Genomic DNA, 55,726 nt, shown 5'->3' with positions numbered 1-55,726 from the left:
GCTGCGCGCCGGCGGCGAGGTGGAGTTCATCGGCACGGGCGGTCTGCCCATCGGGCTGGTCGACGCGGTGGACCATGAGCAGCACGTGGTCACCATGCGCAAGGGCGACCGGCTGTTGCTCTATTCCGACGGTTTCACCGAGGCGGTGCTCAGGAACGGTGAGATGCTGGGCGAAGAAGGGCTGGTGCAGCTCTTCCGTGATAGCGTGAAGGTGGGCGAGGGGCCGGACCTGCTGGCCGATCTCTACTGGCGCCTCACCGCCGAGATGCGGGCGGCGGATCAGCTGGACGATGATGTCTCGGCCGCCCTGCTTGAGTTCGACGTGCTGTGATCTGGACGGTCAGAGCGCGTGACGTCGGACAAAGGCGCGGTCCCCGGGATTGCCCAGCTCTTCGGCCGCCTGCCGCGCGGACATCCACAGCGCGTGATGGCCCGGCTCACTCGGGACGCCAAGGGGCCGGACCGGCAGGGCGCTGTAGATGATGCAGAGCTTCTCGGCCCAGAGGTCGTATTCCGGCATGTAGGTGAAGCGCCGGAACGCACCCAGCCGACGGGGCCGGCCAATGCGCCAGCCGGTTTCCTCGTAGACCTCGCGGTGCAGCGCGGCCAGCGGCTGTTCGCCGGGATCGATTCCGCCGCCGGGCAGCTGGACCTCTGGCCATGGGATCGCCTGGTGTGTCAGAAGCAGCGCGTCATGACGGGGCAGGATCGCGTAGACGCCGGGGCGCAGAACGTAGCGCCGATCGGGATCGGGTGGCTGACCCAGTCGCGGCGTCATGTCGTCCCCCTTTGCGTCTCCGGCCGTCCGTCATATATGAGCGCGATATGCCAGCCTCCGGCAGATAAGGAAACCCCATGAGCCTCGGTACCAAACTCGCCTGGGACGACACCGTCCTGCCCTTTCAGCTGGACCGCTCCGACATGCGCGGGCGCGTGGCCCGCCTCGACGGGGTCTTGAGCGGTGTGCTGAAACAACATGATTACCCGCCCGCGGTCGAGGCGCTGATCGCGGAAATGACCCTGCTGACCGCGCTGATCGGCCAGACGATCAAGCTGCGCTGGAAACTGTCGCTGCAGGTGCAGACCAACGGCCCCGTTCGGATGATCGCCACCGATTACTTCGGCCCCGAGGCCGAGGGCCAGCCGGCCCGCATCCGCGCCTATGCCAGCTTTGACCGCGACCGCGTCGAGGATGACAAACCCGGGTTCGAACAGCTGGGCGAGGGCTATTTCGCCGTACTGATCGACCAGGGCAAAGGCATGACACCCTATCAGGGCATCACGCCCGTGGCGGGCTCCAGCCTGTCGGATTGCGCCGCCTCCTATTTCGCGCAGTCCGAGCAGCTGCCCACCGTCTTCGCGCTCAGCTATGGCCGCTCGTCCGAGCCGGGCACGGAGGAGCATTGGCGCGCCGGCGGCATCATGCTGCAGCACATGCCCAAGGCCTCGCCCTTCGCCAAGGATGGCGGATCGGGCGAGGGCGGCCTGCTCGAGGCGAAGGACCTGGTGGGCGACGATGCGGACGAGAACTGGTCTCGGGTCAACGCGCATCTGCAGACCGTCGAGGAGCTGGAGCTGATCGGGCCCAATGTCACATCGACCGACCTGCTGGTGCGCCTGTTTCACGAGGAACAGCCGCGGGTCTTCGATGCGCAGCCGGTGCGTTTCGGCTGCACCTGCTCGGAAGACCGCGTGCGCCAGAGCCTGTCGATCTACTCGGCGCGCGACATCGAGAAGATGACCACGGAGGACGGGCAGGTGACCGCGGATTGCCAGTTCTGCGGGGCCCACTACCGGCTGGACCCCGCGAGCGTGGGTTTCGAGGCCGGCGATGGCGACCAGTGAGCAGGTCGCGGCCCTGCGCCGTGCCATCGCGGCGGATCGGGACGCGTCGTCGGATTTCGACCTGAACCCCGACACGGTCCTGCCGCCGACGCGCAAGCTGCGCCCGGCCGGCGTGCTGGCCGCGTTCGTCGAGAGTGGGGACGGTCTGGACCTCGTGCTGACCAAGCGCTCGTCCCGGCTCAAGCACCATCCCGGCCAGATCGCCTTTCCGGGAGGCAAGGTCGACCCCGTGGATGCCGACGAGGTGGCGGCCGCTCTGCGCGAGGCGCATGAGGAGGTCGCGCTTGATCCGCAGGCGGTGCAGGTGCTGGGCACCTTGCCGCCGCACGAGACGGTGACCGGTTTCCTCGTGACGCCGGTGATCGGGCTGGTGACCGGGCCCTTCACGCCCCGGCCCGAGCCGGGCGAGGTCGAAGAAGTGTTCACCGTGCCCTTTGCCCATGTCATGAACCCCGCGCGCTATTCCGTGCAGGGCCGGCGTTGGCGCGGGCAAAGGCGGCTCTATTACACCGCACCCTTCGGGCCCTACTATATCTGGGGTGCCACCGCGCGGATGCTGCGGGGGCTGGCCGAACAGGTGCAAGCGTGACGCGCGTCACGGGCGACTGGCTGAGCGGGACGGGCACGCAGACCGTGCTGGGCATGCTTGAGGCCGCAGGGCATGAGGGCTTTGCCGTGGGCGGCTGCGTGCGCAACGCGCTTCTGGGCGTGGCCGTTTCGGACGTCGACATCTCGACCGACGCGCGGCCGGAACGGGTGATGGAACTGGCCAAAGCCGCGGGCCTGAAAGCGGTGCCGACGGGGATCGACCATGGCACGGTGACGATCGTCGTCGCGGGCGAGGGGTTCGAGGTCACCACCTACCGGGCCGATGTCGAAACCGATGGCCGCCGCGCCGTGGTGCGCTTTGCCGATGACATCGCGCAGGATGCCGTGCGCCGCGATTTCACCATGAATGCGCTATATGCCGCGCGCGACGGGCAGCTGGTCGACCCGCTGGGGGGGCTGCCGGACCTGCACGCCCGGCGCGTGCGCTTCATCGAGGATGCCGATCGTCGCATCCGCGAGGATTACCTGCGCATCCTGCGCTTCTTCCGCTTCTCCGCCTGGTATGGCGACCCCGAAACCGGCATGGACCCCGAGGCGCTGGCCGCGATCGCGGGCAATCTCGACGGGCTGGACACGCTCTCGCGTGAGCGGGTGGGCGGCGAGATGCTCAAGATTCTTGCCGCGCCGGATCCTGTCATGGCCGTCTCGGTGATGGAGCGGGTCGGCGTGCTGCCCCACGTGCTGCCCGGTGGCTCGGCCCGGGCGCTGGGCCCGCTGCGGCTGCTGGAAACGCAAGTGGGGCTGGAGCCGGATCCGCTGCGCCGGCTGGCGGCGACCGGGTTCGCCGATGGCGCGGCGCTGCGCCTGTCCAAGGCACGGCAGAAGGTGCTGGACCTGTTCCACGCGCTGGTGCCGCAGACGGCCAGCGGGGCCGAGATCGCCTATCGCCACGGCGCCGCCACCGCGCGGGACGTGCTGGTGCTGCGCGCCGCGACGCTGGAACAGCCGCTGGCGCCCGATGCCTTGTCGGGGCTGGAGGCCGCCGCGCAAGCCCGCTGTCCGGTCACGGCCCGCGACCTTATGCCGGCCTACAAGGGCGCCGCGCTGGGCGAGGCGCTGCGCGCACTGGAAGCGCGCTGGATCGCCTCGGGCTTCACGCTCGACAAGCCCGCACTTCTGGCCACCCTCCCGGAAGGGTGACAGGACGGGCAGGCTGGGCTAAAAGGAAAATCGACTCATATCGAGGGAGACATGATGGTGCGTGACAGGATCCTGACCAGCTTCGCCTGAGACAGCCTGCACGTGCGGGTGCGTCCTGGCGCCCGTATTCCATCCATGTCCTGATTAGCTCATTCGGAGCCCCCGATATGTTTCGTTTTTTCGAGAACCTCGTTGATCCCTATTGCGCCTATCGCGAAACCGACACGCCGCCAACGCGGCTGTTGCCCTTCATGCTGGCCTATGCCCAGCCCTTCCGCCGCATCTTTGCCTGGGCCACGGTGATGTCGATCATCGTGGCCGCGGTCGAGATCGGGCTGATCTGGGCCATGGGCTGGGTCGTGGACATCCTGTCTGCCGGGCCCGAGCAGGTCTGGGAGACGCATGGCACGTGGCTGATCGCGCTGGCGCTGTTCATCCTGTTCCTGCGGCCGTTGATCCAGACGGTGGACGTGCTGCTGCTGAACCAGACGATCCTGCCGAATTTCGGCACGCTGATCCGCTGGCGGGCCCATGCGCATGTGCTGCGCCAGTCCGTCGGCTGGTTCGAGAACGACTTTGCCGGCCGGATCGCCAACCGCATCATGCAGACCCCGCCCGCCGCGGGCGAGGCGGTGTTCCAGGTCTTCGACGCGATCACCTTTTCACTGGCCTACGTGGTGGGTGCGCTGGTGCTGCTGGGCGATGCCGACCCGTGGCTGATCGGGCCCTTGGTGCTCTGGCTGGTGCTTTATGCGCTACTGATGCGCTGGACGATCCGGCGCGTGGGCCCGGCCTCCAAGGCGGCCTCGGATGCGCGCAGCCAGGTCACCGGGCGCGTCGTGGACAGCTATACCAACATCCATTCGGTCAAGATGTTCGCCCATCACGACCGCGAACTGGCCTATGCGAAAGAGGCGATCGACGTCACCCGCGACACCTTCATGCGGGAAATGCGGCTCTATACCATCATGGACGTCGCCCTGATGATCCTGAACGGGCTGCTGATCGTGGGCGTGGTCGGGCTGGCCATCGCGCTGTGGATGCAGGGCGCGGCCTCGACCGGGGCGGTGGCGGCGGCGACCGCGCTGACGCTGCGGCTGAACTCGATGACCGGGTGGATCATGTGGGCGCTGACCACCTTCTTCCGCGAGCTGGGCGTCGTCGCCGAGGGGATGGAGACCATCGCGCAGCCGATCTCGCTGACCGACAAGCCCGATGCAAAACGGCTGGAGCTGACCGAAGGGCGGATCGAGATCCAGTCCCTGTCGCACCATTACGGGCGCGGCAGCGGCGGGCTCGACCAGGTCTCTCTGACCATTCGACCGGGCGAGAAGATCGGGCTGGTGGGCCGCTCGGGCGCCGGAAAGTCGACGCTGGTGAAGCTTCTGTTGCGCTTCTACGATGTCGAGGACGGTCGTATCCTGATCGACGGGCAGGATATCTCGGAGGTCACGCAGGAAAGCCTGCGGTCGCGGATCGGCATGGTCCAGCAGGACAGCGCGCTTCTGCACCGCTCGGTGCGCGACAACATCCTCTATGGCCGGCCCGACGCGACCGAGGACCAGATGATCGCCGCGGCGAAACAGGCGCAGGCGCATGAGTTCATCCTCGATCTCGAGGATCCGCAGGGGCGGCGCGGCTATGACGCCTTTGTCGGCGAGCGCGGCGTCAAGCTGTCGGGCGGGCAGCGCCAGCGGGTCACGCTGGCCCGCGTGATCCTCAAGGACGCGCCGATCCTGCTGCTGGACGAGGCGACCAGCGCGCTGGACAGCGAGGTCGAGGCCGCGATCCAGACGACGCTTTACGGGATGATGCAGGGAAAAACGGTCATTGCCATTGCCCACCGTTTGAGCACAATTGCGCAAATGGACCGGATCCTCGTGATGGATCAGGGACGCATCGTGGAACAAGGCAGCCACGACGCGCTTTTGTCCATGGATGGCCTCTATGCCAGTTTCTGGGCGCGCCAATCCGGCGGGTTCCTGGACCCCGACACCAAGGCGGCGGAATGATGAAAGCCCTGTTTCAAAGGCTCGTGCATCGCGCGGGCAACCTGATCGACCCCGAGCGCCCGGCCGAAGGCCCGCCGCCCGACACGCTGCGCCCCTTCATGGCCTGGGCCCTGCAGGGCGGCTGGACCGTGATCTGGGTGGGGGTCGCGATCTCGGTCGCGGCCGGGATCACCGAGGTCGCCTCGATGTACCTGCTGGGCCTCGTGGTGGACGCCGTGGCGGCCCCGGCTACCGATGCCGGTTTCCTTGGCAGCTATGGTTGGCTGATCGCCGGGGCGATGGCGCTGCTGCTGATCGCGCGGCCGCTGCTGTTCGGGGGCTTGGCCCTGACGCAGGCCGTGATGATCGGGCCCAACATCTTCAAGCTGGTGCTGGCGCGGCTCTATCGCTGGACCATCGACCAGTCGGTCAGTTTCTTCGACAACGATTTCGCGGGCCGCGTGGCGCAGAAGAAGATGCAGGCCGCGCGCTCGCTGACCGAGATCGTGGTCGAAAGCGTCAACGCCGTGACCTTCGGCCTGGCCACCGTTGCGGGCACCGCGGTGCTCTTGGGCGCGATCAGCCCGTGGCTGCTGCTGTTCCTTGCGCTGTGGTTCGCGCTTTACCTCTCCTTCCTGCGCGTGATGCTGCCGCTGATCCGCGCGCGCTCGGCCCGGCGGGCCGAGGCGCAGGCCATGGTGACGGGGCAGGTGGTCGACACGATCTCGAACATCAAGACGGTCAAGCTGTTTGCCGGCGGCGCGCAGGAAGACCGCATGGCGCTGGGCGCCATGTCCGAGCTGCGCGACAAGACCATGCATTTCGGCGAGGCGCAGACCGCCTTCCGCCTTGGCCTGATCTTCATCGCGGGGCTTCTGCCCGTGGTTATGGTGGGGGCGGCCATCGCCATGCGTGCCGGTGGCGTGACCCCGGGCGACATCGCCGCAGTGGGTGCCGTGACCATCCGGTTGGCGCAGATGACCGGCTGGATCAGCTTCACGCTGATGGTCATCTATGGCCACCTGGGCGAGGTCGAGGACGGCATGGTCACCCTGTCGGTCCCGCATGACCTGACCGATGCGCCCGACGCGGCCGAGCTGCAGGTGACCGACGGCGAGATCCGCTATGACCATGTGGAATTCACCTATGGCGGCGAAAGCGGCGGCGCGCTGGGCATCGACCTGACCATCGCCCCGGGCGAGAAGCTGGCCATTGTCGGCGCCTCGGGGGCGGGCAAATCGACGCTGGTGGCGCTGCTCTTGCGGCTCTACGACGCCGAGGGCGGCGCGGTCCGGATCGACGGGCAGAACGTGTCGCAGGTGACGCAGGAAAGCCTGCGCCGCCAGATCGGCATGGTCACGCAGGAAACCGCCATGTTCAACCGCTCGGCCATGGACAATATCCGCTATGGCCGGCCCGATGCCACGGATGCCGAGGTGATCGCCGCCGCCCGTCGCGCCGAGGCCGACGCGTTCATCCGCGAGCTGCGCGACGGCGCGGGCCGGCAGGGCTACGAGGCGCATCTGGGCGAGCGCGGCGTCAAGCTGTCGGGTGGGCAGCGCCAGCGCATCGCGCTGGCCCGCGCCATTCTCAAGGACGCGCCGATCCTCGTGCTGGACGAGGCGACCAGCGCGCTGGACAGCGAGGTCGAGGCCGCGATCCAGGAGGCGCTGACCCGCGTGATGGAGGGCAAGACCGTGCTGGCCATCGCGCACCGCCTGTCGACCATCTCCAGCATGGACCGGATCATCGTGATGGATGCCGGGCAGATCGTCGAGGAAGGCACCCACGAGGACCTGCTCGAGGCCGGCGGGCTCTATGCCCGCTACTGGGAGCGGCAGTCCGGCGGGTTCCTCGGCGATGACGCGCCGCAAGAGGCGGCCGAGTGATCCGCAACGTGCTGAACCTGATCGACCCGTTCGCGCCGGCCGACGGTCCGCCACCGCGCGCGCTCTGGCCCTTCTCGCGCTGGGCGCTGAAAGGGGCCGAGCGGGCGATCTTCCTGTCCTTCTTCGTCACCTTCCTGACCGGCATCTCGGAACTGGTGGCGGCGCGCTTCACCGGCTGGGTCATCGACAGCGCCGCGGCGCAGGGGCCGGGGGATTTCTGGGCCTTCTGGCCGCTGATCCTGTTCGGCGTGGCCTTCTTCCTGCTGATCCGCCCGCTGATCTTCATTTTTGACGCGGGCGTGACCGGCGTCCTGCTGGGCCCGAACCTGTTTCCCATGGTGCTCAGCCGGCTGAACCGGCATGTCACCGGTCATTCGCTGCGCTTCTTCGAGAATGATTTTGCCGGGCGCATCAGCCAGAAGGCGCTTCAGACGGCGCGGGCGCTGACGGATCTGGTGATCGAGGTCTCGGACGTGCTGGTCTATGCGCTGGCCATGTTTGCCGGCGCCTTCGTCCTGATCGGGGCGATCGACGGACGGCTGCTGCTGGTCTTCGTGATCTGGGCGGTGCTCTACGTCGCGGCGCTGCGCTATTTCATTCCGCGCGTGCAGGTCCGCTCGGCCGCACGCGCCGGGGCGCGCACGCAGGTCACCGGGCAGATCGTCGACACGCTGACCAATATCACCACGGTCAAGCTGTTTGCCCGTGACGATGACGAGGACCGCGCCACGCGCGAGGCGCTGCAGGATTTCCGCCAGCGCGCGCTGTCCTTCGGAGAATTGTCGGCCGTGTTCCGGATGGTGCTGATGACGCTGGGGGGCATCCTGCCGCTGGTGTCGATCCTGGGCGCGCTGTACCTGTGGACGCTGGGGCAGGCCACCGCGGGCGACATTGCCATGACCGCGATGGTGACCACGCGCCTGTCCATGCTGACCAACCGGCTGGGCCGCGTGGCGATGACCATCTTCACCAATATCGGCGAGATGCAGGACGGGGTCGAGACGCTCAATGTCCCGCTGGAGATCACCGACCGGCCGGATGCGCGGGACAGGGCCGAAGGCGGCGCGATCCGTTTCGAGCAGGTGGGCTTTGCCTATGGCGGCGAAAGCCACGCGCTGCACGATTTCGACCTGACCCTGAACGAGGGTGAGAAGGTCGCGCTGGTCGGCGCCTCGGGTGCAGGGAAGTCGACCGCCGTGTCGCTGCTCTTGCGGCTGTACGACGTGGAACAGGGCCGCATCCTGCTGGGGCGCACCGATATCCGTGACCTGACACAAAGCGCCCTGCGCGAGGCGGTCGCCGTGGTGCGGCAGGAAACCTCGATGTTCAACCGCTCGGCGCTGGAGAACATCCGCTACGGTCGCCCCGGCGCCTCGGTCGAAGAGGTGCACGAGGCCGCGCGCCGCGCCTCGGCGCATGATTTCATCCTCCAGCTGAAGGATCACAAGGGGCGCAGCGGCTATGACGCGCGGCTGGGCGAACGCGGCGTCAAGCTGTCCGGCGGGCAGCGGCAGCGCATCGCGCTGGCCCGTGCCATTCTCAAGGACGCGCCGGTGCTGGTGCTGGACGAGGCGACCAGCGCGCTGGACAGCGAGGTCGAGGCCGAGATCCAGGGCGCCCTGCAGGAGGTCATGCGCGGCAAGACCGTGCTGGCCATCGCGCACCGCCTGTCCACCATCGCCCAGATGGACCGGATCGTCGTGCTGGATGCCGGCCGCGTGGTCGAGCAGGGCACCCATGAGGCGCTGCTGGAACAGGGTGGGCTCTACGCGCGCTACTGGGATCGGCAATCTGGCGGCTTCATCGGCGCGCAGGACGCCGCGGAGTGAGCAGGCGCCCCGCCGGCTGGTGCCGGTGCCGCGCGGGCTGTATGGCTCTGCCCCGAACCGAAGCGCGATTCAGGAGGGCGGCGTGACCCGGCAGGTGCAGATCGAGCGGCTTGGCCACAAGGGCGACGGCATCGCGCCGGGCCCGCTTTACGTGCCGGGCACGCTGCCCGGCGAGCGGGTCGAGGGGATCCTCGATGGCGAGGTGCTTGCCGCGCCGCGCATCCTGTCCCCGTCGCCCGATCGCGTCGCGCCACCTTGCCGGCACGCCAGGACCTGTGGTGGCTGCCAGTTGCAGCACGCCTCGGACAGTTTCGTCGAGACGTGGAAGACCGAGGTGCTGCGCCGCGCGCTCGAGGCGCAGGGCCTGCCCGCGCCGATCACGGGCTGCGAGACCTCGCCACCGCACAGCCGCCGACGGGCAGTGTTCTCGGCCCGGCGGCTCAAGAAGGGCGCGCTGGCCGGGTTCCACCGCAAACGCTCCGACGAGATCGTCGCCGTGCCAGACTGCCGGGTGGTCACGCCGCGCATCGCCGGCGCCCTGCCGCTGGTCGAGGCGCTGGCCGTGGCCGGAGCCAGCCGCAAGACCGAGATCTCGGTCACCGTGACCGACAGCCTGTCCGGGCTGGACGTCGCGGTCAGCGGCGGCAAGCCGATCGACACGGCGCTGCGTCAGGAGCTCGCCACGCTGGTCGAGGCGCATGATCTTGCCCGGCTGAGCTGGGGCGACGAGACGCTGACCCGTAAACCGCCCTTTCAGCGTTTCGGCACGGCCGATGTGGTGCCCCCGCCCGGGGCCTTCCTGCAGGCCACGGCCCCAGGCGAAGCCGCGCTTGTCGCAGGCGTGCTTGAGGCGCTGGAAGGGGCGGGGCAGGTGGCCGACCTGTTCTCGGGCTGCGGCACTTTCGCGTTGCCGCTGGCGGGCCGGGCGGCTGTGCACGCGGTCGAGGGGGCGCGGCCGATGCTGGCGGCGCTCGACCGGGGTTGGCGCAAGGCGCAGGGGCTGAAACAGGTGACGACCGAGACGCGCGACCTGTTCCGCAACCCGCTTCTGCCCGACGAGCTGGCGCGGTTCGATGGCGTGGTGCTGGATCCGCCCCGCGCCGGGGCCGAGGCACAGGTCCAGGCGCTGGCCCGTGCCGGCGTGCCGCGCATCGCCTATGTGTCGTGCAACCCCGTCACCTATGCGCGCGACGTGGCGTGTCTGGCGCGCAGCGGCTATCGGTTGGAGTGGGTGCGGGTGGTTGACCAGTTCCGCTGGTCCGCCCATGTGGAACTCGTTTCCTGCCTGAGCCGAGAGGACTGACCATGGACCTGCGCAGCCGACTGGGCGCCTTCATCGACCGACCGGGCGTCCAGAACGCGATCATCGGCGTCATCATTTTCAATGCGATCATCCTCGGGATGGAGACCTCCGAGGTGCTGATGGCACGCTGGGGCGGGCTGATCCGGGCGGCCGACCTGGCCTGCCTGATGATCTTCGTGGCCGAGATCGGTGCCAAGCTGGTGGCGCGGGGCCCGCGCTTCTTCCGCAATGGCTGGAACGTGTTCGATTTCGTCATCGTGGGCATCGCGCTGGTGCCCTCGGCGCAGGGCATCTCGGTGTTGCGGGCGCTGCGCATCCTGCGGGTGCTGCGCGTGATCTCGGTCGCGCCGCGGCTGCGGCGGGTGGTCGAGGGCTTCATCACCGCGCTGCCCGGCATGGGCAGCGTTTTCCTGCTGATGGCGATCATCTTCTATATCGGCTCGGTCATGGCGACAAAGCTGTTTGGAGACGCCTTCCCCGACTGGTTCGGCGATCTCGGCCTGTCGGCCTATTCGCTGTTCCAGATCATGACGCTGGAATCCTGGTCCATGGGAATCGTGCGCCCGGTGATGGAGGTCTACCCTTACGCCTGGATGTTCTTCGTGCCCTTCATCATGGTCACCACCTTTGCCGTGGTGAACCTGCTGGTCGGCCTGATCGTGAACTCGATGCAGGATGCGCATGAGAAGGAGGATGGCGAGAAGACCGATGCCTATCGCGACGAGGTGCTGAGCCGGCTCGAGGCGATCGAGCGGCGCCTGGCCGAGCGCGACTGAGATGCCGGCTTTGTGAACTTCCCGCAGCCGCGGCCCGGGTGTATATTGCCCGAAAAAAGCGGGGCAGCGAGATGCGGTTTATCAAGGTGGCACTGGTTTTGCTGGTGGCGCTCGGCGTCACCGGGTGCGGCAAGTTCAAGACCTATCACGGGCCGGAGGTGACGCAGGTCATCGTCAACAAGGGTGACCGGCGCATGTACCTTCTGCACCATGACGAGGTGCTCAAGGCCTATGACGTGGGGCTGGGGTTTGCGCCGCAGGGCGACAAGGCGCGCGAGGGGGACGGGCGCACACCCGAGGGCAACTACCTGATCGACCGGCGCAATCCGAACAGCCAGTTCTACCTGAGCATCGGGATCAACTATCCCTCGCCGGCCGATATCGCCGAGGCGCGGGCGCTGGGTGTCAGCCCCGGCGGCGACATCTTCATCCACGGACGACCCAAGAAATTCCGGGCCAACCGGCGCGATTGGACGGCGGGCTGCATCGCGGTGACCAATCGCGAGATGCGCGACATCTATGCCATGGTGCGCAACGGCACGCCGATCCGGATCAACCCCTGAGCGGGGCGCTGGTAAGGCTTTTCGAAAAGCCTTCCTGACCGCGTTTGCAAACGCGGTGAAAAGCGATTTTCGAAATCGCTTGGATCAAGCCGCTTCGAAGCGGCTTGCGGCCCGTGGTGAAGGTCTCAGAACGCCTCGGAGGTCTCGCCGATGATCGGGCCGCGTCCCGGGGCGCCCAGCACCATTGTCCACCAGATCTTGCCATTGTCTTCCTGGAACCACGAGAAGCCGAGATCCCGCGCGGTCGGGTCGAGGATCACTTGCCGCGTCGGCTGTTCCTCCATCCACGCCCCCAGCGTTTCCAGCTCGGTCTCGTAGGTCTCCGAGATTGTCTCGCCCACCAGGCGACCGGAATAGCCCACCCGGCGCACCCGGTCGATCGGCGAGGAGCCGTCCGAGCCGAAATGCCAGGGCCGATTCTGCACCGACATGTCACGGGCATGGGTGGCCGCGGCGGCGGTCAGCTTGGAATCGAGCTCCAGCGGCGGGGCGCCCGCCGCCTGGCGCAGCGCGTTGACCGAATCGAGCATTCGGAACTGCACCCGAGCCGAATCGCCCCCGATCCGGTAGACCTTGGGCAGGGGCTTGCCATCCGGCCCCAGCTGCGGCGGGGTGTTGCCCGGGGGCGTGGTGGCGCAGGCCGTCAGGGCAAGGGCCGAAGCGAAGGCGAGGATGGCGCGTCGGTTCATAGGCTGCTCTCGAAATTCTCTGTTTCCCTTGCCTTAGCGAATGCGGCGTTGCCGATCAAACCCACATCGGCGTGACCACGCCGTCTGACGGGGGTTTGAATTGCGACTGCGGCATTCCGGCCATATGCTACCGCCCATTATTCGGGGGTTATCCCCAAGGCCCTGTCCAGCCCGGGCCGATCTGTGGCAGGCTGTGGATAGATCTGCTTAGCCCCGTCTTTTCAAGGGCTTGGCGGGGAACCGGGATCCCCGATGCGGGGTTGGCCGGATGAGGCGCCGCTGCAGGGCACGACCGTCCGGCGTCTTTCCGCGCAGCCGGGCAGGGCATTTGGGAATGGCACCCTCCGCAGGACGAAGGGTCTGAGAGGAGCTGGAACGATGACGAAACGGGCAGGAGCGAAGGTGAACCGCCGCGCCTTTCTGGCAGGCAGCGCGGCGATGCTGGGCACGCCGGCGCTGGCACAGGATGTGAACGGGTCCGGCACGGTGGAGATCGAGCGCGACATCAACACTGTCGTGCGGCGCAACATCTCGAGCTTTCGCACGCTGGACTGGCAGCCCTATTTCGACTCGCTGTCGAACGGCGCGATCCTGGTCGATATCTCCTCGCGCGCGCTGCATTACTGGGAAGAGAATGGCGGCTATCACCTCTACCCGTCCTCCGTTCCGCTGACCGAGGACCTGACCCGGCGCGGGCGCACCCGTGTCATCCGCAAGGTCGAGGGCCCCGACTGGCGCCCGACCCCGGCGATGAAGAAGCGCAACCCCGAATGGCCCGACTATGTCGGCCCGGGTCCGGACAACCCGTTGGGCACGCATGCGCTTTACCTCAGCTGGCAGTATTACCGCATCCACGGCACCCACGACACGCGCAAGATCGGCCGCCGCTCCTCCAACGGCTGCATCGGTCTGTACAACGAGCACATCGCCGAGCTTTTCGCCATGACCAAGGTGGGCACGCAGGTGTTGCTTATTTGACGACAGTTTGTCGAGCGGGGAAAACCGGGCGCCAAGTACCAATTGCAAAGGCGCGGGAATGCTGCTTAGACAAGGCTACGAGGTAAGTCTTGGGTGCCTGCCGTGCGCGATTTTCTCGGGTGCGCCAGGCGAATTATCTGGAGGATAACATGAAGAAACTCGCACTCGCCGCCGCCTTCGCCGGTGCCGCTTCGACCGCCATGGCCGGCTCCTACGCCAAGGACGACGTGGTCATGGAACCCGTTGTCGTCGTTGAAGAAACCACGCAACAGTCGTCGTCCTCGGCAGCCATCGTGATCCCGCTGCTGCTGATCGCGATCGTGGCCGCGGCCGCACATAACTGATCCATCCGGATCAGTTTCCCGAATATGGAAAAAGGCGGTGTGACGACACCGCCTTTTTTAATGTCTGACTGAGGCCTTTGGGCGCGCTTCAGCGAACCCAGCCCGAGAGGTTTTCGTCGATGACCGCGCAGAGCGCCTCGATATGGGCGTCGTCATCATTGAGGCAGGGGATGTAGGTGAAGGATTCGCCACCCGCCTCTTCGAAGCTCTCCTTGATCTCCTCGTTGATCTCTTCCAGCGTCTCGATGCAGTCGGCCGAGAAGGCCGGGGCACAGACGGCGATGTTCTTCTTGCCGTCCTCGCTGGCGAGCCGGGCAACCTCCTCGACCGTATAGGGTTTCAGCCATTCCTCGGGGCCGAACTTGCTCTGGAAGGTGGTGGTGATCCGGTCCTCGTCCCAGCCCAGCCGCTCGCGCAGCAGGCGCGTCGTCTTCTGGCACTGGCAGTGGTAGGGATCACCCTCCAGCAGGTAGCGCTTGGGCACACCGTGATAGGAGCAGACGAGGATATCCGGCTCGACCTCGGCCTTGGCATAGGCGCGCTCGATCGACTGGGCCAGCGCCTCGATATAGAGCGGGTGGTCGAAATACGGGTCTACGATCCGCGCCGTCGGCTGCCACTTCTCTTCCATCAGCGCACGGAAGAACTGGTCATTCGCGGTGGCCGAGGTGGCGCCCGCGTAATGCGGGTAGAGCGGGAAGAAGACGATCTGGCGACAGCCGGCCTCGACCATCTCGCGCACCTTCGACTTGGTCGATGGATTGCCGTAGCGCATGCAGAAATCCACCATGACCTGGTCGCCATGCCGGTCTGTCAGGGTCTGGGCGATCTTCTCGGTCTGCGCCTTGGTGATCGTCATCAGCGGGCTTTCCCCCGCTTCCTCGTTCCAGATCGACTTGTATGCCTCGCCCGAGCTGAAGGGCCGCTTGGTCAGGATGATCAGTTGCAGCAGAGGCTGCCAGAGCCACGGCGAATAGTCGATCACCCGCCGATCGCTGAGGAACTCGTTCAGGTAACGCCGCATCGACCAGTAGTCGTAATGGTCGGGCGTGCCGAGATTGGCCAAGAGCACGCCGACCCGGCCGGGGCGGATCTTGGGATGATCGGTGGGCGCGTGCGCCGGGCGGGTGGCGCTTTTGGTGGCGTCGAGCATCGGATCTGTCCTGTTCAAATGTCCCTCCGGTACATATCGCCCGTCGGTGATACGTCAATCTTTCAGCGGAGTCTCGTCGGTCCCCAGCGCATCGGCCAGTCTCGCGGCGGCCGAGCCCGGGCGCAGCGGCTGCGGCTGGCTGTCATCGGGCGCCCAGCCGGTCAGGGTGATCATCTCGAAGGTCGCGGGCACGCGGCCATCGGGCAGGGCGTAGCCTTCCGCATAAAGCTCGGCGGCGCGCAGCAGCACGGCACGCCGCGTGGGATGACGCAGCCGGGCGGCCATGGCGTTGGTCTCGCCCATGGCGCGCAGATCGCGCATCAGGTGCAGCGCGCTGTCATAGCTGGCGGTCAGCGGCAGCGAATCGGCCACCGGCAGGGCGAGACCCGCGCGCTGCATCAGCGCGCCCAGGTCGCGGATCTCGCCCATGGGGGCCACGCGGGGGGACATGCCGCCCGTCACCTCGACCTCGGCCTGTCCCAGCGCGCTGCGCAGTTCGTGCAGGGTCTGCCCGCCCAGGCTCACCGTCAGCATCAGCCCGTCGGGCCGTAGCGCCCGGCGGCACTGGATCAGCTGGCCCACCGGGTCATCGGCCCAGTGCAGGCAGAGCGCATGCACCACGAGGTCATGCGCACCTTCCTCCAGCGCCAGCACCTCGCCATCGGGCACCACGCGGGCGCCCGGCACCGCGCTCTCCCAGACTTGCGGGAAGGGCGTCACGAGGGCCGGCTGCGTAAACGTCCTGTTAACCAGGGCGAGGCGATCCTGCACCTCGTCGCGCGCGGTCTCGTGCAGGAACAGGGCCGGCGCGCGGGCGGCGCGGGCGCGATGCTGCGCAAGGGCGCGGCGGTCGGTCAGGCGGGGCGTATCGGACATGGGGGGCAGATAGGGTGCTGGCGGGGGGGATGCAAATGCTGGTGCAGATGCTCTACCCGCCGCGCTGCCTGTCCTGCGGCGGGCTGGTCGAGACGGATTTCGGCCTGTGCGGCGCCTGCTGGCGCGAGACGCCCTTCACCTCGGGCCTGACCTGCGATCTCTGCGGCACGCCGCTGCCGGGGCAGTCCGACCGGGCCGAGCATTGCGACGACTGCCTGGCCACGGCGCGACCTTGGGATCACGGCCGCGCCGCGCTGCTTTACCGCGACAAGGGGCGGCGGCTGGTGCTGGCGCTGAAACATGGCGACCGGCACGACATCGCGCGCCCGGCCGCCCGCTGGATGGCGCGCACCAGCCGCGACATGCTGCAACAGGATACGCTGATCGTGCCGGTGCCGCTGCACCTGCGGCGTCTGCTCAGGCGGCGCTTCAACCAGTCGGCGCTTCTGGCGCAGGCGCTGGCGGCCGAGACCGGGCTGGATTGCTGTCCCGACGCACTGACCCGTCACGTGGCCACGCCCAGCCTTGAAGGGCGCACGCGCGAGGATCGCTTTGCCACGCTGTCGGGCGCACTGCGGGTCACGCCGGCCCATGCGTCCCGGATCGCGGGCCGGCCCGTGCTGCTGGTGGATGACGTCATGACCAGCGGCGCGACCCTTGCCGCATCTGCCGAGGCCTGCCTTGCCGCCGGCGCATCGTCGGTTTGCGTCAGCGTACTGGCACGCGTTGCCAAGGACACCTAACTGTTTGTAGACCATTCAGGATAGGAGGTGCCTCATGCCGAAAGTCGAGGTCTATTCGTCGCCGCTTTGCGGTTTCTGCCACGCCGCCAAGCGTCTGCTGACCAAGAAAGGCGTCGACTTCACCGAGATCGACGTGCTGGCGCAGCCGCAGCGCAAGTCCGAGATGATGGACCGCGCGCATGGCCGCCACACCGTGCCGCAGATCTTCATCGGCGAGACGCATGTGGGCGGCTGCGACGAGCTCTACGCGCTCGACCGGGCCGGCAAGCTCGACCCGATGCTGGCCGGCTGATGCGGGTCGCGCTGCTTCAGATGTGCTCCTCGGACGACCCCGCGGAGAACCTCGTCACGATGCAGCGCGCCATCGCCGAGGCGGCCCGCGCGGGGGCTGCACTGATCCTGACGCCCGAGGTCTGCAACTGCGTCTCGATGGACCGGGCACACCAGCAGGCCGTGCTGCACCCGCAGGACAGCGACCCGGTGCTGGCCGGGCTTCGCATGGCGGCGGCCGATCACGGGATCTGGGTTCTGGCGGGCTCGCTGGCGCTGAAATCGGACCCGCCCGAGACACGCTTCGCCAACCGCTCGGTGCTGATCGATGCCGAGGGGGCCATCGTCGCGACATATGACAAGATGCACATGTTCGACGTGCAGGTCAGCGAGACCGAGACCTACCGCGAATCCGCCGGTTTCGCGCCGGGCGCCCGGGCGGTGCTGGGCCACATGCCCGGGGCCGTGCTGGGTCTGACCGTGTGCTACGACCTGCGCTTTGCCTATCTCTACCGCGCCTTGGCGCAGGCCGGTGCGCAGATCCTGACCGTTCCCTCGGCCTTCTCGCCTGGCACGGGGCCGATGCACTGGCAGCCGCTGTTGCAGGCCCGCGCGATCGAGACGGGGTGCTTCGTGCTGGCACCGGCCCAGACCGGCACCCATGCCGCGCGGGCCGGGCGCCCGCGGCGCACCTACGGGCATTCGCTGGCCGTCGCGCCCTGGGGCGAGGTGCTGCTGGACGCCGGCACGGAACCGGGCCTGCACCTGCTCGATCTCGACTTGGGCCAGGTGGCCGAGGCGCGGCGCAAGCTGCCCTCGCTGACCCATGATCGCGATTTCACGGGCCCGGCATGAGCGACGGCAGCGCGCTGGCCATCTCGCTCTTCAGCGAGCTTCTGACCGCCGACCAGCTGTTGCGCGCGCGGTTGACCAAGGTGCTGCCCAACCGCATGGAGATCTCGCATTTCTCGGTGCTCAACCACCTGGCCCGCGGGGGCGAGAAGACCCCGGCCCAGCTGGCGCGGGCCTTTCACGTGACGCGCGGGGCGATGACCAACACGCTCTCCAAGCTCGAGATCGCGGGATACGTGCATATCCGCCCCGACTGGGACGATGCCCGGCGCAAGCTGGTCTCGATCTCGCCCGCCGGGCGCACCGCGCGCGAGGCCGCGCTGGCCGCGATCACGCCGATGATCGACGAGATGATGGCCGAGCTGGGCACCGAGAAGGTGCGCGCCGCACTGCCCGTGCTGCGCGAGCTGCGGCTCAAGCTGGAAGCGCAGGGGCCAGCGCCGCGGTGACGTAGTTCACCGACAGGTCACGATCCGACAACCGCCACTTCCAGCTGACCGGGTTGAAGACGAAGCCCTTGCGGTCCACCGGCTCAAGCCCCGCCTGCGACATCAGCTCGAACAGCTCGTCGGGGGTGATGAACTTGTGCCATTCATGCGTGCCCTTGGGCAGCCAGCGCATGACGTATTCGGCGCCAACGATGGCCATGGCAAAGCTTTTCGGGTTGCGGTTGATGGTCGAGCAGATGTGCAGCCCGCCGGGTTTCAGCAGCTGCCGGCAGGCGGTCAGATAGGCCAGCGGGTCGGCCACGTGCTCGACCACCTCCATGTTCAGCACCACGTCGAACCGCTCGCCCGCCTCGGCCAGCGCCTCGGCCGTGGTGTGGCGATAGTCGATCTCCAGCCCCGATTGCGCGGCATGGGCCTGGGCCACGGGGATGTTGCGCCCGGCAGCGTCGACACCCACCACCTCGGCGCCCAGCCGCGCCATGGGCTCGCACAAGAGCCCGCCGCCGCAGCCGATATCGAGGATGCGCAGCCCGTCGAACGGCGCCGGGGTGCCCAGCACGCGGTCGTATTCCGCCGCGATCTGGCTGGTGATGTAGTCCAGCCGGCAGGGGTTGAGCATGTGCAGGGGCTTGAACTTGCCGTTCGGGTCCCACCATTCGGCCGCCATCGCTTCGAACTTGGCGATCTCGGATGCATCGACGGTGCTTGTCACGACTTTCCCCATGGTCTTTTGTGTCTCGCGGCTAATATAGAGAGGTCATGGACAAAATCCCGGGCCAAAAGCGCGCAGTGCAATACCTGTATCCGGCTGTCGATCCCTTCGACCAGAGGGTCATGGAGGTGAGCGACGGCCATCGCATCTACGTGGAACAATGCGGCCGCCCCGACGGGCTGCCGGTGATCGTGCTGCATGGCGGCCCGGGCGGCGGGTGCAGCCCGGCCATGCGGCGCTATTTCGATCCCAATGTCTACCGCGTGGTGCTGTTCGACCAGCGCGGCTGCGGACGCTCGCGCCCCCATGCCAGCGTCTCGGCCAACACCACATGGGATCTCGTGGCCGATATCGAGGCGATCCGCACCGCGCTGGAGATCGACCGCTTCGTCGTCTTCGGCGGCAGCTGGGGCGCGACGCTGGCCTTGATCTACGCGATCTCGCATCCCGAGCGGGTGCGCCAGCTGGTGCTGCGCGGCGTCTTCATGATGACGCAGGTCGAGCTCGACTGGTTCTATGGCGGCGGCGCCGGGCAGTTCTGGCCCGAACCCTGGGCGCGTTTCGTCGACCTGATCCCCGAGGACGAGCGCGACGACCTGATCGCCGCCTATCATCGGCGGCTCTTCTCGGGCGATCTGCGCGCCGAGACGCGCCATGCACAGGCCTGGTCGGCCTGGGAGAACGCGCTCGCCTCGGTCTATTCCAATGGGCAGGGCGGCGAGGCGCCGGGCGATTACGCGCGCGCCTTTGCCCGGCTGGAGAACCACTATTTCACGCATCGCGGCTTTCTGCCCGAGGATGGCTGGATCCTGAAGAACGTGGACAGGATCCAGGGCATTCCGGGCGTCATCGTGCAGGGCCGCTACGACATGATCTGCCCGCCACAGCGCGCCTGGGAGCTGGCTCAGGCCTGGGGCGAGGCCGATCTGCGCATGGTGCGCAATGCCGGCCATGCGCTGTCCGAACCCGGGATCAGCGCCGAGCTGGTGCGCGCGATGGACCAGATCGCCGAGGCAGAGGGTTTACATACGCGCCTCAGCCGTTAACCTGCCAGCAATCAGAACATAATTCCGACAGGGCACGTGAACCCAGTTCTCAAGATCATCCTCCAACGGCTCGCTCTCGGCCTTCTGACGCTGTTCATCGTCTCGATTGTCATCTTCACGGCAGTGAACATGCTGCCGGGCGATTTCGCCGAGGCGATCCTGGGCCAGGGCGCAACGCCCGAAGCGGTCGACGCCATCCGGCGTGACCTCGGTCTCGACCAGCACCCGGTTGCCCGCTACCTCGACTGGTTGGCCGGCGCGGTGCAGGGCGACCTGGGCAACTCCTTCGCACAGGCCAACTTTGCCAGTTTCGTGGGCGCCGACAGCGGCGTGCGGGTGACCGTGGCGCAGCAGATCGCGCCGCGTTTCGCCAACACCATGTTCCTCGCCGGGGTGACCGCCGCCATCGCGGTGCCTTTCGCGATCACGCTGGGCATCCTCGCGGCGCTCTACCGCAACTCGGTCTTCGACAAGGCGGCCAACATCACCACGCTGACCTCGATCTCGAGCCCCGAGTTCTTTCTGGCTTACGTGCTGATCCTGTTCCTTGCGGTGCTGAACCCGGTGCTGCCCTCGCTGTCCAACATCTATGCCGACATGGGCTTCGGCGAGCGGTTGCAGAAGACGCTGCTGCCCGCGCTGACCCTGACGCTGGTGGTGACGGCCCACATGATGCGCATGACGCGGGCGGCGATTATCAACCTGCTCGCCTCGCCCTATATCGAAATGGCGCGGCTGAAGGGGATCAAGCCCATGCGGGTGATCGTGCGCCACGCGCTGCCCAACGCGCTGGCCCCGATCATCAACGTGATCGCGCTGAACCTCGCCTACCTGATCACCGGCGTCGTCGTGGTCGAGGTGGTCTTCGTCTATCCCGGCATCGGCCAGCTTTTCGTGGACAGCGTCAAGATCCGTGACATCCCCGTGGTGCAGGCCTGCTGCCTGATCTTCGCTGCCGCCTACATCCTGCTGAACCTGACGGCCGACATCCTGTCGATCCTGTCCAACCCGCGCCTGAGGCACAAGAAATGAGCGTCTGGCTGACACTGCTGATCGCGCTGGCCGCGATCGCCGCCGGTGGCTGGGCCCTGCGCTTTGCCGGGCAGAAACTGACCGGCAACAAGCCCGTCTTCCGCGACATGCCCTATGCCGTGGCCTTCGGCTATGTGCTGGGCGCTGCCGTGCTGGTCTTTGCGGTCTGGTATTTCTTCCAGCCCACGATGACCGAGCAGGGCACGCCGGTGGCCGGGGTGATGTTCTTCCGCTGGGCGGTGCAGGCCTTCATCGGCTTTGCCGTGGCCGCCTACCTGTTCCGCCTGCTGGGGCGGCACGTGGGCACGGCCGGCAGCCGCAAGATGTTTCGCCAGATGCCGCTGACCGCCAGTTTCGGCATTCTCGTGATCCTGATCTACGCCTTCCTCGCGGTGTTTGCCGGCGTGTTGGCGCCTTACGGGCAGGCCGAGGTCTTCCAGCAGGTCAACGCGCTGCCCGGCGGCAATGCCGCGACCGGGGGCAATCCCGACCACCTGTTGGGCACCGACCAGATCGGGCGCGACCTGCTGTCCCGGCTGATCTACGGCGCGCAGAACACCGTGGGCATCGCCTTTGCCACGACCTGCCTCGCCTTCTTCCTGGGCGGCAGCCTGGGCTTTCTGGCCGCGACGCTGCAGGGCTGGTTCGACCAGGTGCTCAGCCGCGCCGTGGACGTGCTGATGGCCATCCCCTCGCTGATCTTCGCGCTGCTGCTGATGACCATCGCCAGCGCCTGGGCGGGGTCCGAGAAATGGCTGCTGACCGTCTACATGGTGATCATCATCGCGGTGATCGATTCCACCCGGGTCTTCCGGCTGGCGCGGGCGGTGGGCATGAACATCGTCGTGATGGACTATATCGAGGCCGCCAAGCTGCGCGGCGAGGGGCTGCGCTATCTCATCTTCCGCGAGATCCTGCCCAATGCCACCGCGCCGCTTCTGGCCGAGTTCGGGCTGCGCTTCTGCTTCGTCTTCCTGACCATCGCCTCGCTGTCCTTCCTTGGCGTGGGGATCCAGCCGCCGCTGGCCGACTGGGGCACAATGGTGCGGGACCTCGCGCAGTTCATCAACTTCGCCGCCTTCTCGCCGCTGACCGCCGCGCTGCCGCTGATGGCCGCGGGCGCGATCGCGCTGCTGACCGTGGCGGTGAACTTCGTCGTGGACTGGATGCTCTACCGCTCCTCGGGGCTGAAGGAATGAGCCATCCCGTCCCACATGCGGCGCAGGCGACAAAGGAGCACAAGGCATGACCGACACGCTGGTCGAGATGCGTGACATCCGGATCGAGGGCCGCGCCGACGAGACCTGGATGCCGATCATCAAGGGCGTGGACCTGACCCTGAAGAAGGGCGAGGTGCTGGGCCTGATCGGCGAAAGCGGCGCCGGCAAGTCGACCCTGGGCCTGGCGGCCATGGGGTTCTGCCGGGACGGCGTGCGGATCGCGGGCGGCAGCGTCAGCTTCGACGGCATCGACCTGCTGGCCGCCAGCGCCGAGCAGAAGCGCCGGCTCTTGGGCAAGCGCATTGCCTATGTCGCGCAATCCGCCGCGGCCAGCTTCAACCCCGCGCACAAGCTGATCGACCAGCATGTCGAGGCGCCGGTGCAGCATGGGGTGATGGCGCGCGCGGAGTCCGAGCAGGACGGGATCGAGCTCTATCGCAAGCTGCGCCTGCCCAATCCCGACGAGATCGGCTTCCGCTACCCGCACCAAGTCTCGGGCGGGCAGCTGCAGCGCGCGATGACGGCCATGGCCATGGCCTGCCGCCCCGACCTGATCATCTTCGACGAGCCCACCACCGCGCTGGACGTGACCACCCAGATCGAGGTGCTGGCCAGCATCCGCCAGATCGTCGAGGAGTTCGACACCGCGGCGATCTACATCACCCACGACCTGGCGGTGGTGGCGCAGATGGCCGACCGCATCAAGGTGCTGCTGCGCGGCGACGAGGTCGAAGAGGCCGACACGCGCGAGATGCTGTCCCATCCCAAGCAGGACTACACCAAGAGCCTCTGGGCGGTGCGCGAGTTCCAGCGCCCGCCCAAGCCGCCCGTGGCCGAGGATGCCACGCCCGTCGTCTCGGTGCAGGGGGTCACGGCCGCCTATGGCAAGATCGACGTGCTGCACAATGTCAGCTTTGACATCCACGAGGGCCGCACCGTCGCCGTCGTGGGCGAATCCGGGTCCGGCAAGTCGACCACCGCGCGGGTGATCACAGGCCTCCTGCCGCCGCGGATGGGCGGGATCGAGCTTGATGGCGAAGCGCTGCCGCCCGATTACCGCCAGCGCTCCAAGGACCAGCTGCGGCAGGTCCAGATGATCTACCAGATGGCCGATACTGCACTGAACCCGCGCAAGACCGTGGGCGAGATCGTCGGCCGCCCGGTGGAATTCTACATGGGCCTGCGCGGCCGGAAGAAGCGCGACCGCGTGGCCCAGTTGCTCGACCAGATCGAGCTGCCGGCGGGGGAGTTCATCGACCGCCTGCCCTCCGAGATGTCGGGGGGGCAGAAACAGCGCATCGGCATCGCCCGCGCGCTGGCGGCCGAGCCCAAGTTCATCATCTGCGACGAGGTGACCAGCGCGCTCGACCAGCTGGTGGCCGAGGGGATCCTGAAGCTGCTCGCCCGCCTTCAGGACGAGCTCAAGCTGTCCTACATGTTCATCACGCATGATCTTGCGACGGTCCGGTCCATCGCTGACGAGGTGGTCGTGATGAAGGATGGCGAGGTGGTCGAACAGGGCCCCAAGCTGGACATGTTCCGCCCGCCGCACCACGCCTATACCGACCTCCTGCTGTCCTCGGTCCCCGAGATGGACCCGGACTGGCTGACAAATCTGCTGGCTGAACGCGGAGTTGATAATCTCGGCGACGCCGCAGTTGATAAGATGGGATGACCGAATCACCGGACCCCGCGGGTCCGACAGGAACGCGACGCGTATGCGTCCGATAACGACCAGGGAGACGACACGATGACACGTATCAGCAGACGCGGACTTCTTACCACCGGCGCCGCCGCCGGTGTGCTCGCCGCCAGCGGCCTGCCGCTGCGCGCACAGGCCAAGAAGGGCGGCCGCCTGCGCGCCGGCCTCTCGGGGGCCAATACCTCGGACAGCTGGGATGGCCGCACCCATTCTGACCTGTTCATGATCGCCTCGGCCAATGGCGCGGTCTTCGACGCGCTGACCGAGGTCGCCGCCGACGGCTCGATCAAGGGCGAGCTGGCGGAAAGCTGGGAAGCCTCGCCGGATGCCAAGGTCTGGACCTTCAACCTGCGCTCGGGCGTGACCTTCCACAATGGCAAGGCCTTCGGCGCCGATGACGTGATCGCAAGCCTGCAGCTGCACGTGGCCGAGGGCGCGAAATCCGCCGCCAAGCCGATCGTCGAGACCATCACCGAGATGAAGAAGACCGGTGACCTGCAGGTCCAGTTCACGCTGGCGGCCGGCAATGCCGACTTCCCCTACCTGATGTCGGACTACCACCTGCTGATGTACCCCGCCGGCCAGATCGAAGAGGCGATCGCCCGCGGCATCGGCACCGGCCTCTACCAGGTCCAGAGCTTCGAGCCCGGCGTGCGCATGGTCGCCACCCGCTATCCCGACCACTACAAGGGCGATGAGTACGGGCATTTCGACGAGATCGAGTATATCGCGATCAACGACAACACGGCCCGGATGAACGCGCTGCTGACCGGGCAGGTGGACACGATCAACCGGATCGACTTCAAGACCGAGTCGCTGCTGCGCGCCAACCCGATGATCCGCATTCAGGAAGTCACGGGCAACCAGCAATATACCTTCCCGATGCTGACCAACGTGGCGCCCTTCGACGACGTGAACATCCGCCGCGCGCTGAAATTCGCGATCAACCGTCAGGAAATGGTCGACAAGATCCTGCTGGGCCATGGCCGGGTCGGCAACGACACGCCCATCGGGCCGGCCAACCAGTACTTCTTCGAAGAGATGGAGCAGACCAGCTACGACCCGGACAAGGCGAAGTTCTACCTGAAAGAGGCCGGCCTTTCCTCGCTGGATATCGACCTCTCCGCCTCCAACGCCGCCTTCGAAGGCGCCGTGGATGCCGCGCAGCTCTACCAGGCCTCGGCCAAGGCCGCCGGCATCAACATCAACGTGGTGCAGGAACCGGCCGACGGCTACTGGTCGAATGTCTGGCTGAAGAAGCCCTTCTGCGCCTGCTACTGGTCGGGCCGCGCGACCGAGGACTGGATGTTCTCCTCCGCCTACGAGGAGGGCGTGCCGTGGAACGACACGCAATGGGGCCGCGAGGACAGCGAACGCTTCCAGGACCTGCTGATCGAGGCCCGCGCCGAGCTCGACAGCAGCAAGCGCCGCGAGATGTATCACGAGATGCAGCAGATCCTGAACGAGGATGGCGGCCTCGTCCTGCCCATGTTCGCCAACTACGTGCAGGCGGTCAGCAACAAGGTCGCCAACCCGGACGTGGTCGGCAATCTCTGGCAGATGGACAATGCCCGCATGGCCGAACGCTGGTGGATGGCCTGATCGGCCCCATCACCGATCCGACAGACAAAGGACGCCCCGCCCCCGCGCGGGGCGTCTTGCCATCCATGACCCCCTGGCCCAGCAGGCCCCGGCGCGCGCCGCGAAAAAAGACCGACCCCTAGGGCCGGCCTTTCATCTTTCCAAAAATACTCTCGCCGAAGGCGTCCCGCCCTCTCAGAGCACGTAACGGCTGAGATCGCTCGACCGGGTCAGCTCGCCCAGGTGCTGCTCGACGAAATCCGCATCCACGGTCACCGCCTCGCCGGCCTTGTCCGGCGCGGTAAAGCTCAGCTCCTCGAAGACGCGCTCCATCACGGTATAGAGCCGGCGCGCGCCGATATTCTCGACCGACTGGTTCACGTCGGCGGCAATTCGGGCCAGCGCGGCGATGCCGTCCTCGGTAAAGGCCACCTCGACCTGCTCGGTCGCCATCAGCGCGGTGTATTGCCGGGTGAGCGCATTGTCGGTCTCGGTCAGAATGCGCACGAAATCCTCCTCGGTCAGCGCGCGCAGGTTGACCCGGATCGGCAGGCGGCCCTGCAATTCCGGCAACAGGTCAGAGGGCTTGGCGATGTGGAAGGCGCCCGAGGCGATGAAGAGGATGTGGTCCGTCTTGACCGGCCCGTGCTTGGTGCTGACCGTCGTGCCCTCGATCAGGGGCAGCAGGTCGCGCTGCACGCCTTCCCGGCTGACATCCCCACCGCGCGCCTCGGCGCGGGCGCAGACCTTGTCGATCTCGTCGAGAAAGACGATTCCGTTCTGCTCCACCGCGCTCAGCGCCGCCTGCTTGACCTGCTCGTCATCCAGCAGCTTGTCCGCCTCCTCGGCGATCAGCACGTCATAGCTGTCCGCGACGGTCATGCGCTTCTTGACCGTGCGCCCGCCAAAGGCCTTGCCGAAGAGATCGCCGATATTCATCATGCCCATGTTCGCGCCGGGCTGGCCGGGGATGTCCATCATCGGCAGGGGCGAGGCGCTGTCCTGCAGCTCCAGCTCGATCTCGGTATCGTCCAGCTCGCCGGCCTTCAGCTTGCGGCGGAACATCTCGCGCGTGCCCTCGCGCGCGTCCTCGCCGGCGATCGCCGCGATGACGCGATCCTCGGCCGCCTGGTGGGCGCGGGATTTCACGTCCTCGCGCATCTGCTCGCGGGTCATGGCGATCGCGGCATCGACCAGGTCGCGCACGATCTGCTCCACGTCCCGCCCGACATAGCCCACCTCGGTGAACTTGGTGGCCTCGACCTTGATGAAGGGCGCGCGGGCCAGCTTGGCCAGCCGGCGGCTGATCTCGGTCTTGCCGACGCCGGTGGGGCCGATCATCAGGATGTTCTTGGGATAGACTTCGTCGCGCAGATCATCGGAGAGCTGCTTGCGGCGCCAGCGGTTGCGCAGCGCCACGGAAACGGCGCGCTTGGCGTCTTTCTGGCCGATGATGAAACGGTCCAGCTCCGAGACGATTTCGCGGGGGGTGAGGTCGGTCATGAGGGTCCTCTCCGGGAGGGACAAAATTCGTGGACGAATTTTGCAAGAATTTTCAGGAAAATTCTTACGCGTCGAGGGTTTCGACGGTCAGGTTTCCATTCGTGTAGACGCAGATATCGGCCGCGATGGCCATGGCGGTCCGGGCGATCTCTTCGGCCGTCTTGTCGCTCTCCATTAGCGCGCGGGCGGCTGCGAGCGCATAGTTCCCGCCCGAGCCGATGGCAGCCACGTCATGTTCCGGCTCAAGCACGTCGCCGGCGCCCGTGATCACGTATAGCTGCGCCCCGTCGCTGACGATCAGCATCGCCTCGAGCTTCTGCAGGTACTTGTCGGTGCGCCAGTCCTTGGCCAGTTCGACGCAGGCGCGCTGCAGCTGGCCAGGCGTCGCCTCGAGCTTGGTCTCCAGCCGCTCCAGCAAGGTGAAGGCATCGGCGGTCGAGCCGGCAAAGCCGCAGAGCACCTCGTGCCCGCCCGGGGACAGCCGCCGCACCTTGCGGGCGGTGCCCTTGATCACCGTCTGGCCCAGCGAGACCTGGCCATCGCCGGCGATCACCACCTGTCCGCCCTTGCGGATCCCGACGATCGTCGTGCCGTGCCACCCGGGAAACTCCGTTTCGGCCATGTCTACTCCTTTATCCGTGCTGGCGGTCATATGGGGGAGCGGCGCGCCGCTGGCAAGCCGTGCGGCCGCATCGCGTGCCGGGAGGCCGGCGTGACACAGCCCGGCACCCGACCGCCGAAACGCAAAAGGCCCCGCGAAATCGCGAGGCCTTTCAACATGTTGCGGTCGGATCCGCTCAGATCGATTCCTCGATCCAGTTCTGCAGCGCGGCCTTGGGCGCGGCGCCGGCGCGGTTCGAAATCGCCTGGCCGTCCTTGAAGATGAACAGCGCGGGGATGCCGCGCACGCCCATGGCGGCGGCGGTGTTGGGGTTCTGGTCCACGTCGACCTTGGCAACCTTGATCTTGCCCTGCATCTCTTCCGAGAGCTCTTCGAGGGCCGGGCCGATCTGCTTGCAGGGGCCGCACCATTCGGCCCAGAAATCGACCACGACGGGGATGTCGGAATTCTTCACTTCGGTGTCGAACGTGTCATCGGTGACGGCGACGGTGGCCATGGGGGATCTCCTTGAATTGCGGCGGACTGTCAGGTTGCGGAAGGTATGGACGGCCCCGGGTGGCGTCAAGCCGTGCCCCGGCGGACGAGCGATTGTGTCACAAGATCGTGCGACAGCGGCATATAGTGGGCGGTGGCCGTCCAGATCAGCCCGGTCTCGATCTCGCGGCCGGGAAAGACCTGCGCCAGTGCCGCCGCATAGGCGCCCATCTGGCGCAACAGACCCTCGGGCACGGCCTCGGGCGTGTCGGGCACGATGCGGTTCGACTTGAAATCGGCGGCGATCATGCGGGGGCCCGTGACGACCAGCCGGTCGATCACGCCGTGGATGCGCCCCAGGTCTGGCAGCTCGGCGGTGATCGGCACCTCGGCCAGGCTGTCGGGGCCGAAGAACCGCGCCAAACCGGGGGCCGACAGGGTGGCCAGCGCCTCGGTCACCAGCGCCTGCGGATCGAGCATTTCGTACGTTTCGGGCGGCAGATCCGCCATTTCGGGCAGATCGGCCAGCAGCGCCGGCGCAAAGGCCCCGCGCGCCTCGGGTGGTTGCGGGGCGAGATGTTCCAGCAGCAGGTGCAGACAGGTGCCGCGGGCCTTGGCGACCTCCTCGGGATCGCCGGGACCGGGCAGGGCCTTGGCGCCGCCCAGGTCCGAGGGTGACAGGATGGCCGGTGCGGGGTCGGGGACCGGGGCCGCTTCGGCAAGATGCGCCGGCAGCGTGGGCGGCTCCGGCGGAGCGGTCGGGGGATCGGCCGCGTCCAGCGCCGCGCCGTCCAGACCGCCGATGCGCAGGCCGGTGCCGCGGCCCAGCGCGCCGAAATCGTGGGTCTCTTCCACTGCGCCCGAGGCTTCCATCCCGCGGCGCACCTGTTCGTACCAGGCATCCCCCTGCTTGCCGAGAGACCCGGCGGCGGCGACCACCAGCCATTTCTCGGCGCGCGTCATGGCGACGTAGAGCAGCCGGTCGCGTTCCCGGGCCTGCCTGGCCGCGGCGGCCTCGAGCGCGGCGCGCTGGCGTGCGGGCTGTTCATTGGCCCGGTGCTTCCAGACCGCGCCATCCGCATCGCGCAGCACGCTGTCGCGCACCTCGCGGCGCGGCTCGGCGCAGTCGGGCAGGATGACGATGGGCGCCTCGAGCCCCTTGGCGCCATGCACCGTCATGACCCGCAGGGTCGGACCGGCGCTGTCGGGGGCGCGCTTGATCTCGAGATTGTCGGATTGCACCCATTCGAGGAATCCGGTCAGCGAGGGGATCTCGGTCTGTTCATAGGCCAGCGCCTGGCCGAGCAGCGCGTCGATCCCGTCCAGCGCCTCGGGGCCCAGCCGGCCGGTCAGCAGGCGTCGGCCGCCATGGCGCGTCAGGATGCGGTCGATCAGGTCGTAGGGGCGCAGGAAATCGGTCTGTGCGCGCAGGTCGTTCAGAACGGCCAGCACAGGGGCCATGTCCTCGCGGCGGCGCAGCTCTTCCCACAGGTATTTGCCCTTGCGCCGGTGGGCGAGGTCGAAGAGCTCCTGTTCCGACAGCCCGAAGAGCGGCGAGCGCAGCGCGGTGGCCAGCGACAGCGAATCCTCGGGCGTGGACAGGAAGGAGAGCAGGGCGACCACGTCGCGCACCGCCAGCTCGGCCATGACCTTGAGCCGGTCGGCCCCGGCAATGGGCAGGCCCTTCTGCTTGCAGGCGCGGATGATCTCGGAGAAGAGCCGCCCGCGCCGCTGCACGAGGATCAGCACGTCGCCGGCATGGACGGGGCGCGCGGCATAGCTGCCGCTATGGCCGATCTCGACCGGCAGCGGGCTGCCGAGGATGCCGTCGATGAAATGCGCGATGCGCCGGGCGAGGATCGCGCTGTGATGCTGGGCGCCGGTGCGGTCGAGCGGCTGGTGCCAGGGACCGTCCTTCTCGTCATCGACCTTCTCGACCACGGGCCAGAGATCGACCCGCCCCGGCATGCGGTCCTTGAAGGCGCGATGCTGCGAGGCGATGTCGGCGCCCGGCGCATGTTCGAACGTGTTGTCGACCAGCCGCAGGATCGGCTCGGCCGAGCGGAAGCTGTATTCCAGCTCGAGCGGGACGAGCGGCGCGTCGGTGCGTTCCAGCCGGGCGCGAAATTCCTCGCGCATGCGGTCGAACTCGGTCGGATCGGCGCCCTGGAAGGAGTAGATCGACTGCTTCTTGTCGCCCACCACGAAGATCGTGCGCCGCACGTCGCTGCGCGCGCCCTCGCCGGCGGTGAATTCCTGTGCCAGCCGTTCGATCACCTGCCATTGCACCGGCGAGGTGTCCTGCGCCTCGTCGACAAGGATGTGGTCGATGCCGCCATCCAGCCGGTAGAGCACCCAGGCCGCCACGTCGGGCGCGTTCAGCAGGTCGCGGGTGCGGGTGATGAGATCGTCGAAATCGAGCCAGCCGCGCGCCTGCTTGGCCTGCGCGTAGAGCGGCAGGAAGGCCTGCGCGAAGGCGTAGAGCGCGATGTCGCGCCGGCTGCCGGTCAGCGCGCGCTCGGTCTCGAGCGCATCCTCGACCCGGGCGGCCAGCTGGTCCAGCCCCTCGAACAGCGCGGGCGCGGCGCTGCGCACCCCCTTGGTGCCCAGCCGTTTCGTCACCGTGCCGGCCTGGGTCAGAACCGCCGCCTTGAGCGCCGCATAGCCGGCACGGTCGGGCGCGGTGACGGCGGCCAGCTTGTCGGCCAGCGCGAGGTCGGTCTTGCTGCCGGTCCCGAGGGTCTCGACCAGACCGTCGATCAGGTCCCGTTCCGAGCCGAGGAAGACGCGCGCCAACAGCCCGGCCTCATCATCTTCGGGCGCCAGCCCATAGGCGGCGCGGATCCGGTCGGGCGTGGCGGCGAAGGCATCGGGCATCCGCGCGACCTGCGCCAGCAGCGATTCCAGATCGTCATCGCCCGAGAGATAGGGCGCCACGGCGTCGATCAGCGCGGCCTGCGGGCCATCGGCCATGCGGTCGAGGATCTCGGCGCGCAGCCGTTCCGCGGCGCGGTCCTCCATCTCGGTGAATTGCGGCGAGACCCCGGCCTCGAGCGGGAAGCGGCGCAAGAGCGCGGCGCAGAAGGAGTGGATGGTCTGGATGCGCAGCCCGCCCGGCGTCTCGATCGCGCGGGCAAAGAGCGTGCGGGCGGCGCGCAGGAAATCGGGGTCGAGCGTACGGTCCACGCCCAGCACCTGCAGCTCGTCGCGCAGCCCGGCCTCGTCCAGCATGGCCCAGGCGCCGAGGCGCTTGAACAGCCGGTTCTGCATCTCGCTGGCGGCCGCCTTGGTATAGGTCAGGCAGAGGATGTGCTGGGGCGAGACGCCCTCCAGCAGCAGCCGCGCCACCCGGTCGGTCAGAACGCGGGTCTTGCCCGACCCGGCATTGGCGGCCAGCCATGTGGACTGGCCGGGCCGGGCGGCATCCACCTGGGCCTGCGTGGCGGCGTCGCGGATCATGTGAGCCCCCGTTTCACCGGCGGATCGGTCACGTCCCATTCCCCGAAGCGGGACAGGTGGTCGTAATCGGCGATGTCGGTATCCTTCATCAGCGCGCGCCGCGCGGTATAGCCCCGGTCGGGATCGGCATAGGCGGCGATGAGCTGGCGGAACTCGTCCCACACTTGGTCGGGCGGGGCCTCGTCCAGCGGTGCGGGCACCTCGTCCGGGCCGCCCGGTTTCAGCGAGATGAAGACCGCGCGCGCCACGTGGCGCGGATCGAGCCCCTCGAAAGCACCGGCCTCGGCCATGGCGGCCTCGAGCAGGAGCTGCTTGTCGAAATGCTGCTGCTCGGATTTCGAGGGCGCTGCGCCGGTCTTGTAGTCGTACAGATGCGCCCCGCCGCGGGCGTCGAGGTCGATCCGGTCGGCGGTGGCGGTCAGGGTGAAGCCCAGCTCGGGGAGCGCGGCGCGCCCCTTGACCTCGAACCCGTTGGGCGTCGGCCGGGCCAGCTTGCGGCGCGCGATCTCGGTCTCGCAGAACCAGTGCGAGATCCGCGCCAGCCGGCTCTGCCACAGCCGACGGATGGTCGGGTAGGGCAGCGGCTCCAGCGCCTCGCGGGCGAGACTGTCGAGATGGTCGGGGCTCAGCGCCTCGGGCGTGTCGATCGTGTCGCGGACGAAGCGTTCCAGCACCGCGTGCAGGATGATGCCGCGCATCAGCGCATCGGGCGCGCGCATCAGCGGGTCGAGCGGGCGCAGGCGCAGGCAATGCTTGGCATAGATCGCGAAGGGATCGCGGATCAGCCGCCGGATCTCGGTCACGGAAAGCCGGTCGGGCCGGGAGGCAACGGGCGGCGCGGGCGAGGGGCGCGGCGCGGGCGCCGCCGGGATCGGGCGTTCGGCCGTCTCGGCCAGGGCCAGCCATTGCGCGCCGCGCGCGCGCATCGTCTCGATCGCCTCGGGGCCGTTGCGCCCGGGCAGGCCGCGCATCAGGTTCATCAACCGGTTGAGCCAGCGCGAGGGCACGGTCTCGGCCTCGTCGGATTTCAGCGGCCGGGTCAGCCAGACCTCGCGCGCGCCGGCGGCCTGCTGGAAGTCATGCGCGGCCAGCCCGATGCGCCGTTCGGGCAGCAGCAGCCCGGCCTCGGCCCGCATCCGGCGGTTCAGCCACGGGTCGGCGCCGGGCATCTCGGGCCATGTGCCCTCGGTCAGCCCGGCAAGGATCAGCAGATCGGCGCCCATCACGCGCGCCTCCTGCGTGCCCCAGATGCGGATCAGCGGGTGCGGCGCGTCGCGGTCGCGGACCTCCTCGCGCGACAGAAGCGCACCGAACAGGTCGGCATAGTCGCGTGCGCCCATGTCCGTGCCATGCGCGGCCTCCTCCTGCAGCGCCTCGACCATGCGGCGCAGCACGCGGCCGGCATTCTCGTCCCAGAGCGCGCCGGGATCGGTGCTGTCCGAGCCCGCGGTGATCGCCTCGGCGAGGGCCACGTGCCGGTCGAGCCAGACGGCCAGAGGCTGCGCGCCGGGGATCGCGCGGTCGCAGAAGGTGCGCGCCACCCATTCGGCCCAGCCTGCGCAATCGGCCGCGCTGCCCCAGTCGCGGATCTGCCCGGGCTGCGGGTAGGGCCAGCCGCTGCGCCGGATGTGCAGCTCCAGCTCGCGGGTGTTGAGCAGGTGCGGCCCGCGCCCGCCGCCGCGATGGCAGAGCGGGTGCTTGAGCAGGGTCAGCAGCAGCTCGGCGCTGAGCGGTGATTCCATGAGCTGTGCGACATGCCGCATCAGCCGTCCCGGTGGGGTCAGCTGGGCGGGCGTGCCGGCGCTGTCATCGGGCAGGATGCCCAGGGGGTCCAGCGCCGCGGTCACCTGCCGGGTCAGCATCCGGTCGGGGGTGATGAGCGCGGCGCTCTGCCCGTCCGCGACCGCCTGGCGCAGGCGCAGCGCGATGGCCTGCGCCTCCTGCCGCTTGTCGGGCGCCTCGACCAGCGTCAGGTCTGCGGTGGTCTCAACGAGATCGGGCAGGGCGGGGCCCTCGCTCAGCCATTGATGGGTGACCGGCGCGGGCCGCAGCGCGAGCGAGATCAGCCGGTTGCGCGCCGGCGACGGGGCCGGGGCATCGCTCCACGGCGCGACCTCGGACGGGTCCAGCGCCAGCTCGCGCAGCAGCCGGGCAAAGCGGAACTGGGGGTGATCCTCGCCGGTCAGCGGGTCGGTCAGCTGTTCCCAGACGGGGCCGGGCAGGTCGCTGTCGAAACCGGGCAGGATCACCGCGCCCTGCGGCAGCCCGGCCACCGTCTTCATGAAGTCATGCGTGGTCCCGCGCGAACCGGTGGAGCCCGCGACGAGGATCGGGTGCTGCGGCGGCGTCTCGGCCCAGCGCGCCTGCAGCGCCTGCAGCGCCAGCCGTGTCAGCGCGGGTTGGTCGGGCGCGCTGTCGGCCGCAAAATAGCCCTGCACGATGCGCAGGAAGGACAGCGCCCGCTGCCAGTGGCCCGACTGGTCGGTAACGTCCAGCGTGGCGATGCGGTCTGGGGGCACGCCCTCGGTCTGCATCTCTTCCATCAGCGCGGCCAGGCTGTCGGACAGGTCGAACAGCGCCGCGCGCGGGGCGAGGTCGGGCTCCTGCTCCAGCAGCCGCGCGACCAGGTGGGTCAGCTCCAGCCGCCGGCGCAGCCCGGGCACGGGCCGGGGCAGGGCGGCGCGCATCTGCGGATCGGCCAGGTCGGTGACCAGCCGGATGCGCGGCAGCAGGCTGGCCGGGCCGCTGTCGAAGATCTCGCGCAGGCGCCGCGCCATGCGGGTGGTGTTCACGAAGATCTCGACCCGCGCGATGGCGGCGGGGTCGCCGTCGCCCAGCCGGTCGCGCAGCCCGTCGACGACCGCGCGCGGGAAATCCACGCCGGGCGGCAGGGCGAAGAGGCGGGGACCGGGCGTGTCAAACATCGAGCATCGCCTCGGCCGCGGCGATCCCCTCGGGATGGCCCACATCACACCAGCCGCCCGAGTGCAGCGTGCCGAAGAGCCGCCCCTCGGCGGCAAGCCGGGTCCAGAGCAGGTTGAGCGAGAAGGCGGTCTCGTCGATCTCGTCCAGCCGGTCGGTGCGCAGGATCTGCGCGCCGGTATAGACCAGCGGCCCGCCGCGGATCAGCTGCCCGTCCGGGGCCCGCGTGAAATCGCCGGGCCCGGCGCGGCCGGTGGCGCGCTCGGCGGGCTGGCAGAGCAGCAGCGCATCCATCCGGGCGGGATCCCATTCCGCGCGCAGCGTGTCGAGCGGGTTCGGCCCGGTCCAGACCGCATCGGTGTTCAGGGTGAAGACCGGGCCGGGGCCCAGGAGCGGCCGGGCGTGGCGCAAGCCGCCGCCGGTGTCGAGGATCTCGGGCGTCTCGACCGAGACGGCGATATCGGTGCCGACCAGATGCGCGCGGATCTGCTCGGCATGGTAATGCGCGTTGACCACGCGGGTGCCGAGGCCCTCGGTCAGGGCCAGCGCGTGGTCCAGCAGCGGCCGTCCGGCCACCTCGATCAGGGGCTTGGGACGGTCGGCGGTCAGCGCACCCATGCGGGTGCCGAACCCGGCGGCAAAGAGCATCACGGCGTCGGGCATGGGGCCTTCAGGGCTTGCAGATGGGCGGGGTCGGGCGGCGGCAGCGCGTCGGTGACACGTCTGCGCAGATCGCCCAGCGCGGGGTGGGCGAGGTCGCGTTGCAGATGCGCCCAGACGCGGGGGATCAGGTCGATGTAATGCGGCTTGCCCCGGCTCTGCGCCAGCCGGGCAAAGACGCCGAGGATGCGCAGGTTGCGCTGGGCGCCCTGCACGGCCAGCGCGGTGCGGAAGGGCCCCTCGGGCAGGCCTGTGGCGGACAGGTAGTGGCGGATGCAGGCCTCGGCCGTGGCGGGGGCCACGTCGCGCCGCGCATCCTCGATCAGCGAGACGAGGTCATAGGCGCGGTGGCCCTGCCAGGCATCCTGGAAATCCAGCAGGCCGATCCCGGCGGGCCCTGTGCGCCCGGGCAGGCGCAGGATGTTCTCGGCATGGTAGTCGCGCAGCACCATGACATCGGCCGGCAGGGCATGCTCGGCAAGAAGCGGGCGGAACGCTTCGGCGACCTCCGGCAGGGCCTCTGGCGCGTGGGTGTAGTGCCGGAAGGGCAGGTCGATCAGCGCGGCGAGGTGATCGGCATCGGCCAGCGGCAGGCCCTCGGGCAGGGGGGCGTCGTGCAGTGCGACCAGCACGTCGGTCGCCGCGACATAGAGCCGTTTCTCGGTCGCGGCATCGGTGGCCAGCCGCGCGACCAGCCCGTCGCCGAGGTCCTCGAGCAGTAGCAGCCCGGCCGCGTCGTCGCGGGCGAGGATCTTCGGCGCGCTCAGCCCGATGCGGCGCAGGTGATCCGCCAGCCGGGCGAAAAGGGCGACATCGCCGCCGGGATCCTGCATCAGGATTGCGGTCCGGTCGCCCTGGTGCAGCCGCGTGTAGCGGCGTGTCGAGGCGTCGCCGGCCAGCGGCTCCTGCCGGGCGGTGTCCCAGCCGGCCTGCGCGAGAAGGTCGGTCATGATGCGAGATCCCGCAGGCTGTCCCAGCGCGGGGCGTCCCATGACAGCGTCAGGTCGCGCGCATCCTCCTCCGGCCCGTCGGCAAACTCGAGATGCAGGGTGCGGGCAGGGGCAAGCGGGCCCAGCCGGTCGGGCCACTCGACAAGGCAGATGGCCTCTTCGAAGGCTTCTTCGAGGCCCAGTTCGACCACCTCGTCCGGGCTGTCCAGCCGGTAGAGATCGGCATGCCAGAGCGGGCCGGCCGTCGTGTCGTAGACCTGCACCAGCGTGAAGGTGGGCGAGGGCACGTCCTCGGGCACCTCCTGCAGGCTGTGGATCAGGCTGCGTGCGAAATGGGTCTTGCCGGCGCCGATCCCGCCGGACAGGAGCAGCACGTCACCGGGGGCCAGCCCCGCGCCCAGCGTGGCGGCCAGCCGGGCGGTGGCATCGGCGGAGGGAAGGGTCAGGCGGTGCTGCATGCCCCCGTGATTGCCACGCGGGCCGGCGCTTGCCAAGCGCGATCAGGAGGGGGCGGCGAGCGCCTCGGTGCGCACCGCGTGCACCGTGTCCATCCGGGTGAAGCGCACCATGGTGGCGGCGCCGGGCATCGGCTCGACCGTGCAGCGCAGCCGCTCGCCGGTGCGGGTGGTGACCACCGCGTCCCAGGCGCTGCGCTCGCGCAGGGTGAGGACGAAATCCCGGATCTCGGCCCAGATCGGCGAGGCTTCGCATTCCTGCTGCCAGTCGCGGGTGGCGTCGATGATGGTGATCTCGGCAAAGGCGCTGTCGGGGTCGCAGTCCCAGCGCGTGCGGTAGGCGGCGTTGGAGAAGGTCAGCACCCCCAGCCGCGAGAAGACCGCCACGGAATCGTCGAAACAGTCGATCACCGACTGGGTCATCTCGAGTTCGGAGCGGAAATGCCGGGTGAGCGAGATCTCGGCCGAGATGTCCTCCATCAGGAAGGCCACGGCGCCATCGGGATGCGGCCGCCCGGTGATCCGGTAGGTCAGCCCCGAGGGCAGGGTCCATGTCTCGTTGTAGCGGTCCTCGCGCGCGGCCGAGATCACGTCGGCCAGCTTCTCGCGCCACGAGGCATAGTTCTTGGGCTCCGGCATCAGCCGGTTCTCGCGCATGTGGTCGAAGAAGGTGAAGAGGTCGGGCTTGGCGCTGAGGAAATCCACCGGAAGGTTGGTCAGGTCGACCAGCGCGGGGTTGAACAGCACCAGCAGCCGGTCGCGGTTGAACACGGCCAGCCCGATGGGCAGATGCGCGAAGGTCTTGGTCAGGGTCTGCACGAAATTGCGCTGGGCCATCTCGGCATCGACCAGCGTGTCGATGCTGGTGGCAAAGTTCAGCCAGCCGTCGCGGTCGGGGCGCGAGGTGACCTCGAACCAGAGCGGCTTGCCGTCCGGCCCGACCAGATGCACGCGCGAGGTGCGGATCTCGCCCGGGGCGAGCGCGGGCAGGTCGAACGGGCCGTCGGCATGCGCGCGGGGGCCCACGATCTCGACCAGCTGGTCATAGGCCGCGTTGCTCCACATCAGCTGGCCCCGCTCGTCCAGCTGCCAGACCGGGTTGGGCGCGGCATCCATGGCGCGCTGCATGTAGTCGTAGCGGGTGCGGATCTGCAGCAGGTGGTGCAGGTGGCCCGGGCCGTGCGCGCTGGCCTCGATCGTGACGCGCAGCAGCCCGTCGCGCTGCACCAGCGTCAGCGCGCTGTCGGGATCGCCGGCGGCGGCCAGCCGAGTCACGCCCTCGGGCGGGTCGGGCGGGATGCCGGGAAAGCGCAGCAGCAGGTCGTGGCGCAGCTCTTCCCATTCCAGCCCGTCGACATTGCGCCGTTCCAGCATCTCGGCCACGCCCGGCGTGCAGTCGACCAGCACCCCGTTGCGCAGCAGGATCACGACGGCGCTGCCCTCGGCCCGGATGCTGCGCCGCAGCCGGGCCCGAAGCACCCAGTGATACACGATGAAGGCCCCGGCCAGCACCGCAAGGCCCGCCCCTGCACCCGTTGCCAATGCCAGCATGTCCTGCACGTCACGTTCCTTGCACTGCCCCGGCCAAGCGTAGGGCCGGAAAGGTTAATGCATGGTTAAGTGCCGGAGAGTCCAAATGTTTCGCGTCTCTGGATCAAGGACGCTCAGATCTCGATCGGGCGGTTCTCGCCCAGCGGGGTGCCGGGCTCGACCGCGGGGGGCACGATCCGGCTGCGCGGCCAGACCACCTCGACCACGGCCCCGCCGCGGGTGGCCTGCGGCGCGCCGGCACCGGTATAGGGATCGCTGCCATTGGCAAAGCTCAGTTCGGCCCCGCTGCGTTCCAGCAGCGTCTTGGCGATGAACAGGCCCAGCCCCATGCCTTCGTATTCGGGGCGCGCGCGGCGGTCGCTTTCGCTGCGGCGGCGGCGCATGAACGGGTCGCCGATGCGGCCCAGCACGTGGGGCGGGAAGCCGCGCCCGTCATCGAGGATGCGGATCGAGATCAGGTCGTCGGTCCACAGCGCCTCGACCCAGACGGTGGTGCGGGCGAAATCGACCGCGTTCTGCACGAGGTTGCGCAGCCCGTGGATGATCTCGGGGCGGCGCAGGATCTGCGGTTGCAGGTCCTCGCCCCCCGGCCCGGGCCCGTCCTCGATGATGATCTCCTTGCCGCGCTTCTCGTGCGGCTCGGCGGCCTCGCGGATCACCTCGACCAGCGGCGCCTGGCGCATGTGCAGGTCATCCTTGCCCGCCCGGCCCATCGACCGCAGGATGTCGCGGCAACGATCGGCCTGCGCGCGGATCAGCAGCGCGTCCTCGCGCAGGTCGGCCACGTCGGGATAGTCGCCCAGCTCCTCGGCCAGTTCGGCCGAGGTCAGCTTGATCGTGGCCAGCGGCGTGCCCAGCTCATGCGCGGCGGCGGCCACCACCCCGCCCAGGTCGTTGAGCTTCTGCGCCCGCGCCAGCGCCATCTGGGTGGCGGTCAGCGCGTCGGACATGGCGGTCATCTCGCGCGTGACGCGGCGCGAATAGACGCTGATGAAGACAAGCGCGATGGTGATCGCGGTCCACTGGCCGAAGACGAAGACATCGGGGATGCGCAGGATGAAGCCCTGTTCGGTGCGCAGCGGCAGGTGGTAGTAGACCATGGCCGAGACCAGCAGGAAGGCCGTGGCGCCGAGGATCAGGGTCGAGCGCAGCGTCAGCACCGAGGCCGAGACCGTCACCGGCCCCAGTACCAGCAGCGAGAAGGGGTTGTGCAGCCCGCCGGTGAGGAACAGCAGGAAACAGAGCTGCAACAGGTCGAACATGACCATCAGGAAGTTCTCTGTCTCGGACAGGCGCTTGTTCTCGGGGAAGATGAAGATCGCGATCAGGTTGCCCATGACCGAGACGCCGACGGCGAGGTAGCACAGGCCCAGCTCCAGCTGGAGGTTGTACATCTCCTGCGCGACGGTGATCGCGGTCAGCTGCCCGACGATGGCGAACCAGCGCAGCAGGATCATGGTGCGCAGGCGGATCCAGTTGCCGCGCTCGGATTCGCCGATCAGTCCCAGATCGCCCATGGCTGCGCCTTTTCGTCCCTTGTTCCCGACGCAGCGATTGATACCTGTGTTGCGGGTTTTCGCAAAGGGACTGCCGATGCTTCGTACTGCCGCAATCGCCGCCTCCGTCGCCGTTGTCGCCCTGGTGGGCGGCGTCTGGTATGCCACCACGGGTCCGAGTGGGGGCGACCGGTTCGCCCAGTGCCGGGCGGGCGCCGTCGCGGGCGGGTCGGACCAGATCGGCGGACCCTTCACGCTGGTCAACGCGGCGGGCGAGACGGTGACCGACGCGGACGTGATCACCGAGCCGAGCCTCGTCTATTTCGGCTATACCTTCTGCCCCGATGTCTGCCCCTTCGACGTGGCGCGCAATGCCGACGCGGTGGACGTGCTGGCCGAGCGCGGCTACAGCGCGACGCCGGTCTTCATCTCGGTCGATCCCGAACGGGACACGCCCGAGGCGGTAGGCCAGTTCGCCGACCTGATGCATGACAAGATGATCGGGCTGACCGGCTCACCCGAGCAGGTCAAGGCGGCCAGCCAGGCCTACCGGACCTACTACAACAAGCAGGACGGCGATCCCGATTACTACCTCGTGGACCACTCGACCTTCACCTATCTGGTGCTGCCCGAAGAGGGGTTTGTCGACTATTTCCGGCGCGAGGAGACGCCCGAGCAGATGGCCGACCGCGTCGCCTGCTTCATTGAGGCCTCTTGACAGCCCCGTGAGAAGGTTTGACCACCCCCGCCCGACGCCCTAAGACTTGAGGCCACACGGATAGTTGGGCGAGGAGCACGGCCTTGGCGGATCACGACTTCGAGGAACTGGGCGAGGACCGGACATTGCTGCTCGTCGATGATGACGAGCCGTTCCTGCGGCGCCTTGCCAAGGCCATGGAGAAGCGTGGTTTCGAGGTCGAGATGGCCGGGTCGGTCGCGGCCGGGACCGCCGTCGCCACCGCCCGTCCGCCGGCCTACGCGGTGGTCGACCTGCGGCTGGAGGATGGCAACGGGCTGGACGTGGTCGAGGTGCTGCGCGAGAAGCGCCCCGATTCGCGCATCGTCGTGCTCACCGGCTACGGCGCCATCGCCACTGCGGTGGCCGCGGTCAAGATCGGCGCCACGGATTACCTGTCCAAGCCGGCCGACGCGATGGACATCACCAACGCGCTTTTGGCCAAGGGCGACGACCTGCCCCCGCCGCCCGAGAACCCGATGAGCGCGGATCGCGTGCGCTGGGAACATATCCAGCGGGTCTACGAGCTCTGTGACCGCAATGTCTCGGAAACCGCGCGGCGGCTGAACATGCATCGCCGCACCCTGCAACGCATCCTGGCCAAGCGCAGCCCGCGCTGAGCGGGGGCCGCGTCACAGGTCGTAGCGCTTGAACACCTTGTCGACGGTCAGCCCGCCGCCGATATCCACCCCGCGCTTGATGGCGTAATCTTCGAACCCGCGGCTCTGGTAATAGGCCAGCCCGCCGGCATTGTCGGCGCGGATATTTGCGTTGATCCAAGCATAGCCCAGCGCCCGCGCGGCGGCCTTGGTGCGCTCGAACAGCGCCGAGCCGATGCCCAGCCCGGTGCGGCCACGCCGGGCAAAGGTGGCGATCTCGACCGCCTCCTCCGGCAGGTACTCGGCCGGCTCGATACACTGGAAGCCCAGCACGGTGCCGCTCTCGTCCTCGGCCAAGGTCCAGGCGGCGCGCCCCTCGGCACGGGTCATCCAGTCGCGCATGCTCTGCGGGGTGAAGAGCGTGGTGAGGGCGGTGCTGCCGCCGGCCTCAATGATCTCGTTGATCAGCTCGGCCAGCGGGCGGGCATCGAGCGGCCCGGCGGGGCGGCAGGTGATCATGGCATCTGCTCCAGAAGGGTGGCGTGGCGGGCGGTGAACTCGGTACGGACCTCGACCGGCGGGCGCAGCCGGATGGACAGGTCGGCGATCATCGCGCGGTCCGGCGCGCCGAAGAAGCGGTTGGCCTCGGCCTCGGTAAAGCCCGCGATCTGCACCGCCTCCATCCAGGCCGAGACGCGGTCGGCCTTCTTGATCTGTTTCTTGAGCCGCGGGTCGGGCAGGGCGGGCAGGCCGAAGCGGATATGCACCGCCGCGCTCAGCCGCTTGTCCAGCTCCTCATAGCCCGGGCCCACCGCGGCCTTCACCGGCGAGATCATGTCGCCGATCACGTATTCGGGGGCGTCGTGCAGAAGGGCGGTCAGCCGCTCGGCCGCGCCGGCCTGCGGGCAGAGCCGCCCGAAGATCGTTTCGACCAGCAGGGAATGCTCGGCCACGGAATAGGCGTAATCGCCCTGGGTCTGCCCGTTCCAGCGGGCCACGAAGGCCAGCCCGTGGGCGATGTCCTCGATCTCGATATCCACCGGGGTCGGGTCCAGCAGGTCCAGCCTGCGGCCCGAGAGCATCCGTTGCCAGGCGCGTTGGGGTTTGGGCATGTCGTCCTCTTGGCTCGGCCGTGCTCTAGGCCGATCGCGCCCGGCTGTAAATCGACGCCTTGCATGACAAGCCCGTGAGCGCGGGCGGGGAAACTGAACCAAAGGCGGGTTTCATGCGTTTCCTCCGCGTAAACAGAGAGGAAAATGCCATGATCAGGCCCGTTCTTGCGGGCGGCGCGATGCTTGTTGCATCGGCCCTCCCCGCCTTTGCCCAACACATGTCCTGTGGCCCCCGGGCCGAGATCGTCGAGATGCTGTCGGACCGCCATGACGAGGTGCGCACTGCCGGCGGGCTGCAAGGCCAGAGCCAGCTGATGGAGATCTGGGCCTCGCCCGAATACGGCACCTGGACGCTGCTGGTCACCCGCGCCAACGGCATCACCTGCATCGCCGCCCACGGCACCGACTGGGTGGTGCGCAAGCCGCAACCCGCGGGCCTGCCGAGCTAGAGCGTGATCCCCGCGCCGTCGGGGGCGTATACGAAATTGCCGTGCAGCTTGCCGATGCGCGTGTAGCTGAGGCTGCGGAAGGTGCGGTTGATCCACTGGGTCTGCGAGAAATACTCGAGGATCAGGATGGGCTGCCACCGGTTGATGATGTGGTAGGCGCCCTTCAGGGCCTGTTTCTCGTGCCCCTCGACATCCAGTTGCAGGATCGAGACCGGACGCGCCAGCGGCACGCTGAAATCCAGCATCACGGCCCGGACGGGCTCCACCCCCTCGCCGTCCTCCTCGACGAAATGCGAGATCCCGCCCAGCGACTTTCCTTCCGCGTCCCGCGTGCGGAACAGCACCGTCTCGTCCCGGTTGGAGAGCGCGGCATTGGCCAGGGTGACATTCTCCAGCCCGTTGAGCGCGACGGTTCGTTGCGCGGCAGCGAAATTGCCGGGATTGGGCTCGAACGCCCAGAGCCGCGCGCCGGGCGCCAAGGCCTGCGACAGGGCCGGGATGAAATCGCCGAAGAAGGCGCCCGCATGGATGATGTCACCGTCGCCCGCATGGGCGCGCATAAAGGCCAGCGTCTCGGGCTCGAAGGCGCGGCCGGCCAGCACGGCCTTGGCGGCCGGGCGCCCCTCCAGCCCCTGCGGCACGTGATAGCGCCCGTACTCGTTGCGCGCCTCGGTGCCCGGGCAGGTCGGGTCGGGCTGCGTGATGGTGTCGCTGCTCATGCCGTCGCCTCGCCGGTCTGTTTTGATTGTGAGTTTATCCGCGTTGTCGCGTGACGCAAGGAATGATAGGTGCCCGGGCAATCCCTAGACACAGATGGAGACGGGCGGATGGCCAAGGATTACGTCGTCAAGGATATCGCGTTGGCCGATTTCGGTCGCAAGGAACTGGACATTGCCGAGACCGAGATGCCGGGCCTGATGGCGCTGCGCGCGGAATACGGCGATGCCAAGCCGCTGGCCGGCGCGCGGATCGTGGGCAGCCTGCACATGACGATCCAGACCGCGGTGCTGATCGAGACGCTGGTCGCGCTGGGCGCCGACGTGCGCTGGGCGTCGTGCAACATCTTCTCGACCCAGGATCACGCGGCGGCCGCCATCGCGGCGGGCGGCACCCCGGTCTTCGCCGTCAAGGGCCAGACGCTGGAGGAGCATTGGGACTATCTCGACAAGTCCTTTCTGTTCCCCGAGGGCGCGAACATGATCCTCGACGATGGCGGCGACGCGACGCTCTACGTGCTGCTGGGCGCGCGGGCCGAAGCGGGCGAAGAGATCATCCCCGTGCCGCAATCCGAAGAGGAGGAGGTGATCAAGAAGCAGATCGCCAAGCGCATGGCCGAAAGCCCGGGCTGGTTCACCAAGACCCGCGACGCGATCCGCGGTGTCTCCGAAGAGACGACGACCGGGGTCAACCGTCTCTATGCGCTGCAGAAGGAGGGGCGGCTGCCCTTCCCGGCGATCAACGTCAATGACAGCGTGACCAAGTCGAAATTCGACAACAAGTATGGCTGCAAGGAAAGCCTTGTCGACGGCATCCGCCGCGCCACCGACACGATGATGGCCGGCAAGGTCGCCGTGGTCTGCGGCTATGGCGACGTGGGCAAGGGCTCGGCCGCGTCGCTGCGCGGTGCCGGCGCGCGCGTCAAGATCACCGAGATCGACCCGATCTGCGCGCTGCAGGCGGCGATGGACGGGTTCGAGGTGGTGCTGCTGGAGGACGTGGTCTCGACTGCCGACATCTTCGTCACCACCACCGGCAACAAGGACGTGATCCGCATCGAGCACATGCGCGAGATGAAGGACATGGCGATCGTCGGGAATATCGGCCATTTCGACAACGAGATCCAGGTCGCCAGCCTGAAGAACCACAAGTGGACCAACATCAAGGACCAGGTGGACATGATCGAGATGCCGGCCGGCAATCGCATCATCCTGCTGTCCGAGGGCCGTCTGCTGAACCTCGGCAATGCCACCGGCCACCCGTCCTTCGTGATGTCGGCCAGCTTCACCAACCAGGTGCTGGCGCAGATCGAGCTGTGGAAGAATGCCGAAGACTACACGCCCGGGGTCTACATCCTGCCCAAGCATCTCGACGAGAAGGTGGCACGCCTGCATCTCGAGCGGATCGGCGTCAAGCTGTCGACGCTTTCCTCCGAGCAGGCGGATTACATCGGCGTCACGCCCGAGGGCCCGTTCAAGCCCGAGCATTACCGGTACTGAGACCCGCGCGCTGCGCGGTGACATGGCGGCGGGGTGCCTTGCGGCGCCCCGCCGTTTCGATTCGGGCGGGGCATGATCGGGATCATGGGGGGCGGGGCGGCGGCGCGCTATACTCCGGGCGGGACGCGCCAGATTGAACCGGAGTCACGACGATGTTCAGCCGCCGACCAATCCTTTCATCCTGCCTGTGGGCCGCGGCCCTTGGCCTGATCGCAACCGTGCAGCCCGCGCAGGCGCGCGACTGGGTCCATGACTGTCCCGCCACGGCAGAGGAAACCGCCACCTTCGTCTTCCACCCCCGCCTGATGGGGGTCGACAGTGACGAGGGCGATGGCGACGTGATCGGGAACGATTTCGAACACGTGCTGCAGCTGCATGTGCAGGTCACGGATTACGATCCGAAAAAGCCGGGCTGGACCGGGCCGGTGCGCTGCAAGACGGTGGTGACGATCCCGCATGACTGGGATTTCTCGATCAGCCGCGGCGGCTATTGGGAGACCGGGTTCGCCGAGATCGTCTATATCCGCAACGTGCCGCGCTACACCAAGATGGACATAACCCTGTACATCACCGAGTCCGACAGCGGCTCAGATGACTGGGCCGATCTCGACCCGGCGCCCGACACCAGTATCGGCATGGAGTTCGAGGTGTTCGTCAACGCTCAGCAGGCCCGGTCGCGCATCGGCAAGCGCGAGGGGCATTACGACATCCGCATGAACCACGCCAAGCGGCTGGTCGGGGATGGCCGCACCACCTGGCCGGGTGACAAGTTCGGGGCCTATCTCGAGTTCGTCATGAACCTGCATCCCGACGACAAGGGGATGAAGACCGGCACCGTGACGCCGATCCCGACCGTGCCGCTGCCGCTGCCCGACCAGCAGAAGGTGGTCTGCGACACCTATGCCAAGCACGCCACGGCGCTGGCCCAAGAGGCGGCGGCGCGCGGCTGCGGCTTTGTCGGGCCGCGCTGGCTGACCGAATACACGGCGCATTTCGGCTGGTGCATGACCGGGCCGGACATGGCCGTCATGAATGCCGAGCAGAAGGCCCGCGAGGCCGAGCTGGCCGCCTGTATCGGCAAGCCCTGAGCGGGGCCGACGCGTCCGGTGCGGGCCGGGCGCGCCAAGGGCCTAACGGCTGCGGTGGTAGACCTGCCAGTCCGCATCCTTGGGGTCGGTGCCCTGCAGCCGGAAGCCGGCCTTTTCCAGTACCCGGGCCGAGGCGATGTTGCCGGACTTGACCCGCGCGATCAGCCGCGTGATCCCGGGGTGCCGCGCCAGGCTCGATTCCGCGAAGCGCGCCACCGTGGCCGAGGCGATGCCGCGCCCCCAATAGGCCCGGCCCAGCCAATAGCTGATCTCGGCCGTGGCGCTGTCGCCGGGGTCGGCGTCGTATTGCAGGCGCACCTGGCCCACCGGCGCGCCGTCCATCACGATGGCGCGGACAAGGTGGTGCGGGCTGTCATTGGACAGCTCGATCAGCGCGCGGGCCATGTCCCCGGTCAGCGGAGCGGGATAGTCCTCGGGCAGGGTCTCCCACACGGCGTTGTCATCCAGCAGCGCGACATAGGTGAAGACATCCTCTGCCCGCCACGGGCGCAGGGTGATGTCGGCCGCCCCCGCGCTTTCCGGCGGATCGATATCGTCGATCACGTCCAGCCGCACCCAGCCGTCCTGCGCGGCATCATAGGCCAGCGACAGGCCGGCCTGCCGCGCCTGCGCCAGTTCGGCCCGCGTCAGCGTTCCGTTCGAGCGGTTCTGCCCCGCCGGTCGCGGCGGGCCCGTTTCATGCTCTTCCAAGTTCGATGTCGACATGCCACCCTCCCCAAAAGGTCGATCAAAGTTTACCCTTTTTTCCACAACGTCAGAACTGGATTCCGCTTGGAAAAACGGATTGTTTCTGGCGCATCCGGGTCTTGATGGCGCATTCGGCCAGTGGGCGCATTGTTCTGGTTGGCGAAACAATGTCGAGGCTCTCCTTGGGTTGTGCTGCATCCGCGCACAATGATCGCGGCACCGTGTACCGCCCGCAGGCGCTACATCCCATGCGTGTCCGAGCCTTCAAGGCTTCGCGTTATCCTACGCCGGCCAGCCCCGAATCGCCCCCTTCCAGCCAGCGGCGCTGGTCGGGTTCCAGCGCGGCGGCCATCACCGCGTCATAGGCGGCCAGATCTTCGGCGCTCAGCACCCCCTCCCACTTGTTGCAGCGCGCGCTGTCGAAGAAGGCCCGGTCATCATGCCAGAATCCCTGTCCAGCCGAGGGCGTGAACCGGTCGGCATTGGCCTTCATGCTGTCGAAACGCGCGGCCTCGGTCAGGCGGGCCAGCTGCTCGGGCGGGTGGTCGATGCCCACGTGCTGCGCCACCCGCGCGACCGCACCCCCAAGGTCGCGCAGCATGTCGGCATAGTGGAACCGGGCCAGGCTCTCCTGCCCGTCGCGGGCCAGCGCGCTGCGATAGTGATCGAGGATCACCGGCAGCCCGTGATGCTCGGTCCGGTCCTGCAGGAAATGCCGAAAGCTCTCGGACGGGTCCTGCGCGACCTCGGCCAGGCCCACATCGAAGCGCATGTTCGCCCGGTGCGCCCGGTACGATAAATGCACATCGATCGGGTGGCGGTAGACGGCGATATAGCGCAGCTGCGGCCAGTCGGGGATGCAGTCGAAGGGGGAATGCGACTTGACGTGGCGCCGCCCGGTCTGCGCCTCCAGCCGGGCCATGACCTCGTCCAGCGGGCGCATCTTCATGTCGATCCACGGCGCCTTCATCGAGGGGTTCGCATCCACCTGCGGATCGCCCGAGATCAGTAGCGCGAGGATGCCCTGCATCCACGTTGTGCCGGATTTCGGCGGGGTCGAGACCACGATATCGCCGGGGCGCGGGCGGAACGCGTCCCACCGCCCGGAATCGCAGATCGGGTCGACAAAGCGGCGGCGGGCGACGTCTGGCATCTGCGGCATTGGGGCCCTTTCCGGCGCTGGCGAGCCGGTCCGGCCCGGCGCGCCGCCCCAGCATAGCCGCCCGCGCCGGTCCTGCGAAGCCGCGATGCGGGAAAGCGCCGGGATATTTCCCATTGTCAGAATTTCATTTGTCGGCAACGATTCGCATGGGGCCCCGGCGGGGCTTCGGGACGAGGACAGCGGCGCGGCAGGCGCCCGGCACGGCAGAGGAAGACCCATGGGACGACGTGACGAGCTGATCGAGAAATACGCGGCCGAGCTGCGCGAGAAATGCGGGATGGAGCCCGACATGGCGCTTCTGCGCAAGGTGACCATCGGCTGCGGCCCGGCGATCTACAACCCCGACGCCTCGACCGTCGCGGCTGGCCAGCCGCACGAGCTGGAGACCGTCAAGGAGAACTTCCTGATCAAGAAGCTGGGCCTGACCGACAGCCCCGAGCTGATGGATGCGATCAACCAGGTGATCGAGACCTATGGCCGCTCCGAGCGCAACAAGTACCGCGCCGTGATCTACTACATGCTGACCAAGCATTTCGGCAAGGACGCGGTCTACGGCTAGGCCGGGTCGTTCCAATTGTCGGCATTCGCGCGTTGAACGGCGCGGACCCGGCGGCTAAGCTCAGGTCAACGCGGCCAGAACGGCCGGAACCCAGATTTCGTTACACGTGTGGTGCGTAGGGAGCACGTGGGGGAACGGGGGGTCCGGTCATGGCCGGATCTCCCGTTCTTGGGTTGTGCCGGGTGCGCCGTGTCGCGTCCGTGGCGGCGTCAGAAAAGCGTCAGCACCCCGCCCATCAGCATGCAGGCCAGCGTGGCATAGCCGCCATCGATCAGCGTCAGCTTGGCCGGTTTCATCGCGTTGGCATTGTTCAGCGCGATCCACGGCGCGATCAGGAACAGCCCGATCCCCAGCCCGCCGACCAGTCCCGCGCCAAGCGTGTCGATCCCGCCCAGCACGAAGACATGGCGCATCATGCCGGCCACGACCAGCTGCATGACGAAGGTCAGCACCATGACCGAGGGTTTCATGCCGCCGCCCTCGGGCTGCCCGTCCGGACCCCGCGCAATCCCCGAGGCCTGCATCCACGGCTCGGCCAGCGCCATGTACCACCCCGCCCCGGCGACAAAGGCCACCAGCGCCGCGACACATACGTTGATCAGTTCCAGCATGCGGCTCCCTTTCCCGACACCTGCACCCCGACGATACGCCTGCTCACGCAAGCCACCAACGGAAATCAGAGACGCAAGCGTCCGGACCGCGTCAGTGACTGTGGCCGGCGTGGCTGTGTTGGCGGGCGTCGGCGGCTTCAACGGCCACCGTCAACGCGATGTCCCCGGCTGAGGTCAGCAGCGTGATCTCGGCGGTGTCGCCTTCGTCGAACGCGGCACTCAGGCCCGTGGCGCGGATTGCGAGGCCTTCGGGAGCGAGGTCGAGGCTGCGGCGAGCGCGTTGGGGCTTTGTCCCGGCTGTACGGCGAGTTTGAAGGCGTGCGCGCACGCTTGGATCGACATGGGCCGTACGGGAGGCGGCACGCGAGAGAGCCGATCTGCGCATGTCCGCGTGCGATGCCCCGTCCGTCGTCGTGATGCTTCGTCGACGCCCCCCGGGCGCGTTCTCGGAGGTGTCGCGTTCCCCCGGTCGGTCAGTGCGATGTCATCAATCTTTCACGCAAGCTGTCACATGAGCGTCACGTCTCTGGCCTAGGTGAGCACGCATGCAGATCTGCCGGATCATCGGGAGTCCCGAACGCGGGATTCTCGGCGACGCCGGAGTTTCTGGATTTGTTTCCAATGCGTTGAGGGTACTTCCCCAACGCAGGAAAGCTGCCCATGCGCAGCCATGGACCTTTTTTGACCCGCGTGGGGCGATCCGCGCGGACCTCTCCCTTTGTGCCCTGACGGCACATTGCGACAACTGGAGCTCGAGATGAAAAGCACGACCATTCTTTCGGCAGGCGCCCTCGTCGGCCTGACCCTGCCGGCCTTCGCGGAAACCGAGATCACCTGGTGGCACGGCATGGGCGGCCAGCTGGGCGAAGTCGTCAACCAGATCGCCAGCGACTTCAACGCCAGCCAGGACGACTACACGATCACCCCCGTGTTCAAGGGCACCTATGAAGAGACCCTGACCGCGACCATCGCCGCCTTCCGTGCCGGCGAGCAGCCCAACATCGTGCAGGTCTTCGATGCCGGCGCCGCCACCGTGATCGCCGCCCCGGGCGCCGTTCTGCCGGTCGAGGACCTGCTGAAGGCCAATGACGTGCCCTTCGACATCGAAGATTACATCTCGGGCGTGCGCTACTTCTATGCCGACAGCGACGGCAAGATGATCGGCATGCCGTTCAACTCCTCCTCGCCCATCATGTACTACAACACCGAGGCGCTCGAAGAGGCCGGCGTGACCCCGCCGAAGACCTGGGAAGAGTTCGAGTCGGTGACCGCCCCCGCGCTCAAGGAAGCCGGCTACATCCCGATGACCCAGTCGCACATGCCCTGGATCTTCACCGAGAACTTCTTCTCGCGCCACAACCTGCCGTTTGCCTCGGACAATAACGGGTTCGACAGCGTCAACGTGACGATCAACATGGACGCGCCCGAGATCAAGGAACACTTCGCCTCGTTCAAGTCGTGGGTCGATGACGGCCTGTTCGGCTTCTACGGCGCGGCCTGGGACGACAACGCCAAGCCGTTCGAGCAGGGTGACGTCGCCATGTGGCTGGGCTCGTCGGGCTCCTTCGGCGGTCTGGCGCAGAAGGCGGATTTCGACTTCTCCGCCACCTATCTGCCCTACTGGGAGAAGATCACCACCGAGCCGAAGCAGACCTTCATCGGCGGCGCGGCCAACTTCGCCATGTCCGGCCATTCGGACGAGGAAAACAAGGCGACGGCAGAGTTCTTCCGCTACCTGACCTCGCCGGAAGTCCAGTACATGTGGCACAAGGAAACCGGCTACGTTCCGATCACCACCGCCGCCTATGAGCTGGCCAAGGAAGACGGCCATTACGACCGTTTCCCGGCGGCCGAGGTCGGCATCCAGCAGCTGTCGCTGCCGGCCGGCGAGAACACCCGCGGCTACCGCATGGGCTTCTACGTCCAGATCCGCGACGTGATGAACCGCGAATATACCCGCCTGCTGACGGGCGAGACCTCGGTCGATGACGCCTTTGCCGCGATCAAGAAGGAAGCCGACGCGCTGCTGGCGCGCTTTGCCCAGACCCAGTCCTGATCCTTTCCAATACCCTGTTTCGGCGGCCGCGCTCTGCGTGGCCGCCGATCCCGTTCAAAGCCGGAGCCCGCCATGAAACGCGCCCGTTTCGATCATCGCCTGCTGCCCGTCATGCTGCTGGTTCCGCAGCTCACGATCATCGCGATCTTCTTCTACTGGCCGGCCTGGAACGCGGTGCATTCCTCCTTCTACCTTCAGGATCCTTTCGGCTTCGGGTCGCAATTCGTCGGCATGGACAATTACACGCGGCTCTGGACCTCGTCGGAATACATGCGCGTGGCCCGGTTCACGCTGGTCTTCACCCTGCTGGTTACCGGCCTCTCGCTGGGGCTTGCGCTGCTCTTGGCGGTGAAGGCGGACAAGGTCATCCGCGGTGCCCGGACCTATCGCACCCTGCTGATGTGGGTCTACGCGGTGGCGCCGCCGGTCGCTGGTCTGATCGGCGTGGCGCTGTTCGACCAGAATATCGGCGCCATCACCGATCTCTTTGCCGCGCTGGGATATGACTACCGGCTTGGCGTCTCCTACAGCGATACCGCGCTGGCCATGGTGGTCGTGTCGGTCTGGATCCAGACGCCGGTGAACTTCATCTTCTTCCTGTCCGGGCTTCAGTCGATCCCCAAGCCGGTGCTGGAAGCCGCCCGGATCGACAATCCTTCGGGCTTTCGCCGCTTCTGGGAGGTGACCTTCCCGCTGCTGGCGCCCACCGCCTTCTTCCTGCTGATCATCAACATCACCTATTCGCTGTTCGACACGTTCGGCATCATCGACACGCTGGTGAAGAACAACCCCGCCTCCAACCCGATGACCCTTGTCTACAAGGTCTTCATCGACGGCTTCCGGGGCAATGACATCGGCGGCTCGGCGGCGCAGTCGGTGGTCCTGATGGTGCTGGTCCTGATCCTGACCGTGTTTCAGTTCCGCCTGCTCGAACGCCGCATCCATTATACCTGAGGAGAGAGACGATGACCGCGACCGATACCGCCCCCGTCTCTGCCGTCACGCCGCGCCGGCGCCGGCTCAAGCTGGAAACCGTGCTGGACCACGCGGTGCTGATCTGCGGCGCGCTGTTCATGCTGACGCCGATCTTCCTGGCGCTGACCACGGCCAGCCATGACAAGGTGCTGATCCAGCGCGAGGGGCTGCAATGGGCCTTCGGCAGCGAGACGTTGACCAATTTCAACGCCGCCATGTTCGAACCCGGCGGCTTCACCGGCGACATCACCGGCGCGACGATGCTGATGAATTCCTTCATCCTCGGCGTCGGCTTTGCCGTGGGCAAGATCATCCTGTCGATGATGGCGGCCTACGCGATCGTCTATTTCCGTCTGCGCTTTGCCACGCTGGCCTTCTGGGTGATCTTCACCACGCTGCTTCTGCCGCTGGAGGTGCGGATCGTGCCGTCCTACGAGGTGATCCAGGGCATGGGGCTGACCAACAGCTATACCGGGCTGATCGTGCCGCTGCTGGCCTCGGCCACCGGCACCTTCTTCTTCCGGCAGTTCTTCATGTCGGTGCCCGAAGAACTGGTCGAGGCCGCGCGCATCGACGGGGCCGGACCGTTCAAGTTCTTCGTCGACATCCTCGTGCCGCTCTCGCGGACCATGATCGCGGCCATCTTCATCATCATGTTCGTCTATGGCTGGAACCAGTATCTCTGGCCGACCCTGATCACCACCGAGGAAAGCCTGTTCACCCTCGTGCGCGGCATCCGCCAGATCGTGCAGGCCATCGCCGAGGGCTCGGAGATTCCCGATTACGGCCGCGCCATGGCACTGGCCCTCATCGCCATGATCCCGCCCGTCGCCATCGTCGTCACCTTCCAGAGCTGGTTCGTGAAGGGCCTGACGGAAACGGACAAGTAGAAAGCAGCAGCAATGGCCCAGTTGAGCGTCACCGACCTGAGCAAGACCTATCCCAACGGCTTCACCGCCGTGCATCCCTGCAGCTTCGAGATCGAGCCGGGCGAGTTCGTCGTCCTTGTCGGTCCCTCCGGCTGCGGCAAGTCCACGCTGTTGCGCATGATCGCGGGGCTCGAGGAGATCACCACCGGAGAGATGCGGATCGGTGACCGGGTGGTCAATGACGTGGACCCCGCGCATCGCGACATCGCGATGGTGTTCCAGAACTACGCGCTCTACCCGCACATGACCGTGCGCAAGAACATCGCCTACGGTCTGCGCAACCGCAAGGTACCCGCCGGCGAGATTGCCCAGCGGGTCACGCAGGCGGCCGAGATGCTGAACCTGACCGACTATCTCGACCGTCGCCCGTCGCAGCTCTCGGGCGGGCAGCGCCAGCGCGTCGCCATGGGTCGCGCCATCGTCCGCGACCCGGCGCTCTTCCTCTTCGACGAGCCGCTCTCCAATCTCGATGCCAAGCTGCGCAACCAGATGCGCATCGAGATCCGCGCCCTGCAACGCCGGCTTGGCGTGACCTCGGTCTATGTCACCCATGACCAGGTCGAGGCGATGACCATGGCCGACCGCATCTTCGTGCTGAATGACGGCCGGATCGAGCAGATCGGCACCCCGTCCGAGATCTATCACCGCCCGGCATCGACCTTTGTGGCCAGCTTCATGGGTGCGCCGCCGATGAACCTGCTGTCTGGGCGGGGCACGGGCAACGGCGCGGTGGCGCTCGATGGCGGGCAGGCGGTTCCGGTGCCGCTCGACACCGAGAGCAACCGCCCCGTCCTGCTCGGCCTGCGGCCCGAGGACATGGCGCTCGATGGCGCGGGCCCCATCGCTTTCGATATCGAGATCGTCGAAGAGCTTGGCGCCCACCGCCTGCTGCATGGCCGCCTCTCGGAGCAGCCCTTCACGGTCTCCGTCTCAAAGGACACCGAGGTGGGCACCGGCCCGGCGCGGCTGTCGGCCCGGCCCGGCGCCGTGAACCTCTTCTGCGCCGAGAAAGGACACCGACTGTGACCGCGCTCCTGCCCAAACTCCCCGCGGTGCCTGACTCCATCCGGGACCGCATCCTGACCGGCACCCGGACCGAGGCACTGCACCGCGCCCTGCTGGCCGAGACCGAGGCCATGCACGCGCTGGAACTCAGCGGGACGGGCACGGCCGAAACGCTGCCCGCCGGGTTCAACATCGCCGCGTGGAACATGGAGCGCTGCCTTTTCCCCGAGGCGAGCGCGGCCCTGCTGGCGCCGCATTACCCCGGGATCGTGCTTCTGAGCGAGGTCGATCACGGCATGTCCCGCACCGGCCAGCGCAACACCACCGCCGAAATGGCGGCCGGGCTGGGCATGCACTACGCTTACGGGGTGGAGTTCTTCGAGCTGGGCCTTGGCGGGCCGACCGAGCGGAAATTCTGCAAGGATGATTTCAACAGCCTCGGCTTTCACGGCAATGCCATCCTTTCGACGGTGCCCTTCGAGCGCGCCACGCTGATCCGGCTGGACGACCACGGCCATTGGTTCATGCCCGGCGAGAACGCCACCGATCCCGAGCAGCCGCGCCTTGGCGGGCGCATGGCCGTAGCCGCGACCGTCCCGACCGAGGCCGGCCCGCTCTGCGTCGTCTCCACCCACCTCGAAAGCAATGCCGGCGTCGCCCACCGCGGCGCCCAGTTCGACCGGCTGATGGACGCGGTGGACGCCTTTGCGCCGGACCTGCCGGTGGTGATCGGCGGAGACCTCAATACCGGCAACCACCTGCCACCCGATTTCGACTGGCAGCGCGAGACCTTGTTCGACGCCGCCCGCGCCCGAGGCTACCACTGGGACCTGACCCCGGAGGGCGTGACCACCCGCGCCAGCCTCATCACCCCCCACCCGTCGCGCCGGATGAAACTGGACTGGTTCTGCGCCCGTGACGTAACCGGCCAAGCAGGCCCGCTACTGGCATCGCTCGGCCCGGATGGCACACCCCTGTCCGACCATGAATGCGTGGTGGCCGAGGTACGTCTGGGACAGGTGTAGGGGTGTTCGGTAGTATTGCGGCGGTTGCCGTCGGGCGTATCCAACCCGCAAGGCTTTCTAAGCCAAAAAAAATCCGGTGGATCGATGAGGCCATGAGCCCGGTGACGACTGGATTATCGGCCTTCCAATCCGCCGGAACGGTTGGTTCAGAGAGCAGCGCTACCATTTAGCGTTGTTGCCAAGTGTTGGCCGCGCGCAAAGCGCTCCGCTGTCGTAGAGCAGAGGGTATGGGCAGCGAGGCGCCACGCCCGATGCTCGACCATATATCGCAAGCAACTCCCAATATATCCGAAGGAGGGACGCAGGACCTTGGTGGACGGAACATGAAGGGCGCACTCACATCGCTCATGAGCCGGTTTGCAACTGAGGCCTCCGCGATTGTTCAGGTCGCATGGTCTCTGCGAGGAGGGACAGGCTGGGCGTCGGTCACGAATTCCAAAGTAGCACTCTTCGCCTTCGTTTTGGACGTTTGTTTGGTCGGTTTGTTCGGGCCTGAGTCCCGGTTGGCTCGGCTGTCTTGCCTGGGTTTTTGGTGTGAGTCTGTGGGTGAGTTTGTGGATAAGTTCGGGCGAGTCGGGGAATGGTGGGTTTGAGGGGTGGTCTGGCGTGGGTTTTGGGGGTGTTCGGGGTGTTTTTGGCGGAAAATCGGGTTGGCAAGTCTCTGGTTTTGCTGATTTTTCCGGCTTGGTTGAAGAAAAAATGACGAATCCGGAAAAAACTGCTTGCGGGGTTTTGTTGTTGGGCGTAGATACCCCTTCACCGGCGGCGCTGAGGCGCTGCACGGGACGCCGGCCGGAGCGGACGGGACGCCA

General features: G+C 67.6%; 55 protein-coding genes (1 of these 55 cut by a window edge). 33 read left to right on the top strand and 22 right to left on the bottom strand.

Annotated elements, in window-relative coordinates; translation table 11 throughout:
• Window positions 1–331, top strand: the end of a protein-coding gene (locus tag AVJ23_RS16875) for a PP2C family protein-serine/threonine phosphatase (protein ID WP_240484697.1). The gene continues 920 nt to the left of window position 1, outside the view; the window shows 331 of its 1,251 coding nt (coding positions 921–1,251); its start codon lies beyond the left edge, outside the window; its stop codon occupies window positions 329–331.
• Between the two features lie 9 nt (window positions 332–340).
• Here AVJ23_RS16875 and AVJ23_RS16870 read toward each other — a convergent pair whose 3' ends face one another.
• Window positions 341–778, bottom strand: coding sequence for an NUDIX domain-containing protein (locus AVJ23_RS16870; RefSeq protein ID WP_058863391.1), 438 nt, complete (start codon window positions 776–778; stop codon window positions 341–343).
• Window positions 779–855: 77 nt separating this feature from the next.
• Here AVJ23_RS16870 and hslO point away from each other — a divergent pair, with 77 nt between their 5' ends.
• The 9 genes from hslO (at window position 856) to AVJ23_RS16825 (ending at window position 11,945) form a co-directional block, all read left to right on the top strand.
• A complete protein-coding gene (gene hslO / locus AVJ23_RS16865) occupies window positions 856–1,845 on the top strand; it encodes an Hsp33 family molecular chaperone HslO (RefSeq protein ID WP_058863390.1) in 990 nt (329 codons plus the stop codon).
• Window positions 1,832–2,434, top strand: coding sequence for a CoA pyrophosphatase (locus tag AVJ23_RS16860; RefSeq protein ID WP_058863389.1), 603 nt, complete (start codon window positions 1,832–1,834; stop codon window positions 2,432–2,434). Before hslO ends, AVJ23_RS16860 begins: the two co-directional genes overlap by 14 nt.
• The gene (locus AVJ23_RS16855; RefSeq protein WP_058863388.1) at window positions 2,431–3,594 is read left to right on the top strand and encodes a CCA tRNA nucleotidyltransferase; all 1,164 of its coding nucleotides are present in this window, start codon (window positions 2,431–2,433) and stop codon (window positions 3,592–3,594) included. Before AVJ23_RS16860 ends, AVJ23_RS16855 begins: the two co-directional genes overlap by 4 nt.
• Window positions 3,595–3,761: 167 nt before the next feature.
• Entirely contained in the window at window positions 3,762–5,606 is a 1,845-nt protein-coding gene (locus AVJ23_RS16850) for an ABC transporter ATP-binding protein (protein ID WP_058863387.1), read from the top strand.
• Window positions 5,603–7,474 carry an ABC transporter ATP-binding protein gene (locus AVJ23_RS16845; RefSeq protein WP_058863386.1) on the top strand — a complete coding sequence of 624 codons (1,872 nt, stop codon included), beginning with the start codon at window positions 5,603–5,605 and terminating at the stop codon, window positions 7,472–7,474. Before AVJ23_RS16850 ends, AVJ23_RS16845 begins: the two co-directional genes overlap by 4 nt.
• On the top strand, window positions 7,471–9,303 hold the full coding sequence (locus AVJ23_RS16840; protein ID WP_058863385.1) for an ABC transporter ATP-binding protein: 1,833 nt from the start codon (window positions 7,471–7,473) through the stop codon (window positions 9,301–9,303). Before AVJ23_RS16845 ends, AVJ23_RS16840 begins: the two co-directional genes overlap by 4 nt.
• A gap of 82 nt (window positions 9,304–9,385) precedes the next feature.
• Window positions 9,386–10,606 (top strand): class I SAM-dependent RNA methyltransferase, encoded by a 1,221-nt coding sequence (locus tag AVJ23_RS16835; RefSeq protein WP_058863464.1) that lies wholly within the window; start codon window positions 9,386–9,388, stop codon window positions 10,604–10,606.
• 2 nt (window positions 10,607–10,608) lie between these two features.
• Complete coding sequence (locus AVJ23_RS16830; protein WP_058863384.1) at window positions 10,609–11,382, top strand: ion transporter; 774 nt, start codon at window positions 10,609–10,611, stop codon at window positions 11,380–11,382.
• 71 nt (window positions 11,383–11,453) lie between these two features.
• Window positions 11,454–11,945: a L,D-transpeptidase family protein gene (locus AVJ23_RS16825; RefSeq protein WP_058863383.1), complete on the top strand. Its 492-nt coding sequence runs from the start codon at window positions 11,454–11,456 to the stop codon at window positions 11,943–11,945.
• A 125-nt stretch (window positions 11,946–12,070) separates the two neighbouring features.
• Here the strand turns inward: AVJ23_RS16825 and dalA are convergent, their stop codons facing one another.
• Window positions 12,071–12,634, bottom strand: coding sequence for a divisome-associated lipoprotein DalA (dalA, locus tag AVJ23_RS16820; protein ID WP_058863382.1), 564 nt, complete (start codon window positions 12,632–12,634; stop codon window positions 12,071–12,073).
• A 378-nt stretch (window positions 12,635–13,012) separates the two neighbouring features.
• Here dalA and AVJ23_RS16815 point away from each other — a divergent pair, with 378 nt between their 5' ends.
• Together AVJ23_RS16815 and AVJ23_RS16810 are read left to right on the top strand one after the other, a co-directional pair.
• Window positions 13,013–13,612, top strand: a complete 600-nt coding sequence (locus tag AVJ23_RS16815) for a L,D-transpeptidase (RefSeq protein ID WP_058863381.1) — start codon at window positions 13,013–13,015, stop codon at window positions 13,610–13,612.
• A gap of 149 nt (window positions 13,613–13,761) precedes the next feature.
• Window positions 13,762–13,956, top strand: coding sequence for a hypothetical protein (locus AVJ23_RS16810; RefSeq protein WP_058863380.1), 195 nt, complete (start codon window positions 13,762–13,764; stop codon window positions 13,954–13,956).
• A gap of 88 nt (window positions 13,957–14,044) precedes the next feature.
• On the opposite strand, the gene hemH is transcribed toward AVJ23_RS16810, so the two are convergent.
• Window positions 14,045–15,109 carry a ferrochelatase gene (hemH, locus tag AVJ23_RS16805; protein WP_058863379.1) on the bottom strand — a complete coding sequence of 355 codons (1,065 nt, stop codon included), beginning with the start codon at window positions 15,107–15,109 and terminating at the stop codon, window positions 14,045–14,047.
• A gap of 54 nt (window positions 15,110–15,163) precedes the next feature.
• Window positions 15,164–15,985: a methyltransferase domain-containing protein gene (locus AVJ23_RS16800; protein ID WP_058863378.1), complete on the bottom strand. Its 822-nt coding sequence runs from the start codon at window positions 15,983–15,985 to the stop codon at window positions 15,164–15,166.
• Window positions 15,986–16,014: 29 nt separating this feature from the next.
• Between AVJ23_RS16800 and AVJ23_RS16795 the strand changes: the two genes are divergently transcribed.
• The 4 genes from AVJ23_RS16795 to AVJ23_RS16780 are packed head-to-tail and all read left to right on the top strand — an operon-like array spanning window position 16,015 to window position 18,299.
• A complete protein-coding gene (locus AVJ23_RS16795; RefSeq protein ID WP_058863377.1) occupies window positions 16,015–16,728 on the top strand; it encodes a ComF family protein in 714 nt (237 codons plus the stop codon).
• A gap of 34 nt (window positions 16,729–16,762) precedes the next feature.
• The gene (gene grxC, locus AVJ23_RS16790) at window positions 16,763–17,020 is read left to right on the top strand and encodes a glutaredoxin 3 (RefSeq protein WP_058863376.1); all 258 of its coding nucleotides are present in this window, start codon (window positions 16,763–16,765) and stop codon (window positions 17,018–17,020) included.
• Window positions 17,020–17,853 (top strand): carbon-nitrogen hydrolase family protein, encoded by an 834-nt coding sequence (locus tag AVJ23_RS16785; protein ID WP_058863375.1) that lies wholly within the window; start codon window positions 17,020–17,022, stop codon window positions 17,851–17,853. Before grxC ends, AVJ23_RS16785 begins: the two co-directional genes overlap by 1 nt.
• The gene (locus tag AVJ23_RS16780) at window positions 17,850–18,299 is read left to right on the top strand and encodes a MarR family winged helix-turn-helix transcriptional regulator (RefSeq protein WP_058863374.1); all 450 of its coding nucleotides are present in this window, start codon (window positions 17,850–17,852) and stop codon (window positions 18,297–18,299) included. Before AVJ23_RS16785 ends, AVJ23_RS16780 begins: the two co-directional genes overlap by 4 nt.
• On the opposite strand, the gene ubiG is transcribed toward AVJ23_RS16780, so the two are convergent.
• A complete protein-coding gene (ubiG, locus tag AVJ23_RS16775) occupies window positions 18,265–19,023 on the bottom strand; it encodes a bifunctional 2-polyprenyl-6-hydroxyphenol methylase/3-demethylubiquinol 3-O-methyltransferase UbiG (RefSeq protein WP_058863373.1) in 759 nt (252 codons plus the stop codon). The two genes, AVJ23_RS16780 and ubiG, sit on opposite strands and share 35 nt — an antisense overlap.
• Window positions 19,024–19,058: 35 nt before the next feature.
• Here ubiG and pip point away from each other — a divergent pair, with 35 nt between their 5' ends.
• From pip to AVJ23_RS16750, 5 genes are all read left to right on the top strand, one after another.
• Window positions 19,059–20,057, top strand: coding sequence for a prolyl aminopeptidase (gene pip / locus AVJ23_RS16770; protein WP_058863372.1), 999 nt, complete (start codon window positions 19,059–19,061; stop codon window positions 20,055–20,057).
• A gap of 36 nt (window positions 20,058–20,093) precedes the next feature.
• Window positions 20,094–21,089 carry an ABC transporter permease gene (locus AVJ23_RS16765; RefSeq protein WP_058863371.1) on the top strand — a complete coding sequence of 332 codons (996 nt, stop codon included), beginning with the start codon at window positions 20,094–20,096 and terminating at the stop codon, window positions 21,087–21,089.
• Window positions 21,086–22,288, top strand: coding sequence for an ABC transporter permease (locus tag AVJ23_RS16760; protein ID WP_058863370.1), 1,203 nt, complete (start codon window positions 21,086–21,088; stop codon window positions 22,286–22,288). Before AVJ23_RS16765 ends, AVJ23_RS16760 begins: the two co-directional genes overlap by 4 nt.
• 46 nt (window positions 22,289–22,334) lie before the next feature.
• The gene (locus AVJ23_RS16755; RefSeq protein WP_058863369.1) at window positions 22,335–23,984 is read left to right on the top strand and encodes an ABC transporter ATP-binding protein; all 1,650 of its coding nucleotides are present in this window, start codon (window positions 22,335–22,337) and stop codon (window positions 23,982–23,984) included.
• Window positions 23,985–24,059: 75 nt separating this feature from the next.
• On the top strand, window positions 24,060–25,613 hold the full coding sequence (locus AVJ23_RS16750) for an ABC transporter substrate-binding protein (RefSeq protein WP_058863368.1): 1,554 nt from the start codon (window positions 24,060–24,062) through the stop codon (window positions 25,611–25,613).
• A gap of 174 nt (window positions 25,614–25,787) precedes the next feature.
• Here the strand turns inward: AVJ23_RS16750 and hslU are convergent, their stop codons facing one another.
• The 10 genes from hslU to regB all read right to left on the bottom strand — a co-directional run bounded on the left by hslU (window position 25,788) and on the right by regB (window position 39,705).
• Window positions 25,788–27,095 carry an ATP-dependent protease ATPase subunit HslU gene (gene hslU / locus AVJ23_RS16745; RefSeq protein ID WP_058863367.1) on the bottom strand — a complete coding sequence of 436 codons (1,308 nt, stop codon included), beginning with the start codon at window positions 27,093–27,095 and terminating at the stop codon, window positions 25,788–25,790.
• Window positions 27,096–27,159: 64 nt separating this feature from the next.
• Entirely contained in the window at window positions 27,160–27,717 is a 558-nt protein-coding gene (hslV, locus tag AVJ23_RS16740) for an ATP-dependent protease subunit HslV (RefSeq protein ID WP_058863366.1), read from the bottom strand.
• 175 nt (window positions 27,718–27,892) lie between these two features.
• Entirely contained in the window at window positions 27,893–28,213 is a 321-nt protein-coding gene (gene trxA, locus AVJ23_RS16735; RefSeq protein ID WP_058863365.1) for a thioredoxin, read from the bottom strand.
• A 65-nt stretch (window positions 28,214–28,278) separates the two neighbouring features.
• On the bottom strand, window positions 28,279–31,650 hold the full coding sequence (gene addA / locus AVJ23_RS16730) for a double-strand break repair helicase AddA (RefSeq protein WP_058863364.1): 3,372 nt from the start codon (window positions 31,648–31,650) through the stop codon (window positions 28,279–28,281).
• A complete protein-coding gene (addB, locus tag AVJ23_RS16725; RefSeq protein ID WP_058863363.1) occupies window positions 31,647–34,574 on the bottom strand; it encodes a double-strand break repair protein AddB in 2,928 nt (975 codons plus the stop codon). Before addB ends, addA begins: the two co-directional genes overlap by 4 nt.
• Window positions 34,567–35,235: a nucleotidyltransferase family protein gene (locus tag AVJ23_RS16720; protein ID WP_058863362.1), complete on the bottom strand. Its 669-nt coding sequence runs from the start codon at window positions 35,233–35,235 to the stop codon at window positions 34,567–34,569. Before AVJ23_RS16720 ends, addB begins: the two co-directional genes overlap by 8 nt.
• Window positions 35,220–36,182: an aminoglycoside phosphotransferase family protein gene (locus AVJ23_RS16715; RefSeq protein WP_058863361.1), complete on the bottom strand. Its 963-nt coding sequence runs from the start codon at window positions 36,180–36,182 to the stop codon at window positions 35,220–35,222. The genes AVJ23_RS16720 and AVJ23_RS16715 overlap by 16 nt, the downstream gene beginning before the upstream one ends.
• Window positions 36,179–36,640: a tRNA (adenosine(37)-N6)-threonylcarbamoyltransferase complex ATPase subunit type 1 TsaE gene (gene tsaE / locus AVJ23_RS16710; RefSeq protein WP_058863360.1), complete on the bottom strand. Its 462-nt coding sequence runs from the start codon at window positions 36,638–36,640 to the stop codon at window positions 36,179–36,181. The genes AVJ23_RS16715 and tsaE overlap by 4 nt, the downstream gene beginning before the upstream one ends.
• A 42-nt stretch (window positions 36,641–36,682) precedes the next feature.
• Window positions 36,683–38,188 carry a PAS-domain containing protein gene (locus AVJ23_RS16705; RefSeq protein WP_084794697.1) on the bottom strand — a complete coding sequence of 502 codons (1,506 nt, stop codon included), beginning with the start codon at window positions 38,186–38,188 and terminating at the stop codon, window positions 36,683–36,685.
• 113 nt (window positions 38,189–38,301) lie between these two features.
• Window positions 38,302–39,705 (bottom strand): sensor histidine kinase RegB, encoded by a 1,404-nt coding sequence (regB, locus tag AVJ23_RS16700; RefSeq protein WP_058863359.1) that lies wholly within the window; start codon window positions 39,703–39,705, stop codon window positions 38,302–38,304.
• A gap of 76 nt (window positions 39,706–39,781) precedes the next feature.
• On the opposite strand from regB, the gene AVJ23_RS16695 reads away from it, so the two are divergent.
• Together AVJ23_RS16695 and AVJ23_RS16690 are read left to right on the top strand one after the other, a co-directional pair.
• Window positions 39,782–40,402, top strand: a complete 621-nt coding sequence (locus AVJ23_RS16695; protein ID WP_058863358.1) for an SCO family protein — start codon at window positions 39,782–39,784, stop codon at window positions 40,400–40,402.
• An 83-nt stretch (window positions 40,403–40,485) separates the two neighbouring features.
• Window positions 40,486–41,040, top strand: a complete 555-nt coding sequence (locus AVJ23_RS16690; protein WP_058863357.1) for an ActR/PrrA/RegA family redox response regulator transcription factor — start codon at window positions 40,486–40,488, stop codon at window positions 41,038–41,040.
• A gap of 12 nt (window positions 41,041–41,052) precedes the next feature.
• On the opposite strand, the gene AVJ23_RS16685 is transcribed toward AVJ23_RS16690, so the two are convergent.
• Window positions 41,053–41,538, bottom strand: a complete 486-nt coding sequence (locus AVJ23_RS16685) for a GNAT family N-acetyltransferase (protein ID WP_058863356.1) — start codon at window positions 41,536–41,538, stop codon at window positions 41,053–41,055.
• The gene (locus AVJ23_RS16680) at window positions 41,535–42,131 is read right to left on the bottom strand and encodes an HD domain-containing protein (RefSeq protein WP_058863355.1); all 597 of its coding nucleotides are present in this window, start codon (window positions 42,129–42,131) and stop codon (window positions 41,535–41,537) included. Before AVJ23_RS16680 ends, AVJ23_RS16685 begins: the two co-directional genes overlap by 4 nt.
• A 218-nt stretch (window positions 42,132–42,349) precedes the next feature.
• Between AVJ23_RS16680 and AVJ23_RS16675 the strand changes: the two genes are divergently transcribed.
• Window positions 42,350–42,580 (top strand): hypothetical protein, encoded by a 231-nt coding sequence (locus AVJ23_RS16675; protein WP_240484695.1) that lies wholly within the window; start codon window positions 42,350–42,352, stop codon window positions 42,578–42,580.
• Here the strand turns inward: AVJ23_RS16675 and AVJ23_RS16670 are convergent.
• Window positions 42,577–43,299, bottom strand: coding sequence for an FkbM family methyltransferase (locus AVJ23_RS16670; RefSeq protein WP_058863353.1), 723 nt, complete (start codon window positions 43,297–43,299; stop codon window positions 42,577–42,579). The two genes, AVJ23_RS16675 and AVJ23_RS16670, sit on opposite strands and share 4 nt — an antisense overlap.
• Before the next feature lie 108 nt (window positions 43,300–43,407).
• On the opposite strand from AVJ23_RS16670, the gene ahcY reads away from it, so the two are divergent.
• Together ahcY and AVJ23_RS16660 are read left to right on the top strand one after the other, a co-directional pair.
• The gene (gene ahcY / locus AVJ23_RS16665) at window positions 43,408–44,796 is read left to right on the top strand and encodes an adenosylhomocysteinase (protein ID WP_058863352.1); all 1,389 of its coding nucleotides are present in this window, start codon (window positions 43,408–43,410) and stop codon (window positions 44,794–44,796) included.
• A gap of 218 nt (window positions 44,797–45,014) precedes the next feature.
• Window positions 45,015–45,884 carry a hypothetical protein gene (locus tag AVJ23_RS16660; protein ID WP_058863351.1) on the top strand — a complete coding sequence of 290 codons (870 nt, stop codon included), beginning with the start codon at window positions 45,015–45,017 and terminating at the stop codon, window positions 45,882–45,884.
• Between the two features lie 42 nt (window positions 45,885–45,926).
• On the opposite strand, the gene AVJ23_RS16655 is transcribed toward AVJ23_RS16660, so the two are convergent.
• Window positions 45,927–46,610 (bottom strand): GNAT family N-acetyltransferase, encoded by a 684-nt coding sequence (locus AVJ23_RS16655; protein WP_058863350.1) that lies wholly within the window; start codon window positions 46,608–46,610, stop codon window positions 45,927–45,929.
• A 259-nt stretch (window positions 46,611–46,869) separates the two neighbouring features.
• On the bottom strand, window positions 46,870–47,745 hold the full coding sequence (locus AVJ23_RS16650) for a sulfotransferase domain-containing protein (protein ID WP_157772697.1): 876 nt from the start codon (window positions 47,743–47,745) through the stop codon (window positions 46,870–46,872).
• A 226-nt stretch (window positions 47,746–47,971) separates the two neighbouring features.
• Here AVJ23_RS16650 and AVJ23_RS16645 point away from each other — a divergent pair, with 226 nt between their 5' ends.
• Entirely contained in the window at window positions 47,972–48,313 is a 342-nt protein-coding gene (locus tag AVJ23_RS16645; RefSeq protein WP_058863348.1) for a DUF2853 family protein, read from the top strand.
• A gap of 209 nt (window positions 48,314–48,522) precedes the next feature.
• On the opposite strand, the gene AVJ23_RS16640 is transcribed toward AVJ23_RS16645, so the two are convergent.
• Window positions 48,523–48,921 carry a DUF1761 domain-containing protein gene (locus AVJ23_RS16640; protein ID WP_058863462.1) on the bottom strand — a complete coding sequence of 133 codons (399 nt, stop codon included), beginning with the start codon at window positions 48,919–48,921 and terminating at the stop codon, window positions 48,523–48,525.
• Between the two features lie 94 nt (window positions 48,922–49,015).
• A complete protein-coding gene (locus AVJ23_RS16635) occupies window positions 49,016–49,252 on the bottom strand; it encodes a hypothetical protein (protein ID WP_157772696.1) in 237 nt (78 codons plus the stop codon).
• 429 nt (window positions 49,253–49,681) lie between these two features.
• On the opposite strand from AVJ23_RS16635, the gene AVJ23_RS16630 reads away from it, so the two are divergent.
• The 6 genes from AVJ23_RS16630 to AVJ23_RS23185 form a co-directional block, all read left to right on the top strand.
• On the top strand, window positions 49,682–50,980 hold the full coding sequence (locus AVJ23_RS16630) for an extracellular solute-binding protein (protein WP_058863346.1): 1,299 nt from the start codon (window positions 49,682–49,684) through the stop codon (window positions 50,978–50,980).
• A gap of 72 nt (window positions 50,981–51,052) precedes the next feature.
• A complete protein-coding gene (locus AVJ23_RS16625) occupies window positions 51,053–51,934 on the top strand; it encodes an ABC transporter permease subunit (RefSeq protein WP_058863345.1) in 882 nt (293 codons plus the stop codon).
• 11 nt (window positions 51,935–51,945) lie between these two features.
• The gene (gene ugpE / locus AVJ23_RS16620) at window positions 51,946–52,845 is read left to right on the top strand and encodes a sn-glycerol-3-phosphate ABC transporter permease UgpE (RefSeq protein WP_084794680.1); all 900 of its coding nucleotides are present in this window, start codon (window positions 51,946–51,948) and stop codon (window positions 52,843–52,845) included.
• Window positions 52,846–52,857: 12 nt separating this feature from the next.
• The gene (locus AVJ23_RS16615) at window positions 52,858–53,910 is read left to right on the top strand and encodes an ABC transporter ATP-binding protein (protein WP_058863344.1); all 1,053 of its coding nucleotides are present in this window, start codon (window positions 52,858–52,860) and stop codon (window positions 53,908–53,910) included.
• A 26-nt stretch (window positions 53,911–53,936) separates the two neighbouring features.
• Window positions 53,937–54,914, top strand: a complete 978-nt coding sequence (locus tag AVJ23_RS16610) for an endonuclease/exonuclease/phosphatase family protein (protein WP_240484693.1) — start codon at window positions 53,937–53,939, stop codon at window positions 54,912–54,914.
• A gap of 606 nt (window positions 54,915–55,520) precedes the next feature.
• A partial coding sequence (locus AVJ23_RS23185) for a hypothetical protein (RefSeq protein WP_205626877.1) occupies window positions 55,521–55,726 on the top strand: 206 nt, incomplete at its 3' end.

Source organism: Pseudoponticoccus marisrubri (genome assembly GCF_001482405.1).
GTDB classification, from domain to species: domain Bacteria; phylum Pseudomonadota; class Alphaproteobacteria; order Rhodobacterales; family Rhodobacteraceae; genus Pseudoponticoccus; species Pseudoponticoccus marisrubri.
Note: the sequence above shows the minus strand (reverse complement) of the source record. Positions and strands in the feature narration are given on the sequence as shown.

Coding starts and splice junctions, on each gene's coding strand:
- AVJ23_RS16870 (WP_058863391.1), bottom strand. CDS start 778: ATGACGCCGCGACTGGGTCAGCCACCCGATCCCGATCGGCGCTACGTT.
- hslO (WP_058863390.1), top strand. CDS start 856: ATGAGCCTCGGTACCAAACTCGCCTGGGACGACACCGTCCTGCCCTTT.
- AVJ23_RS16860 (WP_058863389.1), top strand. CDS start 1,832: ATGGCGACCAGTGAGCAGGTCGCGGCCCTGCGCCGTGCCATCGCGGCG.
- AVJ23_RS16850 (WP_058863387.1), top strand. CDS start 3,762: ATGTTTCGTTTTTTCGAGAACCTCGTTGATCCCTATTGCGCCTATCGC.
- AVJ23_RS16845 (WP_058863386.1), top strand. CDS start 5,603: ATGATGAAAGCCCTGTTTCAAAGGCTCGTGCATCGCGCGGGCAACCTG.
- AVJ23_RS16830 (WP_058863384.1), top strand. CDS start 10,609: ATGGACCTGCGCAGCCGACTGGGCGCCTTCATCGACCGACCGGGCGTC.
- AVJ23_RS16825 (WP_058863383.1), top strand. CDS start 11,454: ATGCGGTTTATCAAGGTGGCACTGGTTTTGCTGGTGGCGCTCGGCGTC.
- dalA (WP_058863382.1), bottom strand. CDS start 12,634: ATGAACCGACGCGCCATCCTCGCCTTCGCTTCGGCCCTTGCCCTGACG.
- AVJ23_RS16815 (WP_058863381.1), top strand. CDS start 13,013: ATGACGAAACGGGCAGGAGCGAAGGTGAACCGCCGCGCCTTTCTGGCA.
- AVJ23_RS16810 (WP_058863380.1), top strand. CDS start 13,762: ATGAAGAAACTCGCACTCGCCGCCGCCTTCGCCGGTGCCGCTTCGACC.
- hemH (WP_058863379.1), bottom strand. CDS start 15,109: ATGCTCGACGCCACCAAAAGCGCCACCCGCCCGGCGCACGCGCCCACC.
- AVJ23_RS16800 (WP_058863378.1), bottom strand. CDS start 15,985: ATGTCCGATACGCCCCGCCTGACCGACCGCCGCGCCCTTGCGCAGCAT.
- AVJ23_RS16795 (WP_058863377.1), top strand. CDS start 16,015: ATGCAAATGCTGGTGCAGATGCTCTACCCGCCGCGCTGCCTGTCCTGC.
- grxC (WP_058863376.1), top strand. CDS start 16,763: ATGCCGAAAGTCGAGGTCTATTCGTCGCCGCTTTGCGGTTTCTGCCAC.
- AVJ23_RS16785 (WP_058863375.1), top strand. CDS start 17,020: ATGCGGGTCGCGCTGCTTCAGATGTGCTCCTCGGACGACCCCGCGGAG.
- AVJ23_RS16780 (WP_058863374.1), top strand. CDS start 17,850: ATGAGCGACGGCAGCGCGCTGGCCATCTCGCTCTTCAGCGAGCTTCTG.
- ubiG (WP_058863373.1), bottom strand. CDS start 19,023: ATGGGGAAAGTCGTGACAAGCACCGTCGATGCATCCGAGATCGCCAAG.
- pip (WP_058863372.1), top strand. CDS start 19,059: ATGGACAAAATCCCGGGCCAAAAGCGCGCAGTGCAATACCTGTATCCG.
- AVJ23_RS16760 (WP_058863370.1), top strand. CDS start 21,086: ATGAGCGTCTGGCTGACACTGCTGATCGCGCTGGCCGCGATCGCCGCC.
- AVJ23_RS16755 (WP_058863369.1), top strand. CDS start 22,335: ATGACCGACACGCTGGTCGAGATGCGTGACATCCGGATCGAGGGCCGC.
- AVJ23_RS16750 (WP_058863368.1), top strand. CDS start 24,060: ATGACACGTATCAGCAGACGCGGACTTCTTACCACCGGCGCCGCCGCC.
- hslU (WP_058863367.1), bottom strand. CDS start 27,095: ATGACCGACCTCACCCCCCGCGAAATCGTCTCGGAGCTGGACCGTTTC.
- hslV (WP_058863366.1), bottom strand. CDS start 27,717: ATGGCCGAAACGGAGTTTCCCGGGTGGCACGGCACGACGATCGTCGGG.
- trxA (WP_058863365.1), bottom strand. CDS start 28,213: ATGGCCACCGTCGCCGTCACCGATGACACGTTCGACACCGAAGTGAAG.
- addA (WP_058863364.1), bottom strand. CDS start 31,650: ATGATCCGCGACGCCGCCACGCAGGCCCAGGTGGATGCCGCCCGGCCC.
- addB (WP_058863363.1), bottom strand. CDS start 34,574: ATGTTTGACACGCCCGGTCCCCGCCTCTTCGCCCTGCCGCCCGGCGTG.
- AVJ23_RS16720 (WP_058863362.1), bottom strand. CDS start 35,235: ATGCCCGACGCCGTGATGCTCTTTGCCGCCGGGTTCGGCACCCGCATG.
- AVJ23_RS16715 (WP_058863361.1), bottom strand. CDS start 36,182: ATGACCGACCTTCTCGCGCAGGCCGGCTGGGACACCGCCCGGCAGGAG.
- tsaE (WP_058863360.1), bottom strand. CDS start 36,640: ATGCAGCACCGCCTGACCCTTCCCTCCGCCGATGCCACCGCCCGGCTG.
- AVJ23_RS16705 (WP_084794697.1), bottom strand. CDS start 38,188: ATGCTGGCATTGGCAACGGGTGCAGGGGCGGGCCTTGCGGTGCTGGCC.
- regB (WP_058863359.1), bottom strand. CDS start 39,705: ATGGGCGATCTGGGACTGATCGGCGAATCCGAGCGCGGCAACTGGATC.
- AVJ23_RS16695 (WP_058863358.1), top strand. CDS start 39,782: ATGCTTCGTACTGCCGCAATCGCCGCCTCCGTCGCCGTTGTCGCCCTG.
- AVJ23_RS16685 (WP_058863356.1), bottom strand. CDS start 41,538: ATGATCACCTGCCGCCCCGCCGGGCCGCTCGATGCCCGCCCGCTGGCC.
- AVJ23_RS16680 (WP_058863355.1), bottom strand. CDS start 42,131: ATGCCCAAACCCCAACGCGCCTGGCAACGGATGCTCTCGGGCCGCAGG.
- AVJ23_RS16675 (WP_240484695.1), top strand. CDS start 42,350: ATGTCCTGTGGCCCCCGGGCCGAGATCGTCGAGATGCTGTCGGACCGC.
- AVJ23_RS16670 (WP_058863353.1), bottom strand. CDS start 43,299: ATGAGCAGCGACACCATCACGCAGCCCGACCCGACCTGCCCGGGCACC.
- ahcY (WP_058863352.1), top strand. CDS start 43,408: ATGGCCAAGGATTACGTCGTCAAGGATATCGCGTTGGCCGATTTCGGT.
- AVJ23_RS16655 (WP_058863350.1), bottom strand. CDS start 46,610: ATGTCGACATCGAACTTGGAAGAGCATGAAACGGGCCCGCCGCGACCG.
- AVJ23_RS16650 (WP_157772697.1), bottom strand. CDS start 47,745: ATGCCAGACGTCGCCCGCCGCCGCTTTGTCGACCCGATCTGCGATTCC.
- AVJ23_RS16645 (WP_058863348.1), top strand. CDS start 47,972: ATGGGACGACGTGACGAGCTGATCGAGAAATACGCGGCCGAGCTGCGC.
- AVJ23_RS16630 (WP_058863346.1), top strand. CDS start 49,682: ATGAAAAGCACGACCATTCTTTCGGCAGGCGCCCTCGTCGGCCTGACC.
- AVJ23_RS16625 (WP_058863345.1), top strand. CDS start 51,053: ATGAAACGCGCCCGTTTCGATCATCGCCTGCTGCCCGTCATGCTGCTG.
- ugpE (WP_084794680.1), top strand. CDS start 51,946: ATGACCGCGACCGATACCGCCCCCGTCTCTGCCGTCACGCCGCGCCGG.
- AVJ23_RS16615 (WP_058863344.1), top strand. CDS start 52,858: ATGGCCCAGTTGAGCGTCACCGACCTGAGCAAGACCTATCCCAACGGC.